Source organism: Thermodesulfobacteriota bacterium (genome assembly GCA_025062045.1).
In the GTDB taxonomy this organism is placed as follows: Bacteria; Desulfobacterota; Syntrophorhabdia; order Syntrophorhabdales; family JANXAF01; genus JANXAF01.
Map to the genome: position 1 here is coordinate 1 of JANXAF010000001.1, position 56,223 is coordinate 56,223.

The following is a 56,223-nucleotide window of genomic DNA, read 5'->3' on the forward strand; positions in this document are numbered from 1 at the left end:
GCACCACACATTCCTGTCCCGTCAACCATTATGGAATTTAGACTCACGATCGTCTTTATCCCGTACTCCTTTGTGAGAAGACTTACGTATTTCATCATCTGAACAGGACCAATCCCCACAACGAGCTTTAGATCTTTTCTATTATCAAGTATCCTTTTAAGTGCGTGGGTGACAAACCCTTTTTCTCCGTAAGTACCGTCATCAGTCGTGACATACAGCTCATCGCTTATGGTTCTCATTTCATCTTCGAGGATAATTAGATCTTTAGTTCGTGCTCCAATGACGGATATAACGTAATTGCCTGCCTCTTTGTAAGCTTTCGCAATAGGGTAAAGGACGGCAACCCCGGTACCACCTCCAACGCATACGACGTTTCCGAGCCTTTCTATTACCGTTGGTTTACCGAGAGGACCAACTACATCCAAAATGTAGTCTCCGGGCTCTTTAGTGCTTAAAAGGGCTGTCGTCTTTCCTACGATCTGAAATATGAGGTCTATTGTACCTTCTTCTGGATTCGTACGCGCCATTGTTAAAGGGATTCGCTCACCTCGCTCATCTACCCTTAGGATCACAAACTGACCCGGTTTTGCCTTTTCTGCTATCTTTTTCGCCTCAACTACCATATGGACAACTGTCCCCTTTGCAAGACTCTTCTTCGAGATTATTCTGTGCAATTTTTATCCCCCGTATTCAACAGTTTTACCTACCGGTTATATGATTATATCTCCTATTAGGTTTCATCAACAAATTTTTCTTTTTGAACTCGGGTAAGCCCGTATGCTATAAGATACAGTTTCAGAAGCATGTATACGGCCCCCGTCGTAAAAAAAGCCTTTCGGATCTTAAGGCTAATCCTAGAAAAGAATAGACCTTTGAATGTGACTGAAATATCAAGACATCTCTCTATAAGCAAGAGCACAACTTATGGGATTCTAAAGGCCCTAGAAGAGGAGCAGCTTGTACTCAAGGACAGAGGTACAAAAAAATACGTTGTCGGAAAAGGCCTCATGGAGCTCTCAAAAAAGGTCTTCAGATGGTTTGAATTAACAAGGGTTGCAAAACCTTTAATGGAGGACTTGGTCAAAAAGGTCGACGAAACTGCTTTTCTGGGAATAAAGGAAGGAGAAAAGGTGAGGGTGATAGACGTAGTAGAAGCCCACAAAGAGCTCAAGGTTTCCCCAAAAGTCGACACGCTCTTCCCCATAACTGCATCCGCTTTTTTGAAACTTTATCTTTCAAAATTCGATATCTCAGAAGCAAAGGACATTATTAAAGAGATGAGAATTCCCAAGTACACGGAAAACACCATCACGGATTGCGAAAAACTTATCCCGGAGATTCAAAAGACGCAAGATCAAGGCTTCAGCGTAGATAGGGAGGAATACATCAAGGGAATTGTAGCATGCGCTGCTTTAGTGCCAAATGTTGCCAATTACATTGTGATACTTTGTGTGCTCGGATTCGCAAATTCTTTAACTGACGAAAAGCTAATATGGGTTGGACGGACTCTCAAAGATATCGCCCTTTCTATATCCGAAAGGATGCAAATTCTAAACGGCCAAAATCGCTCTTGAGTTGAAAGGATAAGAGGTTTCGTTGTATAAAAGGTAGTGACTAAAGAGGTCTTAGTTACTCATCGGATAGTCGAATAAGGGAGGGTGAAGATGAAAAAAAAGGCTACGATTGTAACCTTTGCTACTTTCTTATGTTTGCTCCTTTTTACTCCCCTTTACTCTTCTGAAACGAAAAAAAAGGCGGAAGATTACGAGAAACTTCCTGAGAGGGCCCTTTCAATGGCTGCCGAGTTTCCCGGCATAGAGATCCCCCCTGGAGAATCAGTGAATATGAACATAACCTTTTTTAACAGGGGAAGAACTCCAGAAGTCGTTGAATTGAAAGTCGTCTCTAAGCCTGAGAACTGGCGAACTAGGTTCAAAAGTGACGTATTTACGATAACCAGTGTTTCTGTCCCTTGGGGAGAAGATAAAACTATTGTTTTTGAGGCCGAACCTGACAGAGCCGTAAGGCCAGGAGATTACACGTTTGTGATTGAAGCAAAGACCCCGGATGAGAAGATCGTGTTAAACCAGAAGATCCTAGTAAAGGTAAGGGAGTACCAGAGGGGCGTTGCCAGGGGAATAAGGCTTTCAGCGGCATATCCGGTTCTCAAAGGGCCTTCGGACGCAAAATTTGAGTTCTCTGTTGAAGCTGAAAATAAACTAGACAGAGACGCAGTCTTCAATCTTTCAGCCCACGTACCTGAAGGTTGGGAGGTGAATTTTAAGCCTGCGTATGAGTACAAAACCATATCGAGTCTTAAACTTAAAGCAAACTCAAGCCAGACAATCACTGTAGAGGTCACACCGTATAAGGATTCCAAGCCAGGAAGTTACCCTGTAATCGTAAGAGCAGCTTATGGGGATATAAAGGCGGAAATACCTCTAACGGTGGTTATTACCGGAACCTATTCAATAGATGCTGGTACACTTACGGGATTGCTGAGTCTTGAGGCACAGCAGGGCAAAAAGACCACAATAACCGTCTTTTTGAAGAACACTGGCAGTGCAACTCTCACCAACATAAGTTTCACTTCGTTTAAACCCGAAAACTGGAAGGTCGAATTTAATCCCGAAAGGATAGCTGTACTCGAGCCCAATCAGGTGAAACAGGTTGAGGTCTCGATCACCCCGTACGAAGACGCGCTTGTCGGTGACTATTCGGTAGGAATGAATATCGATGCGGGAAGGGCAACCAAAAATCTCGAATTCCGTGTGACTGTTAGAGCTCGCGCAGTCTGGGGTTGGATAGGTGTGGGGATCATCGCCTTCGTACTGGTAGGTCTTATGGTCCTTTTTAGGACTTTCGGGAGAAGGTAGTATGGCAGACATAGTCATTGAGGCTGAAAATCTCACAAAACAATACGGAGACCAAAAGGCTGTTGACAACGTCACATTTAACGTTTACGAGGGCGAGATATTTGGCCTCCTTGGACCGAACGGTGCGGGAAAGACAACCATTCTCCTTATGCTTCTTGGTCTTACAGAACCCACAAGCGGCAGATTAAAAGTGCTAGGAGTCGATCCTACGCGGGAATCGATAAAAGTTAAAGGGATGATCGGATACATGCCAGAAAATGTCGGTTTCTACAACGACATGAACGCCATTCAGAGTCTGAAATTTATAGGTGAGTTAAACGGGATTCCAAAAAATGTTTTAGAAGAAAGGATCGAAAAGGCGCTCATCACCGTTGGTCTTAAAGATGAAGCTAAAAAGAAAGTGGGAGCCTATTCTAGAGGGATGAGACAGAGGTTAGCTATTGCGGAGCTACTCATTAAGGAACCTAAGGTTGCGTTCCTCGACGAACCTACCCTCGGACTTGACCCGGATGCAACCGCAAAGATGATCGAGCTTATAGCAAACTTAAGAAAAGAGAGGGGGATGACCATCATCCTTTGCTCCCACTACCTTGAGATGGTTCAAAAGTTATGCGACAGGATCGGAATAATGATAAAGGGAAAGATGGTGGCTCAAGGCGAGATAGAAACACTCGCCAGAGAAAAATTCGGTATTGGCCAGGAAGAATACACGCTTGAGGAGATTTACATGCGGTATTTCATGGAGGCTTAAATTATGGGAGGGCTGAAGGTCATATTCAAAAAAGAGCTTCAAGACCATTTCACAAGTTACAGATTCCTTATCATTTTTTCCCTAATCTGGATGGTTAGTTTACTCATAACTTACATGGTGGGAACGAGCGTACGGGACGAACTGTCTGGCATAGCAAAACCAAAATACGTCTTTTTACTCCTTTTTATGTCTTCCGGGGGCTTATTCTCATTTATTCAATTTGTCGCATTCTTCGGTCCATTAATCGGTATAATCCTCGGTTTTGACCTCATAAATAGGGAGAAAAATGAGGGGACTTTAAGCAGGATACTGGCTCAGCCCATATACAGGGACGCGGTTATAAACGGAAAGTTCCTAGCAGGGGTAGTGACGATAAGTATCATGATGACTTCAATAGTTCTAGTTATTACGGGACTCGGGTTAAAAGTGGTAGGTGTTGTGCCGGGCTTAGATGAGTTACTAAGAATAGTCATGTATCTGATTTTAAGCATCGTTTACATTTCATTTTGGCTCGGGATAAGTATTCTTTTCTCCATTCTATTTAGGAGCGTCACAACTTCTGCCTTGGCAGCTCTCGCAGCATGGATATTCTTTACTTTTTTCGTTCCGCTTGGTGCCGGAATCATCGCAAAATCTTTTGTTCCCCCTTCTGAAACAGAAAAGACTGAGGCAATTCTCAAACAACTGTCCATCCAGAGATCAATATCTTTGGCCTCTCCCGTTTCTCTTTACTCTGAAGCGGCGTCTACCATAATAGATCCTACAAAGAAAACGACAAGAGCCTATGTGCTCGTTGGACCGTTTGAAAAGCTCTCGATAGAGAGATTTTCCGGTCCACTACCGGTTTCACAGAGTCTCCTTATAGTCATCCCGTATATAATTTCTATAGTAGCGATAACCGCTATCTGCTTTGCTGTATCGTACACCGTATTTTTAAGACAGGAGATAAGGTCTCTCTGATTTATAGTCGGCAAAGGGTTTTTTGCGTAAGATACTATTGCAAAAAGAGACCGCCAAGGTTATATTTTTCGCGTTTTAAGCCTAAAACAAGAGTCTATTGAGGTGCCAATATGGGGAGCGTTTTAAAATGGAGAAGAAAGAAAATGAGAAAACATAAGTATCGCAAGTTAAGAAAGAGGATGAGACATCAGAGGAAGAAGTAAAGATTTTGCCCTTTTCATATTTTCATAATCATACATACCCATGCCGGGTGTTTCCATAATGGCGCAGAGATTCGAAACCCTTGGATCGTTAATTACTTGAGTTAGGGCTCTTCTACCAAGCTTTCCTAGGCCTATATGCCAGTGTCTGTCGACTCTGCTTCCCATTTCAGTCCTTGAATCGTTAAAATGCAAAAGTCCCACAATTTGAGGGCCCAAATTTCTGCAAACGGATTCAAAAAACTCTTCCCACACCCCTTCTTCCTTGATGTTGATCCCGGCTTGAAATAGATGGGCTGTATCAATACAGAGCTTTACTCTCTCCTTTTCTTTTATCTTCTCGTAGATTTTCGCGATCTCTTCGAGATTGCTTCCTATGGAGTTCCCTGATCCAGCTGAATTTTCAAGGAGAACCTGTATAGGAACTTGCTCCAATAACGTATTTACACTTTCGGATACCCGTCTTATCCCCAAAGCTTTGTCCTCCAGCGAGCCACAATGAACAACTATAAATTTTATACCTAGCCTCAGCGCTGTTTCAGCTTCATCCATAAATGCCTCCACATCTTTTTTTTCGGCTCTGGCTAAATTTGGTAGGTAGGAAAGATGAGCAAATACGGGAACGGAAGAGAAACTCTTTTTAAAAATCTCAAGCTCCTCATCTTTCCATTCCTTTCTTCTCCAAGACCTAGGATTTTTAACAAATATCTGGAGACATTCGCAGCCCAATTTAATAAATTCCTTATAAAGCTTATCGAAACCAGAAGAAATACTCATGTGGAATCCAAGTTTCACTCGCATATCTATCTAAGATTAAGAAGCAATTTTTAACTTCGATTTACCGTCCCCTTGCATCCTAAGATCAAATATAATAAAAATAGACTATACATGCACAGGAAAAAACTCGCCCTCGTTGTTGGTGGCGGCCCAGCACCTGGTATAAATGGGGTGATAAGTGCAGCCACAATCGAGGCTTCAAACCATGGATTAGAGGTCTACGGAGTTGTGGGTGGGTTTAAAAGCCTATTCGAGGGAAATAAGGGTAGTTTCCTCCCATTAAGGATCGATGATGTCTCAAGGATCCACACAACAGGCGGTTCGATTCTCAAAACATCGAGGGACAGACCAGAAAATATCCACGAAAAGATAAAGGTTCTCATCCAAACACTATACGATGTGGGTATAGATTACCTCATAACTATAGGGGGAGAGGGAACCCTATATATGGCTTCTCTCATAGAGAGGGAGACGAGAGGCAGGATCTCAATCGTACACACTCCGAAAACTATAGACAACGATATACCCTTACCCGGAGGATTCTCCACTTTCGGATACCAGACAGCGCGCCATGTGGGTGTAAATCTCGTAAAAAATATAATGGAAGATGCCCGCACCATGGACAGATGGTACTTTATCACGACAATGGGGCGGCACACAGGACATCTGGCACTTGGAATTGGAAAGGCAGCTGGAGCCACCCTCACCCTCATACCTGAGGAATTTCCAGAAAAGAGGCTTTCCGTTCAGAAGGTAGCGGACATATTGGCTGGTGCCATCATAAAGAGGTACTCTATGGGTAGATCTTATGGAGTTGCCATCCTTGCCGAAGGGATAGTAGAAAAATTCGACATTGATGAGCTTTCAAAGATGGAGTCAGTCGAAACGGACGAAGTATCGGGAAAAATTAGGATATCGGATATCCAGCTCGGAAGGGTTCTTAAAAGTTTTGTGCTTAAAACACTTGCAGAATGCGGGATAAAGACGACCATAGTCACAATGAACATAGGCTATGAGCTGAGAGCGGCAGATCCGATCCCTTTCGATATTGAGTACACGAGGGATTTAGGCTACGGTGCTGTAAACTACTTAATGAAAGGCGGAACAGGAGCGCTCATTACTGTTTACGAAGGTAAAATTATGCCGGTTCCTTTTGTCGAGATGTTCGATTCCAATGGGAATATAAAAATAAGAAGGGTCAATATAGAGTCGGAAAGGTACAAAGTTGCAAGGGAATACATGATAAGGCTCGAAAAAGAGGATTTTCAAGGGGAAAGGCTCGAAAAACTCGCCGATTCAGTAAAGATGACTCCCGAAAGATTCAAAAACCGCTTCGGTTATCTTTTTGACCTCTCTTGAAGGGAACAAAAAAGACGGTCAATTTTGAATTTCCCACTTCCAAAAGACCTGATAGGAATCTAAAGGAGATCTCTTCATCCTCTTGCTTTACCTCGAAAATAAAGCCAACTCTTTTCTTCCACTTTTTTTTCCACCTCTCCTGCGTATATAGGCCGTAAAGAATGTTAAGACCTTCCCAATCGCCCTCTTTTCTATACTCTAAGAGAGAAAATAGGGGATTTAGTATCTTCTGGAATTTCTCAAACTTTAAAGGAAAAATGAACGGAAAGTTCACCTCCGTCTCCGTTTCTGAGACTTTATACCCCAAAAGGGGCCAAAGACTTAGAACGAATTGTGAATCTTCTTTCTCGTACCTGCTAAGAAGTAAAAAAGCGGTCTCCGTCCCTTTTTTTCTCTCATCGAAAAATTCTTTCCTGGTATAGAAAAAAGGCCAAAGTATCCCAAGTGTCTCATGGTCTTCAGTTTTTATTTTTCTTATAAGCGGAAAGATACTTACTCCTTCTTCCTCTCCCTCAACTTTTTCCACAAAAGGCCAAAGATAGTACTTTTTTACTTTCCCTGGGCTCTTCAGACGACAGTAAAGCGGAAACATAATGCAATATGAGTCAAATGATCCAGATTCTGTCTTACCGGAAAGATAAAATGGCAAAAGATAGATTGATCGAAACGGGTCATCCGTGTCAAGGTTTTTTCTCTCTTTATAAAAAAAAGGCCACAAGAAAAATTGGGACTCCCGAATGTCAGGTCTTTCGTGCTTGCCGTAGATGGGAAAGATTTTGTAGCCTTTCTCTTCACCGCTATAGAGAGAAAAAAAAGGCCAAAGGTAATTCTCCTTTTTAGCCCCATCTATTTCCGTCGCACCATATAGGGGCCAAAGAAAAAAACGGATTCTATCCTTTCCAAACCTTTTTTTCACCTCCCCATAAAAAGGAAAGAAACCCCCATAGTTTTCCCCTTCTGACTCTCCCCAATAAACAAGTAAGAATGAGTAGTCCTTTTTTTCTTCTCTTCTTTGCGCCATAAAGAATGGCACAAAATACGATTTCTCATTTTCGAATCTCCCGAGTGGGTATGGAAAGTGAAGGACCTTCTTTTCGTTCTCCTCGTATATTAAAAGGAGTGGACGGACTACAAGTTCTTTTTTTTCCTCTTTTTTAGCTTTCCAAGATATGAGAGGGCCTAAAAACCTCTTTTCTTCGCCGAATTCGTAATAGATGGGCCAAAATGCAAAAGAGTAAGACGAAGTAAGAAAAAAAAGGGATGATATTAGCAGTATCCTTTTGAGCATTAAAAGAGTATGCCAAGTAAAGTGCCGAGTACCGTGATGGGCGTCATCTCCTGAATACCGTCCGATGCCCTCTGAATGCCCTTTATGGCTTTTTTCGTCTCTTTGTAAAGGGTCTCATCCTTTGTTAGCTTTCCAAGAGTCCCCTCCCCTCTGTTCACATATTCCGCTATCTCTTTAAGATTTCTTACAGTCTCTTTGGTTTCCACGTACATCGATTCGTCCTTTAGAAATTTACCAAGTGTACCCTTCCCTTCTTCTACATCTTTGGCGATATTCTTTATTGAGCCCAGGGTTTCTTTTGCCTCAGTTATGAGCTCTTTTGCCTCTTTATACACCGAATCGTCTTTTATGAGAAGCCCAAGTGTACCTTTACCCTCTTCCACATCCTGGACCATCTTTTTAAGTCCGGACACTGCCTCATCGGCATTGGAGATAACCCTTGCCACACTCTCTCTATTTTTTGAGATGAGTTCGCTAAATTCGGCCGTGGCACTCCTTATATTTTTTAAGCTTTCCTTTAAGTTCATCTTTTCTCTTTCTCCGACTAACCCTTTTAGATCTCCCATTACGTCACCGAAGTTGGAAGCTGCCCTGTCTATCTTTTTTAGCATCTCCTCAAGGGATGGGGAGATATCTACGTATTCAATAACACCATACGGTCCTAAAAAGGTCTTCTCCTTTCCTGGGATTATCTCGATGTATTTATCTCCAAGAACCCCTTCTGTTCTCAGAGCCACAATGCTATCTTTCGGGATCTTTACATCCTCTCTTATAAGCATCACGATTTTGGCCTTGAATCCCTCGAGAGTCACCCTTCTTACCTGCCCAACAGTAACTCCGGCAACTTGTACAGGGGAACGGGCATCAATACCGGATGCATTATCTAAATAAACGTAAATCTCGTACCCTTTTTCTTTTAATGCGCCGAACCTCTCTATCTTTATCGACATGTAAAAGAGCAAAGTTATCCCTAAAAGAATGAGAAGCCCGACTTTTAGTTCCGGGCTCAATTTACCTTTTTTCATTTTGCCCTCCTATATCTTTTATTCTCGATGCCTCCAAAAACTCAGCGATTTCGGCATCTTTGCTCAATTCTATATCTTTTGGAGTTCCATAGGCGACAATCTTTCCTTCATTCAACATCGCAACTCTATCCGCAATCCTGAACATGCCTATTATATCATGGCTTATAATCACGTAGGTCTTTTTTAATTTCCTCTGGGTATCCCTTATAAGATCGCAAATCGTATGTGCCATAATCGGATCTAAGGCACTCGTTGGCTCATCAAAAAGGACTATTGGAGGGTCAAGCACAAGTGCCCGGGCAAGACCCGCTCTCTTTTTCATTCCACCGGAAATTTCGCTTGGAAGTTTATCCGCATGTTCCAAAAGTCCAACCTGCTCTAGTTTTTCATCCACGATTCTCTTTATCTCATCCCTTTTAAGCTTTGTTCTTTCGACAAGCGGAAAAGCAACGTTTTCCCAGACTGTCATTGAATCAAAGAGAGCTGCTTCCTGAAAGAGCATTCCAAACCTCAGTCTTACCTTATTGAGTTCTTTTTCTTTTAGTTTTGTTATGTCGACTCCATCAACCCAGATCTCTCCACCGTCAGGTTTTATAAGGCCTATTATGTGTTTCAAAAGGACAGTCTTTCCACTTCCGCTTTTCCCGATGATAACCGTTATCTTTCCCCTCTCTATCTCAAGATTTATGCCGTCGAGTACCTTTCGCCCATCAAAGCTCTTTTTTAAGTCAATAATGCGGATTGCCGACTCAGACATACTAAAAGAGTAACGAAGTTAAAATATAATCTGCAATGAGGATCGTCACACATGAGACTACAACAGCCTCAGTTGTGGCTCTGCCTACTCCTTCGGCTCCGCCTTTTGTGTAAAACCCTTTATAACACGCAACCACACTAAATATGACACCGAAACAGGCGGACTTTACGAGGCCAACGTATATGTCTTGGAATTCCAAATACCTGTAAATCCTGTTCAAAAAAGCGCTCTCATCTACCCCTAGTAATTTTACAGCAACGATATATCCTCCTGATATGCCGAGAAAGTCAGCAATAATAGTAAGCACAGGTAACATGGCAAAAGAGGCGAGCACTCTCGGAACCACAAGGTACTTAACGGGATTTAGGGCCATTACCAAAAGGGCATCTATCTGTTCCGTCACTCTCATCGTCCCTATCTCTGCAGCCATAGCCGACCCTGCCCTTCCTGCAACCATAAGGCCCGTAAGGACAGGTCCCAACTCTCTTGTCATGCTCAAAGCGATTGTGATGCCGATGAGACCTTCAGCACCGAATTTACTGAAACCGTAGTAAGTTTGAAGGGCAAGTACCATCCCGGTGAAGGTCCCAGTAAGGAGCACAACAGGGACTGACTTTACGCCGACAAATTCCATCTGCTTAAGCAGGTAATCGAATTTAAAAGGTCTCGTGAAAGTAAGGACCACACATTGAAAGAACATCATTCCTGCAAGTCCCAACTCCTGGATGAACCTCTTTAAGGGATCGAGAATGCTTAAAGTGCTCATATGTAGTATCTCTTGATCGAAGAGGAGAGTCCGCAAAATATTTCGTACGGAATAGTGCCTAGTTTTTCTGCCAGGTCCCACGCTGTTATTTTTACGTCTCTTTCTTTTCCCAAAAGGATGACCAAATCACCCGCTTTGGCCTCGGTATCAGTTATGTCCACAAGTGTCCAATCCATGCATATCCTTCCAACAACGGGACACATCTTCCCACCCACAATGACGTTGGCCAGGTTTGAAAGCCCTCTTCTATATCCGTCCGAGTATCCACAAGGCACGAATCCGATTCTCGTCCTCCTTTTTGTCACATAGGTTCTTCCATAGCTTAAGTAAACTCCCGCTTCAAACTCCTTGACAAACGCGACGATGCTCTTTAAAGAGAGGGCTTCCTCGATAGGTAAAGAGCCTTCTAGCTCTTTTGCCGGATAGGAACCGTAAAGACCGATCCCAATCCTTACCATGTTGAAATAAGACTCGGGATAGTTTATAAGAGCCCCCGTGTTAGCCATATGGACAAATCTGGGCTTTATACCGGTAGAAGAAAAGAGCTTCACAATGCTTTTTACAATCTCAATTTGCTTTAGTCCATAACTGTCTCTCTTTTCCGACTCGGAGAAATGGCTCATAATCCCTTCTACGAAGAGATTCCTCTCATGTTTAAAAATCTCTAGGAGATAATTCGCATCTTCTGGCATAAAACCAAGCCTTCCCATACCTGAGTCGAATTTTACGTGGATCCCTATTTTCTTTTTGTTATTCTTTGTAAACTCGCAAAGCCTCTTTAGTCCTTCTATCTCGTGTACTACCGGGGTCAATTGGTACTCGATCACTTGGGCTGGATCTTCACTAGGAAGGAGCCCACCGAGTATTAGAATTTTTCCCTCGATACCGGATCTTCTAAGCCTTACCCCTTCTTCTACTGACGATACACCAAAAAAAAAGCATCCACACTCTGATAGCCTTCTAGATACCCGAGTCATTCCGTGACCATAAGCATCGGCTTTAACAACGCAAAGCACATCCACGTCCTGCCCAGCCTTTTTTCTTATGGCCTTAAAGTTCTTTTCGATCGTACCAAGGTCTATCTCGGCAAAAACCCTAGATTTGCTTTTAATTTGTGAGTCTTTGGAAGACCTTTTCATAGGCATCAAGGGTGGCTACGATCTCTCTTTCTCCGTGGGACAAAGTCAAAAACGACGCTTCGAATGGACTCGGAGGAAAAAAGATCTTCGATTCGAGCATAAGCTTAAAAAACTTTTCGTAAAGAGATCTATTCGTTTTTATTGCACTTTCGTAATCGTTAACCTTGCTTTCCGTGAAAAACCCTGAGAACATTCCGCAGATTCCGTTGATAGTGTATGGTATTTTATACTTTTTCGCTAACTCTACGGCCCCATCCATTATCGTCTTCGTCTTCTTTTCAAGTTCAGAATAAACCCACCTGTTATCCTTAAGATATTTAAGCACAAAAAGCCCCGCTCGAAGTGCCAATGGATTTCCAGATAGCGTACCCGCCTGGTAGACCGGACCAATGGGAGCGAGATTTTCCAAAATCTTCTTTTTTCCCCCAAACGCTCCGCAGGGGAACCCACCCCCAATTATTTTTCCGAGACACGTAATATCCGGCTCTATCCCTAAGAGCGTCTGGACACCTCCATAAGTCACCCTAAAGCCGGTTATAACTTCATCGAATATAAGGACTGAGCCGTATTCTTTACAGATCGATTGAAGGTCTTCCAGGAAACCTTTCTCAGGAAGGATCACTCCAATATTTCCCATAATCGGTTCCACAATCACGCAGGCTATATCCCCGCATTCCTTAAAGAGTCTCCAAACCGAGTCTATCTTATTGAAATCAGCAATTAGTGTGTTTTGGACGTGTTCTAATAGGACCCCTTTACTTTCAGGTTGACTGAAAGTGGCCATCCCGGAGCCTCCACTCGTTAAAAGAAAATCCGCGTGGCCGTGATAAGCGCCTCTAAATTTCACGATGTTTCTCTTATTTGTGTAGGCCCTGGCAAGCCTTATGGCGCTCATCGTGGCTTCGGTACCAGAGTTTGTAAACCTAACGAGCTCTAAAGAAGGGAATGCATCCACGATTAGCTCCGCAATCTCCACTTCGTAGGGATGGCAAACTCCGTAACTTGTACCGTTCTCAATAGCGAGTTTTATCTCTTCTACTAAACCATCGTGACTGTGACCCAAAATTATTGCTCCCCAAGATGCGACATAGTCTATGTAAGAGTTTCCATCCACATCATAAAGGTAAGCACCCTTTGCCCTTTCCACGTAAAAAGGGGTGCTATTTACTGAGATGAAGGACCGTACGGGACTATTTACCCCGCCAGGAATTACCCTTTTTGCCCTATCGAAGAGTTTTTGGGACTTTTCTTTAATCATCTTTAAGCGAAAGGCCCGTCTTTTTGAATTCCCTTTTGCTTAAAAAGATCTTGTAATCGTAAAGTCCTGTCGCTCGGGATATCTCTTTTACCTTTTCATAAAACTCACTTTCGTTTCTCGTGTGGATCACTGTGTACAAGTTATAATCCCAAAATCCGGCTTTTTCTCTTTCGTAACAGTGGCTCACCTCAGGATAAGAGGCCATGATCTTTCCCTTTTCTTCCACTTCCTCCTCCTTTACTTTCCAAACTACCATCCCATTGTAAAGGTATGATACTTTTCTATGCTGGAGGATTGCCGCAACTCTCCTTAATTTTCCCTCCTTTTTCAATCTTTTCAGAGCATCTATAAGATCAGTCTCTTCCATCCCGATACTCTTCGCAAGAGCTTCGTATGGCCTTTTGACTAGAGGAAAATCTGCGGGAATTTTTCTAAGAACATCCTCCAAACCCATACCCCATAGTTATACACACAAGTCAAAATCATTTCAAACAAAACGAAAAATTTTTTGCTGTAAAAGCTGATTCTGTGTTATAAGAAGTGAAATTATGAACATGAATGAGAAGATCGACATTTTAGGTACGATCCAAAATTTAACTCCTGAATTCATCTGTATTGTCGGTAAGGACAGAAAAGTACTATTCGCTAATAGGGCTTTCTCCCGAGAAATTATGAAAGTCCCGGAAGAGATTGTCGGTCATGAAATCTCTGAGATCCTTCCGGAAAAGGTCGCAAAAAGAAAGATAGGTTATTTAGAAGAGGTTTTCAGGAACAAAACTCCTTTCAAATATGAGGAAGAAATCTCGGGTAAATACTTTGAGATCCACATAAATCCTCTTCTCGATGAAAAAGGAGAGGTAAGCCAGGTACTGGTTGTGGGATTCGATATAACAGACAGAAAGGAGGCGGAAAGCAAAGCTTTAGCTGAAAGGGACCAGATGTTCTCCATATTTGAGAGTATCGACGAAGTCATATACGTATCGGACATGGATACATATGAGGTTCTCTACGCCAACGATTTTCTAAAAAGGATGTTAGGGAAAGATCCTGTTGGCGGAAAGTGTTATAAAGAGTTTCAGGGTTTTGACGAACCCTGTAGCTTCTGTACAAACGAAATTATAATTGAGCTTAAAGGACAGCCGTATAGGTGGGAATATTATAATCCCATCCTTAATCGATACTATTATATCACCGACAGAACGATCAAATGGATAAACGGCAAAGATGTAAGGTTCGAACTTGCAATAGACATAACAGATAAGAAAAACGCGGAGACCGCATTAAGGATAAGCGAGGAATTTTATAGGTCTTCAATAGCAAGTCTTAGAGAAGGCTTTGGCAGGGTGGCATTTGATGGAAAAATCATAATGGTCAATCCTTCATTTGCAAGAATATACGGATATTCCTCCCCTGACGAAATGATAACGTCCGTCCGGAATATCCGCGACCTGTACGTTAATCCTAATGAGAGAGAGATATTTTTACGGCAATTGATGGAGAAGGGATACGTGGAAAACTTTGAAAGCCAAAGAAAGACAAAGGATGGAAGAATCATTTGGGTTTCGATTAACGCAACCCTTGTAAGGGATGAAAATGGAAAGCCCCTTTACATAAATTCAACTGTTATGGACATAACGGAAAAAAAGAAGGCATACGAGGAACTTTTAGAAGAGAGACAGAAGTTCTCGATCCTAGTAGAAAATATACCGTTTGGGGTCTTACTTATCGATCGATCTGGGAAGTATCTTTACGCGAATAAGAGATTCACTGAGATTACCGGATACACTTTAGATGATGTACCTGATGGCAAAACCTTTATTATTAAAGCTTTTCCTGACGAAGAATCGAAACGAATGGTAATATCCCTTTGGCGAGAAGATGTAAAGAAGTTTAAGGTTGGGGTTTCTATCCCCAGGACATTTACTGTCAAATGCAAATCAGGAGAGTTAAAAAGAATCACAATAATGACAGTACAAGTAGCCCAAAACCGTTTTGTCATGACCTTCGAAGACGTAACCGAAAAGGAGGAAAAAGAGATTCTCCTAAGGGAAAGCGAAAAAAGATTCAGATCCATATTTGAGAATGCCTTCGAAGGGATTTTTCAGACAACAAGAGATGGCAAGTTTATAATGGCAAATCCGGCATTTGTTCAGATGCTCGGCTACTCATCCTTTGAGGAACTCAAGCAAGAAGTGAAAGATATAGCAAAACAACTCTACGTAAACCCTTCTGACAGAGAAAGACTCTTAAACCTCCTCGATGAGAAGGGAAAGGTGATAAACTTCGAAACTCAATTTTTAAGAAAAGACGGGGAGATAATCTGGGTCAATACAACAGCTTGGCCAGTCTTTGACGAAAAGGGCAACTTCCTTTACATTCAAGGAATTACAGAGGACGTTACGGAAAGGAAGAAGAAGGAGGAGGAGTTAAACTTACTTAGGGAACAGTTTCTCCAGGCTCAAAAGATGGAGGCCATAGGAAGGCTTGCAGGAGGAATAGCCCATGACTTTAATAACATCTTAACGGTCATAATCGGAACATGTCAGCTCGCTCTTCTCAACCTGAAAGACGAACAAAGACTCAAAAGAAACATTGAGACAATTTTAGATTCCGCAGAAAAGGCTGCCTCCCTCACAAAACAGCTTTTGGCTTACAGCAGAAGACAGTTGATGAAACTAGAAGTTGTGAACCTTAACAAGCTGATAGAGGACATGCGGGGGATGCTAGAAAGGATCCTCGGTGAAGATATAGAGATACTAACATATCTCGAAAAAAACTTGGGAAACATAAAGGCAGATCCAGCGCAGATGCAGCAGGTAATAATAAATCTGGCTGTAAACGCCAGGGATGCGATGCCTGACGGTGGTAAGCTCATCATAGAAACTTACAATGTGGATTTAACAGAGCAATACGCGAAGACCCATTTTGGCGTGAGCCCAGGAAGATACGTCCTTCTCTCGATAACGGACACCGGTATGGGCATCCCAAAGGAGATCATGCCTTATATCTTCGAGCCGTTTTTCACGACAAAAGAGGGGGAAGGAACTGGTCTTGGGCTTTCCACAGTTTACGGGATAGTGAAGCAGCTTGGAGGACACATATACGTTTACAGCGAAGAAAAGAAGGGAACAACATTTAAAATATACTTACCACGGATAGACACAGAAGAAATGGTGGAAGCAAAGCCGAAGATTGGAGAGGAGAAGCCTGTAGAACCGTCAGAGAAGACAATACTTCTCATCGAGGATGACAAAAGTGTTCTTAAAGTTATATCGGAGATGCTTCAAGGGTCTGGGTTTTCTGTTCTTGAGGCCGAGAATGAGTCTAGAGCTTTGGAGATCGCGAAGAGTTTTGAGGGTAAAATCGATGTCATTTTAACTGATGTTATCATGCCACGCATCAAAGCCCCGGCGCTCATCGTAAAGATAAGATCTCTACATCCCGAGGCAAAGGTGATCTTTATGTCAGGGTATACCGAAAATGTCATCGCTCAATATGGAATTCTCTATCCCGGTGTCAACTATATCCAAAAACCTTTCACGCCTGAAGAGCTCAAAAAGAAGATTTTAGAGGTTTTAAAAAAAGATTAGGGTTGACCTCTTAAAGAAATCGGATCCTATTATTTTTATCCTCACGGTCCCTTTGTTTGATATCAAAGTTTTAAGATTTTCCATGTACTGTAAGAAAAAGAGACCTAAAATTTGACATGGGCGTGACCTCTAGAATAAACCTTAAATGTTGAAAGACTATAAAAGGAGGAGTCGCACATGACTAAGGAAGAGGTTCTTAGGTTCGTAAAAGAAAAGAACGTAAAATTCATAAAGCTATGGTTTACTGACATACTGGGATTCGCAAAGAGCTTCACAATAACGGCCGATGAATTGGAAGTTGCCCTAGAAGAAGGGATGGGATTTGACGGCTCATCGATCCAGGGATTTGCAAGAATCGACGAAAGCGATATGGTTGCAAAACCCGACATAAGTACATTTGTTATCCTTCCTTATAGATCGACGAAAGACTATCTTGTGGCAAGGATGTTCTGCGACATATACGAGCCCGATGGGACCCCCTATAAAGGTGATCCGAGATACGTTCTAAAGAGAAACTTAAAGATCGCAAAAGACATGGGTTTCACATTTTATGTGGGACCGGAACTCGAGTATTTCTATTTTAAGTCTGACAAAGACACAGAAATATTAGACAGAGGTGGATACTTTGACCATTCTCCTCTCGACGAAGCCATGGACCTAAGAAGGGATACAATATTGATGTTAGAAGAGATGGGTATAAAAGTCGAATACAGCCACCATGAGGTAGCCCCATCCCAGCATGAGATCGATCTTAGGTATGAGGAAGCTTTGAGAATGGCTGATAACACCATTACTTACAGGATAATAGTGAAAGAGGTTGCGCGTAAACATGGGGTATACGCGACATTTATGCCGAAACCGATCTTCGGGGTAAATGGGAGTGGTATGCATGTCCACCAGTCCCTCTTTATCGGAGACAAAAATGCTTTTTTCGATCCTAACGACAAGTACTACCTTTCTGATGTGGCTAAACATTACATTGCTGGCCTTCTGCGACATGCCCGTGAAATTACACTAGTGACGAGTCAATGGGTGAATTCGTATAAAAGGCTCGTTCCTGGATACGAGGCTCCGGTATACATATCCTGGGCAAGGAGAAATAGATCCACTCTAGTGAGAGTTCCGCTATACAAACCCGGAAAAGAGAAAGCCACAAGGGTGGAATACAGAAGCCCGGATCCGGCTTGTAATCCTTATCTTGCCTTTGCATGTATGTTGAGGGCCGGTCTCGAAGGCATAAAGAATAAATACCCACTTCCCGATCCTATAGAGGAAGATCTGTATGAGATGTCAGCAGAGAGACGGAAGGAGCTCAAAATCGAATCCCTTCCAGGAAGCCTATACGAAGCTATTGAGTGCGCGGAAAAAAGCGAATTGGTTAGAGACACACTCGGAGACCATGTTTTCGAAAAACTAATAACGAGCAAAAAGATCGAGTGGGACAGGTTCAGAATCCACGTTTCTAGATACGAGATAGAAACATACCTACCTATACTTTAGCTACTTTCCAGAAATTGTTGATTTTGGAGTTTCGTTATTTTATAAATAGCTTGTGCAAAAAATAACAAACTTCGGAGGCTAAGTCATGGAGATAACAAGGGAAATATTTTGGAATGTCGGTGAGAATGCGAGGTATTTGGCTTATGCCTTTATGGGTTTGACGTTCTTCATCCTCGGCTATGGCATCTACAAAAGGTACAAGATGTGGATGATAGGAAAACCTTCCGCCTTTAATTTTAAGAATAGGCTTTCGGAGAGGATCCTGTACTTCATAAAAAACGGTATATTCCATAGAACTATTCTTAGGGAACCATATCCCGGTCTTATGCACCTTTTTCTCTTTTGGGGATTTTTAATTCTCGCCATTGGAACTGCCATTGTAGCCTTCCAGGACGATGTTCTAAGACCACTCTTTGACATAAACATCCTCAAAGGGAAGTTTTACCTTGCCTTTTCCTTCATTCTTGATCTTGCCGGTCTTTTTGCCATTTTTGGTGTCTTGATCGCACTAGTCAGAAGATACATTGAGCGGCCAGAAAGGCTCGATTCCAAAACGGACGATCTTTTAAGCCTTATTTGGATACTTTCCGTGCTTCTTAGCGGCTTTTTCGTTGAAGCATTAAGAATCGCTGTGCAGGAAGCAGATTTTGAGGTTTGGAGTTTTGTGGGCTGGAATATTGCCAAAGCGTTTAAAGGAGCCGAAAAAGAATCTATAAGGTCCCTCCATGCTTTTTTCTGGTACTTGCATATGTTTTTGTCCTTTGGTCTTATAGCGTATGTGGCCTATTCAAAGCTTCTCCACATAGTGACTTCATCCATAAACATGATGATTAGGGGGGTCGAAGATACTCCAAAAGGAGCCATAGCTCCAATTCCAGATTTCGAAACCGCAGAAGAATTTGGCGTAAATAAGATAGAAAACTTCACTAGAAACCAGTTATTCGATCTCGACGCCTGTACAAGGTGCGGCAGATGCCAGGATGTTTGTCCTGCCTACGCAAGTGAAAAGCCCCTTTCTCCTAAAAAATTCATTCAAGATTTAAAAGCGGAGTGGGAAAAAGTGGCCAAAGGAAAGAAAGATGAAGATGGGTTATTGGATAGAGTCATTTCAGAGGAGACGGTTTGGTCATGTACGGCATGTCTTGCCTGCCAGGTAAATTGTCCTATATCCATTCCCACTTTCGACAAAAACATAGAGCTCAGAAGATATCTAACCTTAACCTTGAGTAAAACCACACCCGAAACGCGTCTCCTTTTCAAAAATCTCCAGCAAAAATATGACCCCTATGGGATGGGAAAAAGACAGAGAACAGAATGGATAGAGAATCTAAATATCAAAAACGCTCTCGAGGAGGAGGTTGAATACCTCTTCTGGGTCGGATGTGTCGCTTCTCTGGACGATAGGAACAGAAAGGTGGCAAAAGCATTCGTGAATATCCTTCATAAAGCTCAGGTGTCCTTCGGAATTTTGGGACAGGAAGAGGCTTGCTGCGGGGATCCTGCAAGGAGATGCGGAAATGAGGATCTTTACCTTGGTATTGCCCAGAGCAACGTTGAGTTATTAAAAGAACTGAAGATAAAGAAAATAGTTACAACATGCCCTCACTGTTATAATACCTTAAAGAACGAATATCCGCAGATTGGGGGAACCTTCGAAGTTTACCATCACTCCCAGTTGATATGGCAGCTTTTGAGAGACCAAAGACTTAAGATCTCAAAGGCAACTGATGAACTAGTTACTTATCATGATCCCTGCTACCTCGGAAGAGTAAATCGTATCTACGACGATCCACGCAGAATCATTGAGGCAGTAAGCACACGGGGTCTTGTAGAGATGGAAAGACACCATGACAGAAGCTTCTGCTGCGGCGGTGGAGGGGGGAGGATCTGGATGGAGGAACACCACAAAAGGATAAACCACATAAGGATCGAGGATGCGGCAAAAACAAACGCTAATATACTCCTTACCGGCTGTCCCTATTGTCTTATCATGATGGAGGATGCGGTAAAGGACAAAGAACTCTCGGATAGGATGCGAGTCCTCGATCTTTCAGAACTTATCTCAGGTTCAATCTCTTGATGGGATTTTTGAAAATGGAAGGTATAAAAGGATGGGTTTTACCCATCCTTTTATAGTTTTTTGCTTTTTCATTCTTCGAGTGTGATTGCTTCAACAGGACATTCTTCAACACAAGCACCGCAATCGGTGCAGAGTTCTGGGTCCACCTTAGCCACATCATTAACCGTGATTGCTTCGGCAGGGCAGACCTCTGCACATGCACCACATCCGGTGCAAGTTTCTTCGTCAACTCGTGCTGGCATCTTTTACCTCCTTCTTCGAATTTTTAGAATTTACTAAACGAAGAGGGGTGGAATGTCAATAAAAAATCGAATTGACTTTAGATGCCTTTTGTAATATATAAGAGTTAGAAGGCGGGAATAACTCAGTGGTAGAGTGCAACCTTGCCAAGGTTGAAGTCGCGGGTTCGAATCCCGTTTCCCGCTCCAAATGGCGGCATAGCCAAGCGGAAAGGCGGCGGTCTGCAAAACCGCTATTCTCCGGTTCAAATCCGGATGCCGCCTCTTAGGGTTTTTTAAACCGAAATCCTACCCAAGAACCTATTCTGAGTTCTTCCTTTAAGTGTAGATTTTCGGTGAGTTTTAAGAATCTTTTTTTTTCTCTTCCTAATATACCGGAGATTATAAGTGTTCCGCCCCTCCTTGCCAGTCTCTTTACATGTTCCATATGTGACATAAAGGTGTAAAGGTCTAGGTTTGCCAGAACTACATCGAATTCGCCTTGAACATCTTTAAGATCCATCTTTTCTATCCTTACGTTACTTAAGCGATTTAGATCTACGTTTTTTTTCGCGCACAGAGTGGCATTTCCATCGATATCGACACCAAGTATTTCCTTGGCGCCAAGAATCGATGCGTAAATCGAAAGAATCGCAGAACCGCAACCCAAATCTGCAACATCTTTGGACTTGAAGTTCGTTTTGGACATAAGAAGCATCATAATCTTTGTGCTTTCGTGTCTTCCTGTCCCGAATGCCATACCCGGCTCTATGACTATACTCTTTGTAGGAGACTTAACTTTATGCCAGGGACAAACTACGTAGATATCGCCTATTTTTACAGGTTTATAGAGGTTTTTTACGATTTTTTCGTAGTCCTTAGGCTCTTCTCGGGAGAGAGAATATTCGATTACTTGAACTTTCTCCTCAAGTAACGAAAGAAGGGTTTCTGGGTTTTTTGTGTAAAAGATGAGGTTTAAAAGGTCATAATCCTTTTCTTCCAGGATTATGCCACCATTTGCCAATTCGTAGACGTCTTCTGGAAGAAGTTCTTCTGTCCCTTTTGGAACGGAGATTCTGAGCTTCCAGATATCCATCACTTAAAAATATAAAAATAGTCCTTGTGCCTTTACAATTTTCCCTCCTTATGTCAAAATTTCTCACATCCAAAAAGGAGGATAGATTCAAGAATGAAGTACGATGCTATTGTGATAGGTGGAGGTCCTGCAGGACTTACAGCGGGAATTTATCTTGTACGGGAAGGAGTAAAGACCCTTCTTTTAGAGAAGATGGTTGTAGGTGGAACCCCACTCAACACGGAAAAAATAGAGAATTATCCGGGATTTCCAGAAGCAATCTCAGGAAAAGATCTCATGGAGAGATTCATCTTTCAGGCAAAAAATTGCGGATTGGAGATCAAAGAGTTTCAAGAGGTGAAAGGTGTAGAAAGGGTCGGAAATCTCTTTTCGGTTCATACTGCCGATACGGAATACGAGGCTTACGGCTTGATAGTTGCAACAGGAACAAGCCCTCTAAAACTTGGAATCCCTGGAGAAGATAGATACTTTGGTAGGGGAATCTCTTATTGTGCGACGTGCGACGGTCCATTCTTCAAGGATAAAACTGTTGCTGTGATAGGGGGCGGAGATAGCGCCTTGGAGGAGGCTCTCTTTCTCACAAAGATTGCAAATCATGTATATTTAATCCACAGAAGGGAGACCCTTAGGGCGCAAAAGATTCTTCAAGATAGGGCATTCAAAAACCCAAAAATTACTTTTTGGCTAAATAAAATACCCTTAGAGATAAAAGGGGGCGAGTTCGTAGAAAAGATCGTAATCGAGGATACAAAGACTGGTGAAAGAGGAACCATTTCCGTAGATGGGGTATTCATATACGTCGGTTCAAAGCCGGACACCACCTTCCTCGGAGATCTCGTAGAAAGGGACGAAAATGGATTCGTACTTACGGATGAGAACCTCTTCACAAAGACGATGGGTATTTTGGCCGCCGGAGATGTTAGAAAGAAAATGCTAAGACAGATCGCAACTGCCGTTGGTGATGGGGCTTTAGCAGCTTACAACCTCCAAAGATATCTTTTAAACAGTAAAATATGACCGTTTGTGGTTTTGGGGCCTTAAACTTAGATTTCATTTATGAGGTCGAAGATTTGAGATTCTTCAAATGTAAGGATTTTGAGCTTAACCCTGGAAGCGAAATTGTAATCGAAGAAAAATTTCTTGGTAATTTTTTGGAAAAGTTGACAAGATTCTGTGTTTTAAAGAAGATCTCGCCTGGTGGTTCCGCATCAAACGCATGTTACATGATCTCCCTTATGGGAATCGATACTCTTCTTTTTGGAGTTCTGGGTCTTGACAGAGAAGGCGAGTTTTATTTGAGTAAAATCGGAAACGAATCTAAGGAGGGAATAATAAGGAGAGGCAAAACCGGTTTTACATACATATTGAACGAAAGGAGTAATAGCTTGGATAGTCCCGACAGGGCAATAGCCTTGGTCCCAAATAGTAACAGTGACTTAAAAATTACCGACATCGATATCTCAAAGTTATCAAAATGCTCGTGGATACACATGTCCTCTTTTGTGAGTGATTCTGCGATGGAAGCTCAGCTTTACGTCAAAGAGAAGATTATGGGAAAGGCCGGGCTAAGTCTGGACCCCGGAGAGATTTACGCGCGCAAAGGTCAAAAGACTCTCGATCTTATAGAAGGTATGGATATCCTTTTTTGCTCTGAAAAGGAACTCTGTATGCTTTTCGGTTCTGATGTCGAACTTTCACTAGCAAAGGCTCTCAAGCTAGTAAAGATAGTTATTGTCAAAAAGGGCAAAGAAGGTGCCTCTTTTTATTCGAGAGAAGAATCATACCATGTAAAAGCTGAAAAAATCAGAGCCGTAGACACAACCGGAGCGGGTGATGTGTTAGACGGAGTGTTTCTTGGTCTTTACCTTATGGGTCAAGATCCTCGAATTGCTCTAAAGAGGGCAGTCATTGCAGCATCCGAAAGCACAAAAGGTTACGGAAGAGATTCTTATCCCCAAGAGATTCCGGAGGCATGATCCGTGCTTAACATCTGTTGGTTCTCCACAGGAAGAGACGAGGAGGCTTTTAAGTTACTGGTGGATGTCGTTCATGCCACAAAGACAAAAAAAATCGATGGAAGGATCTCCCTTTGTTTTTTCAATCGGGACCCTGAAGAATCGATCTATTCCCAAAGAATGGTGGAATTCGCAAAGACGGAAGGGATACCATGTGAGATCTTAAGTACTCGGGAATTTTTATTTAAAAAAGGCCTTTCGTTGAAAGAGGGCAGAAGACTCTTCGATGAAGAGGTTTTGAAAATAATCGAAAATTATAGATTTGACCTCATATTTCTTGCTGGCTACATGCTCATAGTTTCAGAGGTGCTATTCGATAGATTCACTATTTTAAATCTCCACCCTTCTTTGCCCGGAAGACACAAGGGCAAGTGGGAAGACGTTATAAAAAAAGTAATTGAGAACGGAGAGACGACATTTGGAGCAATGATCCACATTGTCGATGGGACCTTAGATGGTGGACCTTGTGTGACATTTTGCAAAAGTGAGGTTTCAGAAAATGAGGTACTCTCCCTTTACGAGGGTGCAAAAAGAAAAGAGAAAGAAGCTTTTGAGAAGCTTTTTTGGCTCATAAGGGAAAGAGAATTTAGGCTTGAGACGCCTCTTATTATTGAGACCCTATCTCTTCTCTCGAAAGGCAAAATAAGAATACTTGGGAAAAAGGTTTACTTCGAGGGCAAAGAGATCCAGGGAGGAATAGATATTACAGACCTTATTGTCTATGGGGAAGGTAAAGAGTGGAGAGATTCATCTACGTGACCGACTGTGAAGGTCCAGTTACAAAGAACGATAATGCGTACGAAGTAGCTGATCACTTCATAAAAAATGGGGGCAATCTTTTCACACTCCTTAGTGCCTTCGATGATTACCTTGGCCTCTTTGGGGGTATAAAGAATTATAGGTACGGAAGTACGCTAAAATATCTTTTTCCTTTCCTTAAAGCCGCAGGCATTAAAGACGCTCACCTACGTGAATTTTCGCGAAATACTCTTCTTGTAACTCCTCAAGTGAAAGAAACATTGGCAAAGATAAGACAAAAGATGGACGTTTATATGATAAGTACAAGCTATGAGCATTACATAGCTGAGGTTACAGAGTACTTAAAACTTGAAAAGGATAAGGTTTTCTCTACAAAAATGAGCCTTGATAGCTACGTAATGGACCGAAGAGAAAAAGAAATCATCGAAACTTACAAAGAAAAAATACTCGAACTTTCTCCCATAAAGTGGGACGAACAGGGAAACCTTATGGGAGATTCTTTTGAGACCGTCCGCATACTAAAAGAATTCTTTTTCGATGTAATTCCCACTCTGCCTATCTTTCCCTTTATGGAATCAATAGTGCCAGTAGGGGGGGTGGAAAAGAAAAGGGTACTGGATGAGATCATAAGGAGCCTTGATATACCTTATAAAAATGTCGTCTACGTTGGAGACAGCATAACGGATTCTGAACCTTTCGAGTATCTTAGAGAAAAGGGTGGAATTACTCTGAGTTTTAACGGGAATAGATATGCCATTGACCGCGCAGAGTACGTGGTGATAAGTGAAGATGCAAGGATACTTTCTGAGATAGTTGAAGCGTATTGTAGTTTGGGAAAAGAAGGGCTTAAAAATTTAAAAACGAAAAAAGGCGTGATATTTACCGACGAACATGGGCCAGATATCGTGCTCTTAAGTGAAAAGATGAGACGGGCCCTACGTGGTGAAAAGATCGGAGCTTTGGGATGAGAGATGGGATCATAGTTCTACTTCTTATTCTCTTTCCCGCCATAAGCTATTCTCAAACCATATACTTTTACGTTGTTTCTCCGATGGAAGAAGAAATAAGGAGGGACTTAATTAGGACTCTCAAAAAGAGTGGAATTGAGTTTTCTTTTTACCAAGGAAAACGAGATTTGGAGGAACATTTGCGTCTAATTAGCGAGATAAACGAAAAAAGGAAGGGAGTCTTCTGTGCAATCGATCTAAGAAAAAAAGAAGTGTCAAGTATTCTTGTTGCCGTATCCAATGCGAGAAAACAGGATGGAAGATTCTTGAGGATACATGAAATACCCGCTATTCATATCGGTCTCTCTCTCAAAATAGCTGAGCATGTAGCCTCATCCTACGGAAAAAATGTTATAAGACTGCCCCTCTTTCCCCTTTTGGGGGTTGACATGCCCGGTCTTTTTTTTAGGTTTTATGGGCCAGAATTAAAGGCAGCACATGTTCTCAACCCTCTGATTGAGGCTGTAAAAAAATACTCACCCAGGGAGCAAAAGCTATGAGAGCAGATGGTAGACCCAACGACAAGATAAGGGATCTTAAAATAACCCGTGAATATTTAAAATTTCCAGAGGGATCGGTGCTTGTGGAGATGGGAGATACAAAGGTTATATGTTCTGTGAGTGTGGAGGAGAAGGTTCCTCCTTTTCTTAAGAATACGGGAAAGGGATGGATCACAGCGGAATACTCCATGTTACCTAGGGCCACCCACGCTAGATCTATAAGGGAATCGGTGGCGGGAAGAATAGGTGGAAGGACGCACGAAATTCAAAGGCTTATCGGTCGGGCTTTAAGGGCCATAATCAACCTTGATCTTATAGGGGAAAGAACCCTCTGGATAGACTGCGATGTAATCCAGGCGGATGGTGGAACGAGAACCGCAAGTATAACCGGAGCTTATGTGGCCCTCGTGGATGCATTATGGAATCTAAAAAGGAGAGGACTTATAGAAAAGATCCCTCTTAGTGATTCTGTTGCTGCGGTAAGTGTAGGGATAGTGGAGGGAGAAATCCTTTTGGACCTGACATATGAAGAAGACTCAAAGGCCGAGGTCGACATGAATTTTGTGATGACAGGAAAAGGAAACATAGTGGAGATTCAAGGAACAGCAGAAAGGGTACCCTTCAGTAAGGAAAAGCTAGACGCGATGTATAAATACGCGGAGAAAGGCATCCAAGAAATTACTAAAATTCAAAAGATGGTACTTGGATCTCTCTTCCCTATATGAAGCACATAAAAGAAGTTATAGTTGCAACAAGAAATGTGGGTAAGTTCAGAGAATTCGAGCAAGCCCTCAGAGAATCTAACCTTCGGATTTATTCCCTTTCGGATCTTGGGTTCGTAGAGGATATAGAGGAGGATGATACATCATACGTCATGAATGCCCTAAAGAAGGCAAGAAAGATAGGGGATAGATTCAACCTCCCTTCTCTTGCTGACGATTCGGGACTTGAGGTTGAGTACTTAAAAAAAAGGCCGGGTGTGAAAAGTGCAAGGTACGGAAGGACAGACGAAGAAAGAATTCAAAGACTTCTTTTGGAACTTGCGGATGTCCCATGGGAGAGAAGATCGGCAAAATTTAAGGCCTATTTAGCCCTATATCTGCCTGGCCACGAAAGGCAGTACATATTCTACGGAGAGCTCAAAGGTTACATAGGGTTCGAGAAAAAAGAAAAGTATGGGTTTGGGTACGACCCAATATTCTACGTACCTGACATTGGTAAGTTTTTATCCGAGCTTTCAGTGGAAGAGAAAAACGAAATTAGCCACAGGGGAAAGGCTTTAAAAGCACTAAAAAAATTCCTTTTCGGTCCCTAAAAACTAAATTTACTGGTCCCAGCGAGATTCGAACTCGCGTTTCCGGCGTGAGAGGCCGGTGTCCTAAACCACTAGACGATGGGACCCAGCTTCACAATTTTAGCAGAAATGATGAGCAATTTCCATCGAAATCAGGATCAATTTTTTTTAGCCTTACTTGACCTCAAAGATCTAAAGCCTTACAATGACTATTAAGCCTGAGTTTAAAAAGTTCTAAAGAATTGACAAAAGGGACTAAAAGGAGGAGATGATGAAGATAGCTATATCGGGAAAGGGAGGGGTAGGGAAAACGACGGTTGCCTCCACAATGGTTCGGCTTCTTTCTGATCTTGGGTATAGGGTTTTAGCTATCGATGCCGATCCTGCCATGAACCTTCCGGGTCAGATAGGTATAAAACTGGAAGGCACCGAGTTTAAACCTCTTTCAGAAATGAAGGATTTTATAGAGGCGAGAACAGGAGCGAAAAGGGGTGAATACGGGGGCTTTTTTAAATTAAACCCCAAGGTAGACGACATTCCCGAGATCTATTCCTTAAAAAAAGACCACATAAAGGTCCTAGTTCTCGGTTCTATAAACAAAGGTGGTGGGGGTTGTTTCTGCCCGGAAAATGTGCTTCTTAGAAATCTTCTGGCCCACGTTTTGATAGAGAGGGATGAATGGGTAGTCGTTGACATGGATGCGGGCCTTGAGCACCTAGGAAGGGGCACAGCAAGTCATGTCGATAGATTAATAGTAGTTGTGGAACCGGGAATCCAAAGTATAAAGACAGCAAAGAAAATAAAAGATCTTGCAAAAGATATAGGACTGGATAACGTCGCAATAGTTGCCAATAAAGTAACTGGAAGGGAGGATATTGAATTCATAGAGAATAATCTACCCTATATGAAGTTACTCGGTTCTGTGAGTTTCAGTGAAAGAATAAAAGAGGCCGAAAGGCAAGGGATTTCACCGTACGATATGGATGAAAATTTAAAAACAGAGGTAAGAAAAATAGTTGATGCTCTATCCCAGAAACTATGAGAAGAGCTTTTTGTCTATTATGTCTTGTCATATCGACCATCGTACTTTCAATTGTTGCCTTTTTTGTGTTTCTCTTTGACAGAAGGGGGTATGTACTCCACGGAATCGAAAGACTCTGGGCAAAGATTTATCTTTTTTCAGCAAAGATCGATGTCTTTTTGGAAGGGGAAGAGAATCTTAGGAACGGACCTTATGTTTTTATGTGTAACCACCAAAGTGCCCTGGATATATTCGTTCTTCTCGCCAAAATCCCTCTTTCCTTTAGATTTGTGGCAAAAAAGGAGCTTTTCAGAATACCCTTTATGGGTTGGGCTATGAAGTGTGTTGGTCACATAAGTATAGACAGGGAAAGCTTAAGAGAGTCAAAAAAGGCGCTTGACGAAGTAGTATCAAAAGTTAAGAGAGGAGTTAGTGTCCTAATATTTCCAGAGGGAACGAGAAGTGAGGACGGAAACTTGCTTCCCTTCAAGAAGGGAGCATTTCATATAGTACATAGAATCGATGCTCAGATAGTTCCTTGCGCGATTTACGGAACATTTCTTCTTCAGCCAAAAGGGAAGTTCCTTCCTATAAAGAGCGGGTCTGTCTGGGTCGAGATAGGAAAACCAATCGAAATAAAAGACTCAGGGCTTAAGAAATCTGCTGTCGCGGAAATGGTTTGGAAAGATATAGATCGTTTGTTGACAAAAAATAAAATAAAAACGCAAAATGTCGTCTGATTTAAAAAAGGAACTTGCGGGTGTTTCCCTTTTTGGGATCTTTCTCTTTTTACTCTTCTCCCTCATATCCTACCATCCTTTCGATCCCTCCTTCACTACGGTCTCTTCAGTGGTTCATAATTACTGCGGAAAGGCAGGATCCTACATATCAGATCTCTTAATTCAGTGTTTTGGACTTTCAAGCTATATCTTACTTTTTTACATTCTAGTCTTTTCTTTCCTCCTTTTGAGAAAGAAAAAATTGGCGAGTTACTCCACTTTTTTTGCGGGTCTTGTTTTGCTTTTCGTTTCAATTTCTGCGTTTCTACAGATCTTTGTGAGGTCAATAAAATTAAAGGGGATGGAATATCCGATTTCAGGTCTTTTCGGTGTTCTCCTTGAGAGCTCACTCCTTCACTTTTTCGGCTATCTCGGAACCTCAATCATTCTATCCTTTGTTTTCATCTCATCCATCTTTCTTATAGTTCATGCGCCGCTCATAAAGCACCTAGAAGATAGGATCAAAAGGAAAAAACAGAAGGAGAGAAAGAGGGAGATTAAGGTAGCAGGGATGGACGATACAAAAGTGGAGCCTCAGGAAATGAAAAAAGAGTTTGTCCAGGAGTCCTTCGAGTTTTTTAAGAGCCTCGGGCCTTATAAACTTCCTCCAATTGACCTTTTAGATCCTGTGGAGAAGAAGGATATAAAGATTGACAAAGAAACGATAAACCTTAACGCAAAGATATTAGAAAAAAAACTCAAAGATTATGGTATCGAAGGAGCGGTAAGGGAGGTTACCCCCGGTCCCGTTATAACACTATATGAGTTCGAACCTGCCCCCGGCATAAAGATAAGTAGAATAGCAAACCTGTCGGATGATCTCGCAATGGCTCTAAGCGCAACTTCAATAAGAATCGTTGCTCCTATACCTGGTAAATCAGTTGTCGGGATCGAGATTCCAAACCCTGTAAGACAGACGGTTTATCTGCGTGAAATAATAGAGTCGAGAGCTTTTGTCGAATCGCACTCATATCTCACGCTTGCACTCGGAAAAACGATATACGGGGAACCTTTTGTTGCGGACCTCGCAAAGATGCCTCATCTACTCGTTGCGGGTTCTACTGGATCTGGAAAGAGTGTCTCCCTAAACAGTATGATATGCAGCATACTTTTCAAAGCAACCCCGATCCATGTCCGATTCCTCATGATAGACTTAAAAATGCTTGAGCTTTCGTTTTACGATGGAATTCCTCACCTACTTTTGCCTGTTGTTACAAACCCCAAAAATGCAAAGCTTTCTTTGAGGTGGTTAATAGATGAAATGGAGAGACGTTATACGATCATGGCCCAGAAAGGAGTTAGGAACATAGACAAATATAACCAGAAAATGGAAAAGGAAGGTAACGAACTCTTACCGTATATCGTAGTTGTGATAGACGAGCTTGCGGACTTAATGATGGTTTCCACAAGAGAGGTGGAAGAGTACATAGCCAGGCTCGCACAGATGGCGAGGGCCTCCGGTATTCACCTTATAATTGCGACTCAGAGACCTTCTGTTGACGTTCTTACAGGGATCATAAAGGCCAATTTTCCAGCCCGCATCTCCTTTCAAGTATCCTCCAAAGTGGACTCTCGGACTATCCTAGATACGAATGGTGCGGAGAGTCTCCTCGGTCAGGGAGATATGCTTTTTCTGAGCCCCGGCATTGGAAGACTTCAACGAATACATGGACCTTTCGTCTCAGAAAACGAGATAAGAAGGATCGTGGACTTTTTGAAGAGTCAGGGCCAGCCTTCCTACCAGACTGAGATATTGGAAGAGAAAGAGACAAAGGAGGATGAAGACGAATTCTACGACGAAAAGTACGAAGAGGCGAAAGAATTCGTGATCGAAAGGGGGGAAGCCTCCATAAGTATGATCCAGAGGAGATTTAGAATCGGCTATAACAGGGCGGCAAGGATCATAGAGAGAATGGAGAAAGAAGGTATCATTGGACCCTCGGATGGAGTAAGACCAAGGGAGGTCCTAAAGAGAAAATGAAAAAACATATACTCGGGATTTGCGTCTTAATATTTGTCTGTTTTAGTTCTATTTTCGCAACCGAAGATGTAAGAGAGAAATACTCAAATGTGACAACATTTCAAGCCAAGTTTAAGCAGACTATCCACATATCCAGCTCAGACTCTTTAAGGGAATTTTCCGGAGAGTTCTTTTACAAAAAGAAGAGGGGATTTTTATGGGTTTATAAAAGTCCGAGACTTAGATACTTTCTATTTGATGGGCAGTATCTCTATCAGTACGATGAGGAAAGGCCGTTTATCATAAAAGAGAAAGTCGATCCTTCAAAAACTAAGAAGTACTTCTTAGACTTAATCGAGGATCTTACGAATCTGGAGACACACTTTCGTCTTAAAGAACGGATCTCTGACAAAAACTACGAGATTTTAAACCTCGAACCGAAAACGGATGAGATGATAACAGCATTAAGGATATGGTTTGGCAAAGACTTAACCGTAAAGAAGATCGAAATAGTTGAGAAAACTGGGAATAGAAACACACTCATTTTCAATTCTGTCGTGCTAAACGGTGAAATAAGTGATGAGAGGTTTGTATTCAAAAAGGATAGAAGAAAGGAAGTAATCGAGCGATAAAGTATGGGTCTTGTAAAGGATGAAGCTATAGTTACTAGGAAACTCTCATACGGCGAGTCCGACAGAATCGTACACCTCTTTACCCTAAACTCTGGAAAGATTTCGGCGATCGCAAAGGGTGGAGCTAAAAGTGTAAAAAGGTTTATGAACACTTTGGAACCCATGCAGATCATAAATGTCGAATATTTTGACAAGTCATTTAAGGGTCATCTATCTAGGATTGAGAGTGCCCACATAGTTGAGGATATGTCTGGCATTGAGAGGGATTTTCAGAGATTCTCTCTGGCAAGCTTCTTTATCGAAGTGGCAGATAGGCTTACAAAGGAAAGGCAACCTTTCCCCACATTATTTCACCTTCTTTCAGGAATCTTACGGAGATTAAAGACGTCTTCTGTTCCATTACCCGAGGTATTAATGCTCCTTCTCAAAATTTTAGAAACCATCGGGTTTCTTCCCAACTTCAAAAGCTGCGTTCACTGTGGAAAAACGGTCGAGCAAAAGATTTATTTTTCCAGCGAGAAAGGTGGCATCCTATGTGAGAGGTGTACTCAATTTTGTCCGTCGGAGGTTTATCCGGATCAGCTTTTAAATTTTTTGGCCACAGGCAAAAAAGAGCTAAGTGACCAGCTTATCAGTTTTGCTTTCGATTTACTCGAAAGTTTTATAAAATTCCATCTAGATGTGGAACTTAGGACCTTTAAATTCATAAAACCCAAAGACGGTTCATTAGGAATCGGTCTTAAGTAACCTTGCATAGTAAGTCTCACACGTATAAAGCGCAGCAAGGGGATTGTGTCCAGTGACCCTATCCTTGACAGCTAAAACAGTAGTCGGTGCCTCTGCGTATTTAAAAAAGAGTGAATCGTGCCCGACGCAAAGTCCGAGTAGAACATTAAAATCAGTCTTTTCGCGGTTTACGATGAAAGCCTGAAGTATGGGGTTACAGGCGGACTCAAATTCACCTATAAAGATCTTCTCCTCATCTTTGAGACCGAGTTCCTCTTTGGCGATTCTACCAGCCTTACAGATAACGGAGATGACATCGAAGCCTTGAGTTTTAAATACCATATTTGCAATCTCGGCTTCTCTTTTAAGCCCAATACAGAAAACGAGCCCAAGCTTCCTATACCCCATCTTTTTCGCAAATTCGTATATCTCCTCGATCCTAGTCTTATAAGGATGCATTACGTATGGTCTTCTCTCCCTATTGGCGTAGCATTCTGCCTCTTGGATGGAAGCTTTCTGTGCGAATTTCAGTATGTCTGGTTTTTCGTATTCTTTTTTAGAGTCTTCAACTATCTCTTTCTTCAATGTCGGACATCCAGGAAAACTCTTTCCATTTGGGCTTAGGCATATCTTTTCTTCTTTTTTTAAGTCACATTCCGCACAGTGTGGACTTGCTTTACCCATGGCATCCTCCAGATTCTTTTTTTGTATTATGCCGCTAATTAGTAGCTTTGTCGAGAAAAAGCTTGCTACAGGGGATCAAAGAAGCTAAATTAAGAACAGAAGTGTACTTCCAATATGCGAAAAGATGGGGGTGCCATGAAGATAGTCTTCCACGAGAGGTTTACGGAAGTCTACTCAACCGATCCCGCCTCCCAACCAGGAAGAATGGAAGCGATAATGAAAGAACTTACGGGTTTATTTGATGTCGTAGAACCTCAAATGGCAAGTTACAATGATTTATTGCTTGCCCACTCAAAATCGCATATAGAAAGGATAAAAAAAGACCATCACGTTTTCGAAATTGCTTCCCTTTCGGCTGGAGGCGCTATTCTCTGTGCAAAAATTGCAAAAGAAGGCGAACCCTCTTTCGGGGTCATAAGACCCCCAGGCCACCACGCAGGCTATGATTCACATTGGGGTTTCTGCTATTTCAACAACATAGCCATTGCCATAAAAAAACTCATGAGCTTAAAGGAGATAGAAAGCGCCTTGATAGTTGACTTTGACCTCCACTTTGGCGACGGCACGGCAAACATTTTTAAAAAGACAAAAGAGGTCACGTACTACCACGTTCCGGGTGGCGATAGAATAAACCAGTTAAAATCCTTAGAGCAATTTCTCGAAAAAGAAAAAACGTACAGTATTCTTGCTGTCTCTGCCGGTTTTGATAGGGCAAAAAAGGATTGGGGCGGAACTTTGGAGATCGAAGATTATAGTCTCATAGGAGAGCTGCTCAAAAATGCAAGTGAGAGGATCTGTCGGGGTCTGAGATTTGCTGTCTTAGAAGGCGGTTACAATCACTCTGTTCTTGGCAAGAACGTGCTCTCCTTTATTGAGGGTTTTAAGTAGTCAAAAGATGGCTTCCGTCACAGGACGCGGAGCTTTTTAGGTCAAAAAATCCCTCCCTGCATGTTGAAAAACTAATACCGTATGTGTCACATGCAATCTTCACCCTCTCCATTATGCTTCGCCTTCTTTTCTCGTCAAGGTATAAGCTGTTTCTCATTCTTTTTCCATTCTCCAAATAATCTCTAACAAACCTATCTCTCAGCTTAGGAAAAGCTTCTGTGAGTTTTGCGAAACTTCTTTTTCGTGCCTTGTAAGTACTACTCGTTATATGGGATGCACCCCTTCTTTTTACCTCTTTGACAATAGTTTCTATTTCGTTTTCGTTGAGGTACGGGATAATAGGATCGATTCTTACTCCACAGCGGATTCCATTTTTAGTCAACGTCTCAAGAGCATCCAGTCTGGAGGATGGATCTGGAGCGGATGGTTCGAGTTTTTTCCCGAGTTTTTCATCGAGTGTGGTTATTGTTATCATCACAGCGCAACCTATCCTTTTTAGGATGTCCAAGTCCCTCAAGACCAAGTCACTTTTTGTTGTGATTAATATTTTTACGGGAAAATGTGCCGCAAACTCTAGGAAATTTCTGAAATCACGGAACTTTTCCTCCATAGGTTGGTAAGGATCTGACGAGTTTGAGACAGAGATGATACTAAAAGGGTTTATGGATTTCATGTCAATTTCCACCATTCTCATCAGATCTTTTTTTCTCCTCGGTTCTTCGAATCTTGGAACGTAGTCCACATAGCAGTAAATACACCCATGCCCGCAGCCAGTATAAGGGCAAAAAGAGTATTTATCTGGACATGTACACAAAGGCGACATCCAGGGATCGAATTTTCTTATCACTTTCATCTTTTTTTAGCCGTTTTAGCTTACAACTTGAATCTTTCTTTTTCAAAATCCTTGACACCTAAATCTTCCCTCGGATAATCTTAGTCCAGATGAAAAAGAAAGAGCTTCTGCTTCTTAGCCTTTCACATTTCGCAACGGATGTGAATCAAGGTGCCCTTCCCGCGATCCTTCCCTTTTTCAGAGATGCTCTCAACCTTTCTTATACACTTGCTGGCACTGTGGTACTTTTTTCCAACCTTTCCTCCTCTATAATTCAGCCCCTATTCGGATACATATCGGATAGAAAATCTATAAGATGGATACTGCCTTTATCCCCTTCCATTGCGGGAGCCGGTCTCGCTCTAAGTGGGTATGCTCCCAATTATTTTTTGCTTATACTTTGTGTTGTGATAAGCGGGATAGGGGTTGCCCTCTTTCACCCCGAAGGGTTTAAAGTTGCTCACTCTTTTACAGGAGAAAAAAAAGCAACAGGTGTCTCCATCTTTGCCTTCGGTGGAAGTCTTGGATTGGCACTAGGTCCCATAATCGCCATATTTTTTTGCACACATTTTGGACTTAAGGGGACCCCTTTTATCATGTTTCCTGCTGTACTTGTCTCTTTTCTTATCTTTCTCTCTCTAGACTCTCTAAGACTGCCTGAAAGACAGATAACGAAGAGAAAAGAGGAGAAGGAAAAGGACGTGAAGGAGGACAAATTCTCCTTCTCAATTCTTGCTTTTGTTTCAACGATTAGAGCTTGTACGCAATTCGGGATGGCCACCTACATCCCTTTTTACTACATAAATTACCTAAGGGGTAATCCTCTTTACGCTGGAAAACTCTCTACAACTTTTCTTTTGTCTGGTGCGATCGGAACCTTAATTGGAGGAGTACTTGCCGATAAGATAGGCCATAAGAGGTTTCTCCTTTTGACCCTTATCATATCTTCGGTACTTTTAAATCTTTTCTTTGAAACGAGCGGGTTTTCGACTTTTATCCTCCTTGCCGTATCCGGAATGGTCCTTATATCCTCATTCGGGACTACAACTGCAATGGGCCAGATTCTGCTTCCACGTCATCTTGGTATGGCATCAGGAATTATGGTGGGCCTCACGATAAGTGCCGGCGGACTCGGTCTTACCCTTCTCGGGGTACTTGCTGACAGATGGGGTGTTCCGTTTACCATTCGTGTAATAGCTCTGCTTCCACTTTTGGGCTTCCTTTTAGGTCTACTCATTAAGTACCCACCAAAGTCAAAAAATTGAGAGTAAGACTTGCGTATTAGTAGTCACCAAAAGATCCTAGGTTGAAAAGGAAAAATAAAAGATATAAAATTAGCTCGTTCTATGAAGGTCAAAGTGACATTAAGCACGAATCTCGTACCTTCCGGATCTTCTTCGATTCCAAAAGAGATCGAGCTTCCAGGTGATAAAAATACTCTCCTTTCACTTCTTAAGATTCTAAACGAAAAGTTTCCTCACCTAAAGCTTATTGAGGACGAACATATGGGAGAAGACCTAAGGTACGTGTACCTAAACGGTGTTAGCCATTTTGAGCTTCCTTTGGGCTTGAAGACGCCTATCAGTGACTCAGACAAAGTACATGTGGAGATCTTCATGGAGCCACTTGCAGGAGGTTAAAAAAGGAGGAAAAGATGGAGTACACTGAAAAAGTCCTCGACCATTTCAAAAATCCCAGAAATGTAGGTGTCATTGAAGATGCTGATGGAGTGGGTGAGGTTGGAAACCCTATCTGCGGGGATATGATGAAGATTACGATAAAAGTTGAGGAAGAAAGGATAAAGGACATAAAATTCGTTACCTTTGGATGTGGTGCGGCAATTGCGGTATCCAGTATGGTTACGGAGATGGCAAAGGGTAAAACTCTGGAAGAGGCTTTAAAAATCACAAATACAGAGGTAGCAGAAGCTTTAGGAGGACTTCCCAAGAATAAGCTTCACTGCTCAAATCTGGGAGCCGATGCGCTAAAAAAAGCGATAATGGACTACTACGAGAGAAAAACTGGGAAAAAGAAACAAAAGACCGAACCTTCCCATACAGAATACATAGGGGAAAGGGAAGGAACCTGTGTCTGTCCATATTGCGAAGAAAAGTTACCGAAAGATGTGCCTTTCTGTACTAAATGTGGAAGATTAATTAGTTAACTTCCTATAGAATCCAAAAAAAGGAGAGACGATGAACGTAATTTACCTCGACCACATATCTGCAAACCCGCTTCATCCAGAAGTAAAAAAAGCCATGATCGAATACATCGAAACCGATGGGTTCGGCAACCCCCAAGGTCAACATAAAATAGGAGATAGGGCAAATGAGATTTTGGAGGCTCAAAGAGAAAAAGTTGCGGCTCTTATAGGAGCAAAACCAGAAGAGATAGTCTTCACTTCAGGCGGGACAGAGTCCACGAATCACGCGATAAAAGGTGTTGCCTTTGCTCTCCAGAAAAAAGGTAAACACATAATAACTTCCAATATTGAACACCAAGCCGTTTCTAGGCCATTGAGAGTTCTCATGAAGATGGGCTTCCACGTAACATCCGTAAGTGTTGATAGATATGGACTTGTAGATCCTGAAGATGTTAAAAAGGCCATAAGAAGCGACACGATTCTTATAACGATCATGCACGCCAATAACGAAATAGGAACCATAGAACCTATAGCAGAGATAGGAAAAATAGCGAAAGAGCGGGGAATAGTTTTCCACACTGATGCCGTAGCCTCCTGCGGGAATATTCCAGTTAACGTGGACGAACTGAACGTGGACCTTCTGAGTCTCTCTGCTAACCAGTTCTATGGGCCATCAGGAGTAGGTGCCCTCTACATAAGGCAAAAGACTCCGATCGTTCCAATTCTAGATGGGGGTATACAGGAAGGTGGAAGAAGGGCCGGAACGCACAACATGATTGGGATAGTTGGACTAGGGAAAGCTGCAGAACTAGCAATGATTGAGATGCCCCAAAGGATGGAAAAGTTGAAGTTTCTAAAGAAAGAGATGATAAAGAGGGTACTGGAGATAGAAGATGTGACAATAAACGGTCATCCAGAACAGAGTCTTCCAGGGCTTCTTTCCTGTTCGTTCGATTATATAGAAGGAGAGTCCCTGATGCTTTTACTCGATGAGGCGGGAATATGTGTCTCAACGAGATCAGCCTGTGCCTCAGGTTCGCTTAGAGCATCCCATGTTTTAACAGCGATAGGACTCGACTATGTAAGGGCGCAGGGGACAATCATATTTTCCTTCGGGAGAGATAATACGATTGAGGATATAGAACGGACATTCGAGGCCTTGAAGAAGTCGGTTAACTTTTTAAGAGAGATGTCACCCCTTTATAAACGTAAGAAGTAGTACCTTACTCGATCTCCAAAACCTCGTAAATCTTTTCTCCCCCTGGCGCAGAGAATCGTACTTCTTCTCCTACTCGCCTTCCAAGTAGTGCTTTACCCAAAGGAGACGTGACAGATATTCTTCCCGATTTAACGTCCGATTCAAAGGGACCTACTAGCTGATAGATAACTATGTCCCCTGTATCAACGTTCTTCAATTTCACCTTCGATCCGAAAGCACATTCCGAGCTATTCGAGTTGGGCTCCATTACGGTCGATTTTTCTAGCATCTCCTCTATTTCCGCTATCTTTTTCTGGAGTAACTGATACTCTTCCTTTGCCGCATCGTACTCCGCATTCTCAGAAAGATCGCCATGGGCCCTTGCCTCTTCTATTGCTTTTAGAATTTCTGGCCTTTTTTTCGAGATGAGATAGTCCCTTTCTCTTTTTAACTTTTCGTAACCTTCTTTTGTTATAGGAATCTTCATATCAGCCCCCTCTTGGAAAAAACAGGTATTGTGGTTTATTATATTGAAAACTGCTTCTTTCCGCAAATGATAGTCAAAAATATGAGGACATGAAGTTCGAAGAGGGTATTAAAAGACTCGAAGAAATTGTTCGGTCATTGGAAGAGGGAAATCTAGGTTTAGATGAGGCATTAGAGCTCTTCAAGGAAGGGATTGCTCTCACAAATGAGCTTTCAAGACGCTTGGATGAGGCCGAAAAGAAAGTGGAGCTTATAGTCAAGAAGGAAAACGGAACAGTAGAAAAGGTCCCTTTTTTGGTAGAGGAATGATGAATCTCCAATCCTACCTCAACGAGAAAAGGCTTCTTGTGGAGAATTGTCTGCGAGAAATATTCGTATCGTTAAAGGATGTTCCTGCTATATTAAAAGAGTCCATGGAGTATATGCTCTTTTCAGAAGGGAAGAAGATAAGGCCGATTCTAGCGATTGCCACATGCGAGTCCCTTGGCAAACCTATAGACAAACTCCTTCCGTTTGCCTGTGCGATAGAAATGATCCACACTTATTCTCTTATCCACGACGATCTTCCAAGCATAGATAACGACGACATAAGAAGGGGTAAACCTACTTGCCATAAGGTCTTTGGGGAAGCTGTGGCCATTCTTGCCGGAGATGCCCTTTTGACTGAGGCCTTCAGAATAATGAGTGACAACCGATTCACTGAGGATGTGAACCCTAAAACGGTAAAGAGGATAATATTCGAGATAGCTCAGGCAGCGGGTGCAGAAGGAATGGTGGGAGGACAGATCCTAGATGTTATGTACGATGGCCAAGAAGGATCTAAAAGCATAGTCGACTATATCCACTGGCACAAGACTTGTGCCCTGATCAGAGCCTCTGTCAGGGTTGGGGCGATCATGGGAGGAGCAAAAAAGAAGGAACTAAAGGCCCTTACCCGCTATGGGGAGTGCGTAGGTTTAGCCTTCCAGATAGTTGATGACATTTTAGACTTTGAGGGAGACGAGGGGTTGGTTGGAAAAAGATTGAAAAAAGATACAGCAAAGCAGACCTACGTTAAACACTACGGAATAACGACATCGAAGCTTAAAGTGGAAAAACTGATAGAAGAGGCTATAGAGTCTTTAAGCTTTATGGGAGAGAGAGGAAAAATACTCCGAGAGCTTGCATTTTACATAGGAAGAAGGACCTTTTAATGTACCTCGAAAAAGTCGATTACCCGAGTGACTTAAAAAAACTGAGCCTTAACGACCTAAGTCATCTGTGCTCCGAAATTCGGGAACTTATCGTAAAAACAGTATCCCGCACAGGCGGCCACCTCTCTTCAAGCCTAGGTGTTGTTGAACTTACAGTCGCAATTCATTATGTCTTTGACGCTCCAAAGGATAAGATAATCTGGGATGTGGGACATCAGTGTTACGCACATAAGATTTTGACTGGCAGAAAGAATCTCTTTCACACACTGAGACAGGACGGCGGAATCAGCGGATTTCCATCAAGACAAGAAAGCGTTTTTGATACCTTCAACACAGGTCATGCCAGCAATTCCATATCTGTTGCAGTAGGTCTTGCGGAAGCAAAAAAAAAGCTAAACTCAGATGAAAAGATAATAGTCGTTATCGGCGACGGGGCTCTCTCCGGGGGTATGGCATTCGAAGCCCTAAACCACGCAGGACACGCAAAAAGCGACATACTAGTCATACTTAACGATAACGAGATGTCGATCTCCCGCAATATTGGTGCCCTTTCTTCTTACCTTAATCGAATAATGACGGGTGAGTTTGTATCAAAAGCGAGAGAAAGGGTAAAAACCATCCTTAAGAATATTCCCGCGTTCGGGAACAGAGTTTATAAAGTGGCACGGTATATGGAAGAGGTAGCAAAAGGCCTCGTCGTTCCTGGGATCTTTTTCGAAGAATTAGGATTCCAATATTTTGGACCGACAGATGGACATAATCTCCACGTACTCGTTGAAACCTTAAGGAATTTAAAAAGGCTTAAAGGGCCCATTCTCCTCCATGTAGTGACAAAGAAGGGTAAGGGTTACGAGCATGCCGAAAAAGACCCGGAAAAATTTCACGGTGTCACGCCGTTCGATTTGCGTACAGGGGAAATAAAGAAGGAGGCACTTCCCACATATACCGACATCTTTGGTTCAACTATTCTTAAGCTTGCGGAAATGGATGACAAAGTCATTGCCATAACTGCGGCGATGAGTCTTGGGACAGGGCTTTCCCGTTTTGCCAAGGTTTTTCCTGATAGGTTTTACGATATAGGGATAGCAGAAGAACATGCGGTAACATTCGCGGCAGGGCTTTCCCTTATGGGTTTTAAGCCGTACGTGGCAATATATTCTACTTTCCTACAGAGGGCCTACGACCAGATTCTTATGGACGTATGTTTACAGAATATCCCTCTCTGTTTCTGTATCGATAGGGGAGGTATAGTTGGGCCAGACGGGCCAACCCATAATGGAGTCTTTGATCTATCTTATCTACGCCATATGCCGAATATGGTAGTTATGGCCCCAAAGGATGAAAATGAGCTCAAAAACATGCTCTTTTCAGCTTACTATTATGGAAGGCCTGTCGCGATTAGGTATCCAAGGGGTGAAGTTCTTGGTGTTCAAGTGGACGATGATTTCAGTCTCGTTCCCTTCGCAACCTGGGAGATCCTAAAAGATGGAAAGGAAATCTTCATTTTGGCGTGTGGAAGAATGGTCTCTGAGGCTATGGGTGCGGCCGATAGACTTAAGGAATACGGGATAAGTTGTGGGGTTGTAAACGGAAGATTTGTGAAACCTATCGACTATGAGACGTTAAAAGAGGTTGCAAAAAGAGCAGAAAGACTGGTCACTCTCGAGGAAAACTCCCTAATAGGTGGTTTCGGTTCAGGAATACTTGAAGCTCTGACTGACATGGAAATTTTTATTCCGGTAAAGAGGATCGGTGTGCCAGATCAATTTTTGCCCCACGGAAGCCAAAAAACCCTAAGACAGAAGCTTGGATTAACGGAAGATAAGATAGCAGAAACCATAAGGGAGTGGCTAAGGAAAGACTAGACGTTCTCCTAACAAATAGAAGGTTAGCTCCCTCGAGGGAAAAAGCAAAAATTATGATCGTCGCAGGGGAAGTGTACGTCTCAGGGGAAAAAGTGACAAGACCGGATAGAAGATTCACTCCAGACGTCGAGATAGAAGTAAGAAAAAATCCTCTAAAGTACGTGAGCTTTGGAGGAATAAAGCTCGAAAAAGCTTTAAGACAACTGAACATAGATGTCAAAGGAAAAAAGGCTATCGACATAGGCTCATCTACGGGCGGATTTACGGATTGCCTTCTGAAGTTCGGTGCTTCCTACGTATTGGCAGTAGATGTGGGTAAAAACCAGCTTCACTACTCTTTAAGGAGCGACCCTAGAGTCGGTATTTTGGAAGGTGTCAACGCCCGGTATCTCACGTATGAAATGGTAGGTCAGCTTTTTGATCTTGCTACTATCGATGTGTCATTCATATCTCTTAAGAAGATCTTGCCCAATGCAATTGAACTCGTAAAGACAGGGGGCAGTATTTTATCACTTGTTAAGCCACAATTCGAGGTTGGAAGGTTTGAAGTGGGAAAGGGAGGAGTAGTGAGAGATGCGGATAAGATAAAAAAGGTGTTAGAAGACATAAAAGCTTTCGCCAAAGAGCTAGGATTAACATTTAAGGGGGAAGTAGAAGCTCCTAGGGAAAACGAAAAAAAGAACAGGGAATATTTCCTACTTTGGGAGAAGTAAGATACCCGAAACCCGCACTATACTTTGCAAGTGTAATTTACCGCAACTACGGTTTTTACGTTCAATCGCTCCATAAACTCACTGAGCTTTTGGGAGAGATCGAAGAAACAACTGATGAGCTCGATTTTACCCACACCCAATATTATAACGAGGAGATGGGAGAAAACCTAAAGAGGAGATTCGTACTATTTAAGCCACTTAGGGGTAGAGAGGAGCTGCCACAGGTAAAGATAAAGACGAACGCTATAGAGAGAGATCTTTCTTACGAAAATAAAAGGACGGTGAATGTCGATCCTGGATACATCACACTTGAGAACGTAATCCTCGCCACAACAAAAAACTACACACACAGGATCTATCTCAGAGATGGTATATATGCTGATCTCACCCTCATTTACAAAAAAGGGTCGTACAGACCGTTAGAATGGACATATCCGGACTACTCGGAAGAAAAAACAGTGGCTCTCTTTAACGCCTGGAGGGCCATCTTAAAAAAAAAGTTAAAATTGGAGAGCAAATGGTAAAGAGCATGACAGGCTTTTCAAAAATAGAAAAAGATTTTCCTGAGGGAAAGATCTACGGAGAAGCGAGATCACTCAACAACAGGTATTTGGAACTCAACATAAAGATTCCAAAAGCAGACTTCTCACTGGAACAGAGATTGAGAGAAATTGCGAAAAAATATTTAAGGAGAGGACGTGTGGATGTGGTCCTTAGATGGGAGAAGGCTATCCATTCTTGTCCGGTTCCAAGGGTGAACGAGGTTGCGGTTTCTCGTTATCTCGAATTAGTTCGTGAACTTAAAGAGAAGTTTGGAATCGAAGGTTCTATCGGTTTAGAAAACCTTTTTGGACTTAAAGACGTCATCTTTTACGAGGAACAACCTCCACCAAATGAAACTTATCTAGTCGAAGCTTTCGAAGAACTCCTTCGCGCTCTAGACGACGAGAGACGAAGGGAGGGAAGATCGATTCAGGAAGACTTAGAAAAAACGCTAAAAAGAATTGGCTTATTCATCGATGAGATAGAGATCCGCATCCCCCATTCCCGGGCTCAGTACGAGAAAAAACTCAAAGACAAATTAAAGGAAGCCGTTGGATTTGTAAATGAAGAAAGACTTCTCGAAGAGTTACTCCTTTACGCTGAAAGATGTGACGTAGCCGAAGAGATCTCTAGGCTTAGGGGCCACATGGAGAACTTTATAAGCTCGATGCAGCAAACCGAACCGATCGGCAGAAAACTCGACTTTATTATCCAAGAGATGTTGAGAGAGGCCAATACTATCGGGAGCAAATCTACAGACCTTTATATAAGTGAAAGGGTCGTGAGCATAAAGGTGGAACTGGAAAAATTGAGGGAGCAAGTTCAGAATGTTGAATAGGGGAAAGGTATTTGTGGTCTCGGGCCCATCTGGGGCTGGAAAGACAACTATTCTCACAAGGTTTTTAAAAGAGGACAAAAATTCAGCATTTTCAGTCTCCTATACAACCAGGCAGAAGAGAGAAGGTGAAAGGGAAGGAATCGATTATCACTTCGTAACGAGAAGTACATTTGAAGAGCTAATAAGGAAAGGATTTTTCCTCGAGTGGGAAGAGGTGCACGGTGAGATGTATGGCACGCCTAAGGAACCACTCTTAGAAATGATAGAAAAGGGAATAGATGTCTTTATGGATCTGGACGTAAACGGTGCCATGAAAATAAAACGGGTTTTTCCGCAGGCAATTCTTATTTTTATTCAACCGCCAAGCGAAGAAGAACTAATAATGAGGCTCAAAAACCGTAAAGAGAAGGCTATCATTAAACGTTTGGAGCGTCTAAGAAAGGAACTTGAAGCGAAGAGATTCTTTGATTATGTTATAATTAACGATTCTATTGAAAAAGCGTTAAGCGAATTCAAAAACATAGTAGAGGAGGTTCGAAGCTGCCATGGCAAGAATAACGGTTGAAGATTGCATGAAGCATGTGGAGAATAGATTCGAACTTGTCCACCTTGCCGTAAAAAGGGCAAAACAGCTCCTAAAAGGGGAAAAACCTCTTGTCAAAAGTGACAACAAAGAGATAGTGACAGCGCTTAGAGAAATCGCCGAGGGGCTCGTCTACTTCGAAAAGAAGGAACTACCACAGAAGCAAGAGGAGCGTTACCAGCTTTCTAGCTTTACTCCTTAACTCGAGATCCTATCTTTTCTTATCCTTTAGTTTTACGATCTCGATCCCGAAATTCGTGTATCTTACTTTTACTCTATCACCTGGCTTTATCTCTTTTATGTCTTTTACTCCATAAGTCGTGGGATTACTGATGTCTAGAGTTACTTGACCCCTCCAACTTTTCACTGTCATCAGTTTTGCTTCATGGTTTACAGAGATTACACTTCCGAAAAGGTACCGCCCGTAGGTTTTTCCTTTTTCAGCAAAGCAAGTATCAACCAAAGTCCAGATCCAAACTACAGCTAGTAGACAAGCAAAAGCGAACACTTTTGATCTTCTCATTTCACCCTCCTTACATTTATTCTAAATTCCTACACGTAGGACTGCCAGCCTTTATCCGTTCTATAATTTCCGAGGTGGAATGAGTCTTTTCATCTCCGACTATTGCTACTCTTCCTCCGTATGAGAGGACAACCTCCCTTTCAGGTACTGTTTCTTGAGTATAGTCGGTACCTTTGGCGTGAATATCGGGTTTTAGAAGCCTCAACAAGTTCTCTACAGATCGCTCTGAAAAAAGGGTTACATAGTCAACGTATTTGATGGAAGCCACAATCTCTGCCCTCTCAATTGCAGGAGTGACTATCAAATCCCTCTTCTTTAAGGCTTTCATAGATTCGTCGTCGTTTATAGCAACGATCAACACATCTCCAAGCTTTTTTGCAGCCTTTAGGTACCTTATGTGGCCTACGTGGATGATTTCAAAGCATCCGTTGCCGAAAACGACAATCCTTCCTTGACTTTTTTTCCGATCAACGATGCTTTTTAGCTTTGCATGATCAAGTACTATCCTTCCCATGGTTTTTAATCGCCTCTTTCAGCTCAAATCTCGTGGCCACTGCAGTTCCCCTTTTCATCACCACAATCCCTGCCGCAAAGTTCGCTATTTTGGCGGCTGAGTAAAAATCGGCACCAGTAGCTAAAGAGAGGGTAAGGGCGGCACAAACCGTATCGCCAGCTCCCGTTACATCCGTAACCTCGTCCTTTCCTGAGATGGGAATATGCTCTACTTTGCCATCTTCCGTGAAAAGGGCCATTCCTAGATTTCCCCTCGTGATAAGAAGGGCTCTAAGATCAAGCATTTTAAGGATCTTTTTCCCTAGAGCCTCTATACTAGGGATTTTTCTGTTTTTCAAAAGTTCTGTCGCTTCCTGTTCATTAGGTGTGATTATCGTAAAGCCACGAAATGAAGAAAGGTTATACCTTGAGTCACCAACGATGAGAATCTCCTTCCTAAAACCTCTCACAATTTCTATAACCTTTCTGTCAACAACTCCATGACCGTAATCTGAGACTATGAATGCATCAACCTTTTCTTTGATCTTAAAGATAGACTCAACTATCTTTTTTTTGGTTTTTTTTGATGGGGGCTTCTCCTCTATCCTGTCTATCCTTATCACTTGCTGCTTAGAGGTATGTTTATCTCCCGCAAGAATCCTCGTCTTCGTTGTCGTCATCCTATCATCTACAATGATGCCTTCCGGATCAACGCGGCCCAATTTCAAAAAATATTCCATGAGTCTTTGTCCCATCTCATCTTTTCCAATAGTACCGATCGGATAAACGTAGGCTCCAAGCGCAACCAGGTTATTTACGGTGTTTCCTGCGCTTCCAGGAAACACTTTTTCACCTTCGTACTTCACGACCACAACTGGTGCTTCTCTAGAAAGCCTGTAAGGACGACCGAATACGAATACGTCAGCTATTATATCCCCTATGACACAGATCTTTTTTCCCTCGAATCGTTCCACAATTTTAAGCAGATCGTTCATTGGAGAGGATCTCCTCTATCTTTTCAAACACGTCTTCAGGTTTTATCCCTCTCATACATTCATGTTCTTTGTCACAGATCCGCTTGTTGCACGGACTACACGGAACTGGAGACTTCATAACAAAAGTGTGGGGTGAAAAATAGGTGGTATAGGTTTCATCCATAGGACCGAGAAGCACAATAGTCGGTATCCCAAGGGCAGAACCGATATGTCTCGGACCGGTATCGTTCGTAAGGAGAAAGGAAGCTCCCGAGATGCACACTTTGAGATCTCGAACGTTGAAGTACTTCACTTCCACTCTCTCAGGTTTTTTAACCTTTTTGATTATCCTTGACACTTTCTCTTCCTCACCAAAGTCAGGCAATATGTATATCCACAAAGTTTTACTAATTGCCAGCATATCTATTAATGCTGCATAGTACTCTTCCGGCCAACACTTTGAAGGTCCGTATTTTGCCCCAACGGTAAATACAGCGTAAGGAATCTTTAGCTCTCCGTGTCTTTCAAAAAAACTCCTTTCTTCGTCCTGTGTTACTACGAGAATGGGGTTTTTAAGAACCTTTTCTATCTGGAGAACATCTGCAATTTTAAGATAATGCTCAATTGTTGGTTCGACGCGCTTTTTAGGCTTTATTCTCTTTGTAAGTAAAAATCCTCTTCCGTTCTTTTCGTATCCGATTCTCTCCTTTATTCTTGCTAAAAAGAAAAGAAGGGCGGACCGAAACGAATGGGGTAAAATTATACCAGTAGAGAAGCTTTTTTCTCTGAGATCCGCTGCTGCTTTCAACAGATCCGTAACACCCTTCCCGTGGAGAGCAAAAAATCTGTCGAAGAGATCAAGTCCGTTATAAAGATGCACAGCCTTTATATTTCCGCAATACCAAATTTCGTCATTTCTATGCCTACGTAGCGAATAAAGAAACGGTATGGCCATGACCATGTCCCCGAGCCAGTTAGGAAGATAAACTATCGTCCTTCCAATCACTTCTTACACCCATAAAAGGATTGTATTTGACTTTGTAAAAAATCCTTCCCTTTTTTTCCGTTTCGGAATCTATCGTCTCTAAAAGCCTCAGAAACTCTTCCTTTTTCAGTTCGAACTCCTCTTTTGAAGCTTCCATTATTTCCTCAATTACGTTCATGTATTTGCCCTCGGTATCAGCATTCGCGTGTGCGTTAACGAAAGCGCAAAAGAAGGTTTTTAATTTTTCTATTAAAAGATCAACCTCATCACCGAGTCTCATGCAGGTGCCATCCGTGAAATTATCAAGCTCAACCATTTTTTCAAAATCGATCATATTGTTCTCCTTTGCTATTTTGTAAGCCTCGGTACCTACAAAAGGAAAAAATAAAGACCATCTCATCCGACCAGGTTTTATTTTCGCAAGGAGCTTGACTGTTTCTAAAAGATCAGAAACGGTCTCGTGGGGAAGACCCAGCATCACGAATGCAGACGTGTGCAGTCCGTACTTATGGGCAAGTGAAAACGCCTTCTCTATGTCGGCATTAGACATGAAACGTTTAAGAACACCTTTTCGTATCCTTTCACTACCACTTTCCAGTCCAAATTTCACTATTCTACACCCGGCCTCCTTAAGGAGGGAAGCTATCTCTTCATCGAAGATTTTAGGATGAGCGTTACAGACAAAACCAATTTTTGTTACTTTTTTATAATTTTTGGCAAACTCGTAGAGCCATTCTTTGTCAAAGGTGAATATGTCGTCGTCAAATATGAACATTTTTATCCTTCTGTACTTGCTTAGTAGATACTCAATCTCCTCAAGAACTTCCTCTACTTTGTGTCTTCGGATGTAAAATCTCGGAAGGTGTCCGTTCTTCCTGTAAAGATCTATGATTTTGTGGTTTAAGCAGTACGTACACCTAAAAGGACAACCCCTTGAAGCCAGAAGCCCGACCCATCCATCTTTGGCATCTATCATTTTTTGAAAATCGAATATCTCGTAATCCTTGAACGGGAGCTTCGATATATCGGTAAAAGGTCGCAGAGGTTCAAGGACAAAAAAATCTCCTTTTTTGTATCCTATGTTTTTGATTCCTATTCCCTCACCTTTATTTGCGAGTTCCAAAATGGCCTCTTCCCCTTCTCCCATGCAGATGTAATCGACATGTGGATTTTTTAGAGTCTCAATAGGATCCATCGTTGGGTGAATCCCTCCGAAGATTATTGGAGTTTCGAGCTTCTTCTTCAATCTTTTCGCTATCTCTGAGGCGTATTTATACTGGTTCGTCAAAACTGAAAAACCTATAAGATCCGGATTAAAGTTCAAAACGTCTTCTACTATCCGTTCGTAGTCTAAAGGGTAACCAAGCTTCTCATTGATATTTATTAGCTTAGTTTCTATTCCTCCCATCTTGAGTACGGAAGAGATAAATGATATGCCGTAGTTAAAACCGATTTGGGTATTTACGTTGGGATAAACAAATACTATTCTTTTCACTTCTTACTCAACCTTCTTTGTCAAGGGATTTTACAACTTCCAAGACTTCTTTTGGGGTTATTTCCCAAAGACACCTTCTGTCCTTGCAGTTTCTATTTTTACAAGGGTTGCAACCTATGTTTTTTTTCACGATTCTCACATTTCCAAAAAAGGGGCTGTTGATCCTCTCGTCGGACGGCCCAAATATCACAACAATTGGAGCTCCACTCAAACTTGCAACGTGTGTTATACCCGAATCTCCGCCAATGTACATATCCACCTTAGAGAGAAGAGCTAAAAGCTGAGGCACAGTTGTGGGACAACTTATCTTGACGTTTTCACCGAGTCCATCTTTAAGCATTTGAGCCTCTATTCTCTCCTCTTTTGTTCCCCAAAGCAGAATGATTGAAGCTTTAAACTCTCTTTGAATTTCTCCTATTAGTTCACGGTAGTACTTGAGTGGCCATCTTTTATAAAGGCCTTTTTTGCTCGAAAAAGGGTTGACGGCAAAGACTTTTCCATTAAAACTTTCCCTTCGAAAAAAGTCTTCTATGTACTCTCTTTCTTTTTCAGGGATAGTGAAGGGAACTTCAGAAATAGTTTCCCTTATGTTCAGATGCTTTACGATGAGCATATTTCTATGTACTTTGTGCAAGAAAGGATCAAATCCATTTACTTTTTCGTTGTAAAATAAATCCGCAAATTCCTTCACGTAAGGTTTTCCAAACCCTATGATTCTTTCTCCCTTTGCAAGGGCGCAGATGATACCAGTCTTTAAGATCCCATGAAAGTCCAAAATCAAATCGAACTTCTCCTTCCGTAATAACCTTACGAAACTGAGTAACGTCTTTGCGGCCTGAATCAATCTTCCAGTACGAAAGTAATTAAAAATTTCGTATCTCGGAAATTTTATCACTCCGTCGATAAAATCGATGCATTCCAGAAGCCCTATGGATGAGCCCTCGCACACCCAGTAGATTTTAGGATCTGAAAGACCTCTCTTTAAGGCGTAGATTGCAGGAAGTGTCATTACCACATCTCCAAGGGAAGAGAGCCTAACTACTAAAATGTTCTTAGGCTGTGGCATCTTTTAAAATCTCTAGAAATTCGGAAGGGAACGAGACAGGTTTCCTTTTGGTGTCAACGCACACATGCCTTGTGTACCCCCTCACGATATCCTTTCCGTCCTTGGTGATTATGTACTCAAATTTGAGACTTCTCGATTTGAGCTCGCTGACACTCGTGCGAACGATCAAAAGGTCGTCGTAGGTTGCCGAGGAAAGATAGTTTATGATAAGTTCCGTGACGACCAGATAATAACCTCTTTCCTCCAACTCCCTGTAGGTAAAACCTAGATGTCTTAAGTATTCGCTTCGGGCTATCTCAAAATATATGGGATACGTCCCGTAATAAACTATCCCCATCCGATCCGTGTCGGCGTACCGTACCCTTATTGGCACATCTATGTACTTTCTTTGGCTATCTTTCTCCATCACCCCACCTTTTCGGGAATTAAAGGGCTCTTAAGTATTCTGGTCTCAAAAAAGAGGGATCTTTAGTCGAGAGTACGTATCTTATAGCCTGGAGCATCTTTTCTTTTTCCTCAGGTAACCATCCTTTAAGAGCAAGATAGTTGGAAGCGTGGTTGGATGCGAAAAATGTTCTTTTAACATTTATATTCTCAACCATGGTGTAAAGTTCTTCAAGGAGTTTGTACCGATCTGGAAGTTTGAACTTTCCTTCTCTTTGCTCTTCTGCAAGTGGCGTACCCGGTATGATGATAAGAGTTAAGGCACCTACATAGTCAGGCTCTATGCGGCTTAAAAGTTTTCCGGTCTCCTCCGCATGGATTCTGCTCCTCTCCTCACCACCAACGCCCAAAAGGACTGTAACGGAAAGTAGGATCCCGGCCTCTTTCACTCGCCTTGCCGCTTCTTCTATTTTATCTATGGTCGTTCCCTTATTCATTCTATCCAGTGTGACCTGATCTCCTGATTCTACACCGAGATAGATAATCCCAAGCTTCAATTCTTTAAGACTTCTTAAATCATCAACGCTTTTTTTCAAAATTGATTTAACATTTCCGTAGATCCCTATCCTTTCAAGCCTAGGAAAAGTATTCCTTATCTCGGCAAAAATAGGAAGAAGCATTCTCTGTGGCACGACCAAGGCATCGCCGTCGGCAATAAAAACCCTCCTTATTAGCCTTGCGTACCCTTTTGTCTCTTTTAAGTCCTCCTTTATCTCTTCTAGAGATCTCACTTTAAACCGTTTCTCTTTATAAGAACCGCAGAATTTGCACTTGTTATGGCTACAGCCTATGGTGACCTGTAGTATTAAGCTTTCTGCCTCGCTTGGAGGTCTGAAGATAGCTCCTTCGTACCTCATCGTTCGAACCTATAAACCTTTTCTCCCTCCCTTATCAGTCCGTACTTTTTACGCACTATATCTTCAAGATACTCTTTATCGTTCCTTAACCGGTCAATTTCCATTCTCATATTTTTGTTTTCCTCTTGAAGCATAGCGATTCTTTTAGTTGAATCTCTGAGATTTTTTTTAAGTTTCAGATACGTCAAAAGCCCATCCTCTCCAAATATCAAAACATAAAGGAGTGAAAGCACAAAAATGAATAATAAGGCTCTATTTGCGGCTCCTTCAAGCATCCGAACATATATTAGCGGCTAACCGGGAAAATGTCAATTTTCGGATACTTGCCAAAAGACGCACCACCCAACGCAAAACCCTTCCTCATCCTTTATTCACTTTTTTATGACCTCAATTTCAATTTGGTCATTAAACTCTTTTTTTAGTTCTTCATTTAGCCTTTCCAAGTCAGACAGCGTTTCACATTCAAAAACGAGGTCTCTGTCATCGAGGACCTTCAAAACACCGTATTTTCGCACTATCTCGATCACTCTTTTAGGATCTACAGTTATCCATCCTTTCATCCTCATGAGCAGTTCTTCTCCTTTGAAAGATCGCTCTATCGTAAGATCTATTTTTCTCATTTTTGCATCCCACCCTATAAGTGCCGGTCGAACCTGTATGGGAGTTACAGGGTCACCTAAAGCTGCACATCGAAACCAGAGTTTGGCTCTTACCATGCCCTTTCCCTCCTTTTGTATAATTTTTCACATTTTCATCGTAATATCAACGGTGGTATAATTTCGAGCCAAGTAATCTCAGGAGGTCAAAGATGGAGCTCATCGAAGCAATGAAAACGAGAAAAAGCGTTAGGGCCTTCAGGGATGATCCGGTTCCGAAAGAGAAAATAGAAGAGATTCTAAAGTGTGCTTTACTTGCGCCATCAGCAATAAATTTACAACCTTGGGAGTTTTTCGTCGTATCGGGGGAGGAAAAGCAAAGACTCTCGAGACGCCTTATTAAGGCTTACCAGGAAAAAAGGATACCCTGCGGTCCTGGAAACGTAAAACCACTCCCCGAAACTTTACTTAAGAGAGGACAGGACTCTTTTGTCGCCCTGAGTACCTACGTGAAACAGATTGGCCGAGAGTTTGATGAGTTTATAAATATGGGAAGTTGCGAATTCTATGGGGCTCCTACCGCCATTATCATCTGTCTTGATTTGGCTTTTTCGCAAAGAAGGTTCATCGATATAGGTATTGTACTCGCATATATTCTTCTTGCTGTCCACGATTTCGGCCTTGGCGCATGTCCAATAGGTCTTATAGCCGCATACGAGGATGAAATCAAGGAGGTTTTAAACATTCCAGAAAATAAGACTGTTGTGATCGGGGTCGCAGTAGGGTATCCTGACTACGAGAGTCCTGTCAATGCCTTTAAAGCTCAAAGGGATGACTTGGATAAGTTTGTTCGCTGGATAGGATGATCCTAATCTATCGGCTTAACTTTCCAAATCTTCTCTGCGTACTCTTTTACCGCTCTGTCAGATGAGAAATTCGAAGATCTTGCTATGTTCAATATAGCCATCTTTTGCCAGAGGAACTTATTAGAGTATGTCTGGGCAACACGGTTTTGGCATTCCACGTAAGATTCATAATCTAGAAGGACAAAGTACTGATCTTTACTTAAAAGAGCATCTACTATAGGCCTAAAGAGGGTTCTGTTCTCCGGAGAAAAGTAACCATCCCTTATCTGATCGATCGCTTTTTTCAGCTCACCTATCCTCTCATAATACTCCATCGGGCTATAACTGCTTCGGATCTTATCGAGTTCTTCAACTGTGGCACCGAAGGCGAAGAAATTCTCTTCTCCTACTGCTTCTCTTATCTCTATATTTGCCCCATCTAGCGTACCAATCGTCAAAACCCCATTCATGGCGAACTTCATGTTACCTGTTCCGGATGCCTCATACCCTGCAGTGGAGATCTGTTCTGAAAGGTCTGCGGCTGGAATTATCTTTTGCGCATGACTTACGCTGTAGTTCGGAACAAAAACGACCCTTATCCTCTCCCTGACCCAAGGAATCGAGTCTATGGCCAAGGCAACATTATGGATAAGTTTTATTATCAGCTTGCAGATATAGTATCCAGGCGCGCTTTTTCCAGAGAATAGAAATATCCGTTTTTCTATTTCACTGTCGAATCTTCCCTCCATTATGCGGTTAAAAAGGGTGATTATGTGGAGAACGTTTAGTAACTGCCTTTTGTACTCGTGGAATCTCTTTATCTGGCAGTCCAAGAATGCGGTATTATCGAAGTCTATTCCAAAAATTTTTTTAAGGAACTCTCCCAGTTCCTTTTTATTCTCCTCCTTCACCTTCGCGAATTCCTGCTGGAATTCCATATCCTCTGCAAACCGTTCCAGTTTACGTATCTCTTCGAAGTTAGTCACCCATGAGTCACCAATGGCCTCCATGATGAGTGCCGAAAGACCAGGGTTTGATTCTAAAAGCCATCTCCTGTGGGTAACACCGTTCGTTATATTGATAAAGGATTCAGGCGAAATCTCGTAAAAATTTTTAAACACTTTCTTTTTCAGTATCTCCGTGTGCAATTTCGAGACTCCGTTTATAGTGTGGCTTCCAATTATTGCAAGATGAGCCATGTTTATGAGTCTTTTTCCGGACTCCCCCTTGAATATCGACACCTCCTTCAACTTTTCTTCTTCCTGCGGATAGATCTCCTTTACCTGTATGAGAAACCTTCTGTCCAACTCCTGAATTATCTCTAGATGTCTCGGTAAAAGTCTTCCAAACATTTCTTCCGGCCAGACTTCTAAAGCCTCAGGAAGGATGGTGTGGTTTGTGAAGGAAAAAGTTCTTTTCGTTATCTCATAGGCCCTCTCCCACGGTAGGTTTTCTTCGTCAACGAGGATCCTCATCAGTTCCGCAATGGCGATGGATGGGTGTGTGTCATTTAGCTGGATTGCCACTTTTTCTGGGAAGGCAAGGTAGGTGCGGTGTGTCTTTTTGTACCTTCTTATTATGTCACGGAGGGTTGCACTCACAAAGAAGTATTCCTGCTTTAGCCTCAATTCTTTACCAGCTACTGACTGATCCGGAGGGTAAAGGACCTTCGATATGTTCTCGCTTAAGGATTTGTCTTCAACTGCTTTTATGTAATCGCCGCTTATGAAGTAGTCGAGGTTAAATTCTCTTGTGGATTTAGCAGCCCAAAGTCTTAGAGTGTTAACTACGTCGTTTTTATAACCGGGGATCGGGTAGTCGTAGGCCATGGCCATGACTTCTTCGGTATCCACCCACTCTTTTCTGAATTTTCCTCCGGGTTCGACAATCGTCCGGACCTTTCCGTAAAATTTCACGAGATAGATACGTTCGGGTCTTGGAAATTCCCAGGGATTTCCGTATCTTAGCCAGTTATCGGGAGATTCGACCTGAAAACCATCCTTAATCGTCTGCTTAAATATGCCGTACTCGTATCTTATTCCGTAGCCGTACGCGGGGTACCCTAACGTGCTTAATGATTCTAGGAAACAGGCGGCGAGCCTTCCCAATCCTCCATGCCCCAAACCCGCTTCCCACTCTTCCTCAGCTATCTCCTCAAAGGTTAAGCCGAAGATCTCAACAGCGTGTTTGAATTCAGGCGGGAGACCAAGACACATAACGTAATTCCGTAAGAGCCTACCTAAAAGAAACTCAAGGGATAGATAATAGACCCGTTTGACATCGAGATGGTAATATCTCTGCTGGGTCCTTATCCACTTCTCGTTTAAGTACCTTCTCAAAGTCAGTACCGTCGCCTCGTACTTGTCACGGGGCGTTGCGGAATAGAGATCTTTGGCCAGTCCGTAAACGAGACTGTCCATTAAGTTGGAAGAGATTTCTTTGATCGTTAGTGTCACGGTAGGCTAGATCGATATCGGGGCGACTGGATTTGAACCAGCGACCTCTTGCTCCCAAGGCAAGCGCGCTTAACCATGCTGCGCCACGCCCCGAAACTTCATTAAACTGATATGACCTCTTTTACCTCAGGTACCTCATCTTTGATAGCCTTTTCTACTCCCATCTTTAACGTCATAAGGCTCATAGGACAAGCGCCGCAGGCTCCTTTAAGTCTCACCTTTACTATCCCATCTTCGTAATCTACGAACTCTATGTCGCCACCGTCCCTTTGAAGAAATGGCTTTATTTTTTCTATTGCTTTCTCAATCCTCTCGCGCATATTACCTCCTTTTTGAAAAATAGTATAAACGGAAAGTGAAAAAATTGTAAACAGATAACTAGTCGAAAAGAGTCCACTGTCTTTTCTTTTCTAATCCTTTTTCATCGTCGAATATTCTTATTTTGCCGTAGACACCGTCATAACCGGGACTGATCTTTATATCTCCGGATCTTACTTTACTTACGCCTTGAGCGACTAGGAATGAATACTTTGAAATTTCGTCTATATCGGCTTCGGTTAGGATGTAAAATTCATTTCCAATCGAACTTATAAGTTTTAAGTACTCACTCTCCGCAACACTCGATGATGGGCTAACACCCAAAGCCTCCGATATAATCTCGATCAGTGGAACCAAAGAAACGTACGAGGAAGCACCTTCTGGAATTTTGCCATCCTCCCTGTCGGCTAAAACTTCGACCCTGTGCATCACTCCAACTGTGAGTTTTTCTCCACATCTGGGACATAAATAGTTTAGCCGCATCGTCTCTTTGGGCGAAAGAACCACACCACACTCTCTGTGCCCATCAAAATGGTATTTACCTTCTTCGGGAAAGAACTCGCAAGTTCCAACAAAACCCCTCTTTGTTACTATGGCTTCTCTTATCGAATCGTACGATAACTCACAGTCGAATATGTTCGCCTCCCTACCTATCCTAATGGGCGAATGGGCATCCGAATTGGAAAGCAGTGTTAATCTGTCGAGGTCCGAAACTCTCCAATTCATAGGAGGATTGGAGGAAAGCCCAGTTTCTATAGCGCATATACAATTCGTCAATTCTTCAAAACACTCTCTTAACGAATCGAAACCCGATTCAGAACCGAAGACCGAAAAGTGGGGTGTCCATGCGTGGGCAGGAATAAAAATCGCATC

62 protein-coding genes and 4 tRNA genes (1 of these 66 only partly in view) are annotated in these 56,223 nt (G+C 42.3%); 37 read left to right on the plus strand and 29 right to left on the minus strand.

Going from position 1 to position 56,223, the window contains the following annotated elements; genetic code table 11:
• Window positions 1-674, minus strand: a 674-nt coding sequence (locus NZ583_00005; GenBank protein ID MCS7280002.1) for a sulfide/dihydroorotate dehydrogenase-like FAD/NAD-binding protein, incomplete at its 3' end; no start/stop codon positions are given.
• A gap of 129 nt (window positions 675-803) precedes the next feature.
• Between NZ583_00005 and NZ583_00010 the strand changes: the two genes are divergently transcribed.
• From NZ583_00010 to NZ583_00030, 5 genes are all read left to right on the plus strand, one after another.
• Window positions 804-1,574 carry an IclR family transcriptional regulator gene (locus NZ583_00010; GenBank protein ID MCS7280003.1) on the plus strand — a complete coding sequence of 257 codons (771 nt, stop codon included), beginning with the start codon at window positions 804-806 and terminating at the stop codon, window positions 1,572-1,574.
• Between the two features lie 90 nt (window positions 1,575-1,664).
• Complete coding sequence (locus NZ583_00015; protein ID MCS7280004.1) at window positions 1,665-2,876, plus strand: NEW3 domain-containing protein; 1,212 nt, start codon at window positions 1,665-1,667, stop codon at window positions 2,874-2,876.
• A gap of 1 nt (window position 2,877) precedes the next feature.
• Window positions 2,878-3,627, plus strand: coding sequence for an ABC transporter ATP-binding protein (locus NZ583_00020; GenBank protein ID MCS7280005.1), 750 nt, complete (start codon window positions 2,878-2,880; stop codon window positions 3,625-3,627).
• Window positions 3,628-3,630: 3 nt separating this feature from the next.
• Window positions 3,631-4,587: an ABC transporter permease gene (locus tag NZ583_00025; GenBank protein ID MCS7280006.1), complete on the plus strand. Its 957-nt coding sequence runs from the start codon at window positions 3,631-3,633 to the stop codon at window positions 4,585-4,587.
• A gap of 110 nt (window positions 4,588-4,697) precedes the next feature.
• Window positions 4,698-4,790 (plus strand): aurora kinase A-interacting protein, encoded by a 93-nt coding sequence (locus NZ583_00030; protein ID MCS7280007.1) that lies wholly within the window; start codon window positions 4,698-4,700, stop codon window positions 4,788-4,790.
• On the opposite strand, the gene NZ583_00035 is transcribed toward NZ583_00030, so the two are convergent.
• The gene (locus tag NZ583_00035; GenBank protein ID MCS7280008.1) at window positions 4,755-5,588 is read right to left on the minus strand and encodes a deoxyribonuclease IV; all 834 of its coding nucleotides are present in this window, start codon (window positions 5,586-5,588) and stop codon (window positions 4,755-4,757) included. The genes NZ583_00030 and NZ583_00035 overlap by 36 nt on opposite strands.
• A gap of 87 nt (window positions 5,589-5,675) precedes the next feature.
• Between NZ583_00035 and pfp the strand changes: the two genes are divergently transcribed.
• Complete coding sequence (gene pfp, locus NZ583_00040; GenBank protein MCS7280009.1) at window positions 5,676-6,923, plus strand: diphosphate--fructose-6-phosphate 1-phosphotransferase; 1,248 nt, start codon at window positions 5,676-5,678, stop codon at window positions 6,921-6,923.
• Here pfp and NZ583_00045 read toward each other — a convergent pair.
• The 7 genes from NZ583_00045 to NZ583_00075 are packed head-to-tail and all read right to left on the minus strand — an operon-like array spanning window position 6,886 to window position 13,604.
• Window positions 6,886-8,211 (minus strand): hypothetical protein, encoded by a 1,326-nt coding sequence (locus NZ583_00045; GenBank protein MCS7280010.1) that lies wholly within the window; start codon window positions 8,209-8,211, stop codon window positions 6,886-6,888. The two genes, pfp and NZ583_00045, sit on opposite strands and share 38 nt — an antisense overlap.
• Window positions 8,211-9,236, minus strand: coding sequence for an MlaD family protein (locus tag NZ583_00050; GenBank protein MCS7280011.1), 1,026 nt, complete (start codon window positions 9,234-9,236; stop codon window positions 8,211-8,213). Before NZ583_00050 ends, NZ583_00045 begins: the two co-directional genes overlap by 1 nt.
• The gene (locus tag NZ583_00055) at window positions 9,223-9,993 is read right to left on the minus strand and encodes an ABC transporter ATP-binding protein (protein ID MCS7280012.1); all 771 of its coding nucleotides are present in this window, start codon (window positions 9,991-9,993) and stop codon (window positions 9,223-9,225) included. Before NZ583_00055 ends, NZ583_00050 begins: the two co-directional genes overlap by 14 nt.
• 1 nt (window position 9,994) lies before the next feature.
• A complete protein-coding gene (locus NZ583_00060) occupies window positions 9,995-10,759 on the minus strand; it encodes an ABC transporter permease (GenBank protein ID MCS7280013.1) in 765 nt (254 codons plus the stop codon).
• Window positions 10,756-11,898, minus strand: coding sequence for an alanine racemase (gene alr, locus NZ583_00065; protein ID MCS7280014.1), 1,143 nt, complete (start codon window positions 11,896-11,898; stop codon window positions 10,756-10,758). The genes NZ583_00060 and alr overlap by 4 nt, the downstream gene beginning before the upstream one ends.
• The gene (hemL, locus tag NZ583_00070; GenBank protein ID MCS7280015.1) at window positions 11,867-13,156 is read right to left on the minus strand and encodes a glutamate-1-semialdehyde 2,1-aminomutase; all 1,290 of its coding nucleotides are present in this window, start codon (window positions 13,154-13,156) and stop codon (window positions 11,867-11,869) included. The genes alr and hemL overlap by 32 nt, the downstream gene beginning before the upstream one ends.
• A complete protein-coding gene (locus tag NZ583_00075) occupies window positions 13,149-13,604 on the minus strand; it encodes an Lrp/AsnC family transcriptional regulator (protein MCS7280016.1) in 456 nt (151 codons plus the stop codon). Before NZ583_00075 ends, hemL begins: the two co-directional genes overlap by 8 nt.
• A gap of 106 nt (window positions 13,605-13,710) precedes the next feature.
• Here NZ583_00075 and NZ583_00080 point away from each other — a divergent pair, with 106 nt between their 5' ends.
• The 3 genes from NZ583_00080 to NZ583_00090 all read left to right on the plus strand — a co-directional run bounded on the left by NZ583_00080 (window position 13,711) and on the right by NZ583_00090 (window position 20,326).
• Window positions 13,711-16,746 (plus strand): PAS domain S-box protein, encoded by a 3,036-nt coding sequence (locus NZ583_00080; protein ID MCS7280017.1) that lies wholly within the window; start codon window positions 13,711-13,713, stop codon window positions 16,744-16,746.
• 177 nt (window positions 16,747-16,923) lie between these two features.
• Window positions 16,924-18,246 (plus strand): glutamine synthetase family protein, encoded by a 1,323-nt coding sequence (locus NZ583_00085; protein MCS7280018.1) that lies wholly within the window; start codon window positions 16,924-16,926, stop codon window positions 18,244-18,246.
• 85 nt (window positions 18,247-18,331) lie between these two features.
• A complete protein-coding gene (locus NZ583_00090; protein MCS7280019.1) occupies window positions 18,332-20,326 on the plus strand; it encodes a heterodisulfide reductase-related iron-sulfur binding cluster in 1,995 nt (664 codons plus the stop codon).
• Window positions 20,327-20,394: 68 nt separating this feature from the next.
• Here the strand turns inward: NZ583_00090 and NZ583_00095 are convergent, their stop codons facing one another.
• The gene (locus tag NZ583_00095) at window positions 20,395-20,568 is read right to left on the minus strand and encodes a 4Fe-4S binding protein (GenBank protein ID MCS7280020.1); all 174 of its coding nucleotides are present in this window, start codon (window positions 20,566-20,568) and stop codon (window positions 20,395-20,397) included.
• 111 nt (window positions 20,569-20,679) lie between these two features.
• Between NZ583_00095 and NZ583_00100 the strand changes: the two genes are divergently transcribed.
• A tRNA-Gly gene (locus tag NZ583_00100) sits at window positions 20,680-20,754 on the plus strand.
• Window positions 20,755-20,757: 3 nt separating this feature from the next.
• Window positions 20,758-20,829 (plus strand) — tRNA-Cys (locus NZ583_00105).
• Window position 20,830: 1 nt separating this feature from the next.
• On the opposite strand, the gene NZ583_00110 is transcribed toward NZ583_00105, so the two are convergent.
• Complete coding sequence (locus NZ583_00110) at window positions 20,831-21,640, minus strand: 50S ribosomal protein L11 methyltransferase (protein MCS7280021.1); 810 nt, start codon at window positions 21,638-21,640, stop codon at window positions 20,831-20,833.
• A gap of 93 nt (window positions 21,641-21,733) precedes the next feature.
• On the opposite strand from NZ583_00110, the gene trxB reads away from it, so the two are divergent.
• Genes trxB through rdgB form a run of 7 tightly spaced genes read left to right on the plus strand, consistent with a single transcriptional unit; the run spans window position 21,734 to window position 27,236 of the window.
• Window positions 21,734-22,657, plus strand: a complete 924-nt coding sequence (trxB, locus tag NZ583_00115; GenBank protein MCS7280022.1) for a thioredoxin-disulfide reductase — start codon at window positions 21,734-21,736, stop codon at window positions 22,655-22,657.
• Window positions 22,654-23,616 carry a carbohydrate kinase family protein gene (locus NZ583_00120; GenBank protein ID MCS7280023.1) on the plus strand — a complete coding sequence of 321 codons (963 nt, stop codon included), beginning with the start codon at window positions 22,654-22,656 and terminating at the stop codon, window positions 23,614-23,616. Before trxB ends, NZ583_00120 begins: the two co-directional genes overlap by 4 nt.
• 3 nt (window positions 23,617-23,619) lie before the next feature.
• On the plus strand, window positions 23,620-24,414 hold the full coding sequence (locus tag NZ583_00125) for a hypothetical protein (GenBank protein MCS7280024.1): 795 nt from the start codon (window positions 23,620-23,622) through the stop codon (window positions 24,412-24,414).
• Window positions 24,393-25,382, plus strand: coding sequence for a hypothetical protein (locus NZ583_00130; GenBank protein ID MCS7280025.1), 990 nt, complete (start codon window positions 24,393-24,395; stop codon window positions 25,380-25,382). Before NZ583_00125 ends, NZ583_00130 begins: the two co-directional genes overlap by 22 nt.
• Window positions 25,379-25,921, plus strand: coding sequence for a hypothetical protein (locus NZ583_00135; GenBank protein MCS7280026.1), 543 nt, complete (start codon window positions 25,379-25,381; stop codon window positions 25,919-25,921). Before NZ583_00130 ends, NZ583_00135 begins: the two co-directional genes overlap by 4 nt.
• Complete coding sequence (gene rph, locus NZ583_00140; protein MCS7280027.1) at window positions 25,918-26,646, plus strand: ribonuclease PH; 729 nt, start codon at window positions 25,918-25,920, stop codon at window positions 26,644-26,646. Before NZ583_00135 ends, rph begins: the two co-directional genes overlap by 4 nt.
• Window positions 26,643-27,236 (plus strand): RdgB/HAM1 family non-canonical purine NTP pyrophosphatase, encoded by a 594-nt coding sequence (gene rdgB / locus NZ583_00145; GenBank protein ID MCS7280028.1) that lies wholly within the window; start codon window positions 26,643-26,645, stop codon window positions 27,234-27,236. The genes rph and rdgB overlap by 4 nt, the downstream gene beginning before the upstream one ends.
• 13 nt (window positions 27,237-27,249) lie before the next feature.
• Here rdgB and NZ583_00150 read toward each other — a convergent pair.
• A tRNA-Glu gene (locus NZ583_00150) sits at window positions 27,250-27,322 on the minus strand.
• A 164-nt stretch (window positions 27,323-27,486) separates the two neighbouring features.
• Here NZ583_00150 and NZ583_00155 point away from each other — a divergent pair.
• From NZ583_00155 to recO, 5 genes are read left to right on the plus strand one after another with little or no spacing between them, the layout of a single operon-like run.
• Window positions 27,487-28,257 (plus strand): carbon monoxide dehydrogenase accessory protein CooC, encoded by a 771-nt coding sequence (locus tag NZ583_00155; GenBank protein ID MCS7280029.1) that lies wholly within the window; start codon window positions 27,487-27,489, stop codon window positions 28,255-28,257.
• Window positions 28,254-28,976, plus strand: a complete 723-nt coding sequence (locus NZ583_00160; protein ID MCS7280030.1) for a 1-acyl-sn-glycerol-3-phosphate acyltransferase — start codon at window positions 28,254-28,256, stop codon at window positions 28,974-28,976. The genes NZ583_00155 and NZ583_00160 overlap by 4 nt, the downstream gene beginning before the upstream one ends.
• Window positions 28,966-30,996, plus strand: coding sequence for a DNA translocase FtsK 4TM domain-containing protein (locus tag NZ583_00165; protein MCS7280031.1), 2,031 nt, complete (start codon window positions 28,966-28,968; stop codon window positions 30,994-30,996). The genes NZ583_00160 and NZ583_00165 overlap by 11 nt, the downstream gene beginning before the upstream one ends.
• Entirely contained in the window at window positions 30,993-31,607 is a 615-nt protein-coding gene (locus NZ583_00170; protein MCS7280032.1) for an outer membrane lipoprotein carrier protein LolA, read from the plus strand. The genes NZ583_00165 and NZ583_00170 overlap by 4 nt, the downstream gene beginning before the upstream one ends.
• A gap of 3 nt (window positions 31,608-31,610) precedes the next feature.
• On the plus strand, window positions 31,611-32,354 hold the full coding sequence (gene recO, locus NZ583_00175; GenBank protein MCS7280033.1) for a DNA repair protein RecO: 744 nt from the start codon (window positions 31,611-31,613) through the stop codon (window positions 32,352-32,354).
• On the opposite strand, the gene NZ583_00180 is transcribed toward recO, so the two are convergent.
• Window positions 32,334-33,017 carry a DUF1847 domain-containing protein gene (locus NZ583_00180; GenBank protein ID MCS7280034.1) on the minus strand — a complete coding sequence of 228 codons (684 nt, stop codon included), beginning with the start codon at window positions 33,015-33,017 and terminating at the stop codon, window positions 32,334-32,336. The two genes, recO and NZ583_00180, sit on opposite strands and share 21 nt — an antisense overlap.
• Window positions 33,018-33,152: 135 nt before the next feature.
• Between NZ583_00180 and NZ583_00185 the strand changes: the two genes are divergently transcribed.
• Window positions 33,153-33,905 carry a histone deacetylase family protein gene (locus NZ583_00185; GenBank protein ID MCS7280035.1) on the plus strand — a complete coding sequence of 251 codons (753 nt, stop codon included), beginning with the start codon at window positions 33,153-33,155 and terminating at the stop codon, window positions 33,903-33,905.
• On the opposite strand, the gene NZ583_00190 is transcribed toward NZ583_00185, so the two are convergent.
• On the minus strand, window positions 33,898-34,758 hold the full coding sequence (locus NZ583_00190; protein MCS7280036.1) for a radical SAM protein: 861 nt from the start codon (window positions 34,756-34,758) through the stop codon (window positions 33,898-33,900). The genes NZ583_00185 and NZ583_00190 overlap by 8 nt on opposite strands.
• Window positions 34,759-34,847: 89 nt before the next feature.
• On the opposite strand from NZ583_00190, the gene NZ583_00195 reads away from it, so the two are divergent.
• The 4 genes from NZ583_00195 (at window position 34,848) to NZ583_00210 (ending at window position 38,099) form a co-directional block, all read left to right on the plus strand.
• A complete protein-coding gene (locus NZ583_00195; GenBank protein ID MCS7280037.1) occupies window positions 34,848-36,002 on the plus strand; it encodes an MFS transporter in 1,155 nt (384 codons plus the stop codon).
• 81 nt (window positions 36,003-36,083) lie between these two features.
• Window positions 36,084-36,377, plus strand: coding sequence for a hypothetical protein (locus tag NZ583_00200; protein ID MCS7280038.1), 294 nt, complete (start codon window positions 36,084-36,086; stop codon window positions 36,375-36,377).
• Window positions 36,378-36,391: 14 nt separating this feature from the next.
• Window positions 36,392-36,901, plus strand: coding sequence for a Fe-S cluster assembly scaffold protein NifU (nifU, locus tag NZ583_00205; protein MCS7280039.1), 510 nt, complete (start codon window positions 36,392-36,394; stop codon window positions 36,899-36,901).
• 31 nt (window positions 36,902-36,932) lie between these two features.
• Window positions 36,933-38,099, plus strand: a complete 1,167-nt coding sequence (locus tag NZ583_00210; GenBank protein MCS7280040.1) for a cysteine desulfurase — start codon at window positions 36,933-36,935, stop codon at window positions 38,097-38,099.
• Window positions 38,100-38,103: 4 nt separating this feature from the next.
• Here NZ583_00210 and greA read toward each other — a convergent pair whose 3' ends face one another.
• A complete protein-coding gene (gene greA, locus NZ583_00215; protein MCS7280041.1) occupies window positions 38,104-38,565 on the minus strand; it encodes a transcription elongation factor GreA in 462 nt (153 codons plus the stop codon).
• Between the two features lie 89 nt (window positions 38,566-38,654).
• Between greA and xseB the strand changes: the two genes are divergently transcribed.
• Genes xseB through rpoZ form a run of 8 tightly spaced genes read left to right on the plus strand, consistent with a single transcriptional unit; the run spans window position 38,655 to window position 44,501 of the window.
• Window positions 38,655-38,873 (plus strand): exodeoxyribonuclease VII small subunit, encoded by a 219-nt coding sequence (gene xseB / locus NZ583_00220; protein ID MCS7280042.1) that lies wholly within the window; start codon window positions 38,655-38,657, stop codon window positions 38,871-38,873.
• On the plus strand, window positions 38,873-39,757 hold the full coding sequence (locus NZ583_00225) for a polyprenyl synthetase family protein (protein MCS7280043.1): 885 nt from the start codon (window positions 38,873-38,875) through the stop codon (window positions 39,755-39,757). The genes xseB and NZ583_00225 overlap by 1 nt, the downstream gene beginning before the upstream one ends.
• Complete coding sequence (gene dxs, locus NZ583_00230; GenBank protein MCS7280044.1) at window positions 39,757-41,622, plus strand: 1-deoxy-D-xylulose-5-phosphate synthase; 1,866 nt, start codon at window positions 39,757-39,759, stop codon at window positions 41,620-41,622. Before NZ583_00225 ends, dxs begins: the two co-directional genes overlap by 1 nt.
• Window positions 41,604-42,335 carry a TlyA family RNA methyltransferase gene (locus tag NZ583_00235; GenBank protein ID MCS7280045.1) on the plus strand — a complete coding sequence of 244 codons (732 nt, stop codon included), beginning with the start codon at window positions 41,604-41,606 and terminating at the stop codon, window positions 42,333-42,335. The genes dxs and NZ583_00235 overlap by 19 nt, the downstream gene beginning before the upstream one ends.
• Window positions 42,323-42,859 carry a DUF4416 family protein gene (locus tag NZ583_00240; protein MCS7280046.1) on the plus strand — a complete coding sequence of 179 codons (537 nt, stop codon included), beginning with the start codon at window positions 42,323-42,325 and terminating at the stop codon, window positions 42,857-42,859. Before NZ583_00235 ends, NZ583_00240 begins: the two co-directional genes overlap by 13 nt.
• A complete protein-coding gene (locus NZ583_00245) occupies window positions 42,853-43,716 on the plus strand; it encodes a YicC family protein (GenBank protein ID MCS7280047.1) in 864 nt (287 codons plus the stop codon). Before NZ583_00240 ends, NZ583_00245 begins: the two co-directional genes overlap by 7 nt.
• Window positions 43,706-44,281 (plus strand): guanylate kinase, encoded by a 576-nt coding sequence (gene gmk, locus NZ583_00250; protein ID MCS7280048.1) that lies wholly within the window; start codon window positions 43,706-43,708, stop codon window positions 44,279-44,281. Before NZ583_00245 ends, gmk begins: the two co-directional genes overlap by 11 nt.
• Window positions 44,262-44,501, plus strand: a complete 240-nt coding sequence (gene rpoZ, locus NZ583_00255; GenBank protein MCS7280049.1) for a DNA-directed RNA polymerase subunit omega — start codon at window positions 44,262-44,264, stop codon at window positions 44,499-44,501. Before gmk ends, rpoZ begins: the two co-directional genes overlap by 20 nt.
• A gap of 9 nt (window positions 44,502-44,510) precedes the next feature.
• Here the strand turns inward: rpoZ and NZ583_00260 are convergent, their stop codons facing one another.
• From NZ583_00260 to NZ583_00305, 10 genes are all read right to left on the minus strand, one after another.
• A complete protein-coding gene (locus tag NZ583_00260) occupies window positions 44,511-44,822 on the minus strand; it encodes a hypothetical protein (protein ID MCS7280050.1) in 312 nt (103 codons plus the stop codon).
• Window positions 44,823-44,838: 16 nt separating this feature from the next.
• A complete protein-coding gene (locus tag NZ583_00265) occupies window positions 44,839-45,336 on the minus strand; it encodes an adenylyltransferase/cytidyltransferase family protein (protein MCS7280051.1) in 498 nt (165 codons plus the stop codon).
• Window positions 45,317-46,309: a bifunctional ADP-heptose synthase gene (locus tag NZ583_00270; protein MCS7280052.1), complete on the minus strand. Its 993-nt coding sequence runs from the start codon at window positions 46,307-46,309 to the stop codon at window positions 45,317-45,319. The genes NZ583_00265 and NZ583_00270 overlap by 20 nt, the downstream gene beginning before the upstream one ends.
• Entirely contained in the window at window positions 46,293-47,294 is a 1,002-nt protein-coding gene (waaF, locus tag NZ583_00275; protein MCS7280053.1) for a lipopolysaccharide heptosyltransferase II, read from the minus strand. The genes NZ583_00270 and waaF overlap by 17 nt, the downstream gene beginning before the upstream one ends.
• A complete protein-coding gene (locus NZ583_00280; GenBank protein MCS7280054.1) occupies window positions 47,263-48,768 on the minus strand; it encodes a B12-binding domain-containing radical SAM protein in 1,506 nt (501 codons plus the stop codon). The genes waaF and NZ583_00280 overlap by 32 nt, the downstream gene beginning before the upstream one ends.
• A 7-nt stretch (window positions 48,769-48,775) precedes the next feature.
• Window positions 48,776-49,834 carry a glycosyltransferase family 9 protein gene (locus NZ583_00285; GenBank protein ID MCS7280055.1) on the minus strand — a complete coding sequence of 353 codons (1,059 nt, stop codon included), beginning with the start codon at window positions 49,832-49,834 and terminating at the stop codon, window positions 48,776-48,778.
• A complete protein-coding gene (locus NZ583_00290; protein MCS7280056.1) occupies window positions 49,821-50,240 on the minus strand; it encodes an acyl-CoA thioesterase in 420 nt (139 codons plus the stop codon). The genes NZ583_00285 and NZ583_00290 overlap by 14 nt, the downstream gene beginning before the upstream one ends.
• Before the next feature lie 19 nt (window positions 50,241-50,259).
• Complete coding sequence (locus tag NZ583_00295) at window positions 50,260-51,135, minus strand: radical SAM protein (protein MCS7280057.1); 876 nt, start codon at window positions 51,133-51,135, stop codon at window positions 50,260-50,262.
• A complete protein-coding gene (locus NZ583_00300; GenBank protein MCS7280058.1) occupies window positions 51,132-51,410 on the minus strand; it encodes a septum formation initiator family protein in 279 nt (92 codons plus the stop codon). The genes NZ583_00295 and NZ583_00300 overlap by 4 nt, the downstream gene beginning before the upstream one ends.
• Before the next feature lie 96 nt (window positions 51,411-51,506).
• Window positions 51,507-51,851, minus strand: coding sequence for a hypothetical protein (locus NZ583_00305; GenBank protein ID MCS7280059.1), 345 nt, complete (start codon window positions 51,849-51,851; stop codon window positions 51,507-51,509).
• Between the two features lie 92 nt (window positions 51,852-51,943).
• On the opposite strand from NZ583_00305, the gene NZ583_00310 reads away from it, so the two are divergent.
• Window positions 51,944-52,597 (plus strand): nitroreductase, encoded by a 654-nt coding sequence (locus NZ583_00310; GenBank protein ID MCS7280060.1) that lies wholly within the window; start codon window positions 51,944-51,946, stop codon window positions 52,595-52,597.
• A 2-nt stretch (window positions 52,598-52,599) separates the two neighbouring features.
• On the opposite strand, the gene NZ583_00315 is transcribed toward NZ583_00310, so the two are convergent.
• The 4 genes from NZ583_00315 to NZ583_00330 form a co-directional block, all read right to left on the minus strand.
• Window positions 52,600-55,032: a glycogen/starch/alpha-glucan phosphorylase gene (locus tag NZ583_00315; GenBank protein ID MCS7280061.1), complete on the minus strand. Its 2,433-nt coding sequence runs from the start codon at window positions 55,030-55,032 to the stop codon at window positions 52,600-52,602.
• A gap of 17 nt (window positions 55,033-55,049) precedes the next feature.
• Window positions 55,050-55,125 (minus strand) — tRNA-Pro (locus NZ583_00320).
• A gap of 8 nt (window positions 55,126-55,133) precedes the next feature.
• The gene (locus tag NZ583_00325) at window positions 55,134-55,352 is read right to left on the minus strand and encodes a NifU family protein (protein ID MCS7280062.1); all 219 of its coding nucleotides are present in this window, start codon (window positions 55,350-55,352) and stop codon (window positions 55,134-55,136) included.
• A 58-nt stretch (window positions 55,353-55,410) separates the two neighbouring features.
• A protein-coding gene (locus NZ583_00330) for an endonuclease Q family protein (protein ID MCS7280063.1) crosses the window boundary here: on the minus strand, window positions 55,411-56,223 show its 3' portion. The gene runs 459 nt beyond the window's last position; 813 of the gene's 1,272 nt are visible here — the last part of the coding sequence; the start codon falls outside the window, past its right edge — the gene reads right to left on this strand; it ends in the stop codon at window positions 55,411-55,413.

Coding starts and splice junctions, on each gene's coding strand:
- NZ583_00310 (MCS7280060.1), top strand. CDS start 51,944: ATGGAGCTCATCGAAGCAATGAAAACGAGAAAAAGCGTTAGGGCCTTC.
- NZ583_00195 (MCS7280037.1), top strand. CDS start 34,848: ATGAAAAAGAAAGAGCTTCTGCTTCTTAGCCTTTCACATTTCGCAACG.
- NZ583_00190 (MCS7280036.1), bottom strand. CDS start 34,758: ATGAAAGTGATAAGAAAATTCGATCCCTGGATGTCGCCTTTGTGTACA.
- trxB (MCS7280022.1), top strand. CDS start 21,734: ATGAAGTACGATGCTATTGTGATAGGTGGAGGTCCTGCAGGACTTACA.
- NZ583_00015 (MCS7280004.1), top strand. CDS start 1,665: ATGAAAAAAAAGGCTACGATTGTAACCTTTGCTACTTTCTTATGTTTG.
- NZ583_00085 (MCS7280018.1), top strand. CDS start 16,924: ATGACTAAGGAAGAGGTTCTTAGGTTCGTAAAAGAAAAGAACGTAAAA.
- NZ583_00185 (MCS7280035.1), top strand. CDS start 33,153: ATGAAGATAGTCTTCCACGAGAGGTTTACGGAAGTCTACTCAACCGAT.
- NZ583_00245 (MCS7280047.1), top strand. CDS start 42,853: ATGGTAAAGAGCATGACAGGCTTTTCAAAAATAGAAAAAGATTTTCCT.
- NZ583_00165 (MCS7280031.1), top strand. CDS start 28,966: ATGTCGTCTGATTTAAAAAAGGAACTTGCGGGTGTTTCCCTTTTTGGG.
- NZ583_00270 (MCS7280052.1), bottom strand. CDS start 46,309: ATGAACGATCTGCTTAAAATTGTGGAACGATTCGAGGGAAAAAAGATC.
- NZ583_00060 (MCS7280013.1), bottom strand. CDS start 10,759: ATGAGCACTTTAAGCATTCTCGATCCCTTAAAGAGGTTCATCCAGGAG.
- NZ583_00045 (MCS7280010.1), bottom strand. CDS start 8,211: ATGCTCAAAAGGATACTGCTAATATCATCCCTTTTTTTTCTTACTTCG.
- NZ583_00225 (MCS7280043.1), top strand. CDS start 38,873: ATGAATCTCCAATCCTACCTCAACGAGAAAAGGCTTCTTGTGGAGAAT.
- NZ583_00010 (MCS7280003.1), top strand. CDS start 804: ATGTATACGGCCCCCGTCGTAAAAAAAGCCTTTCGGATCTTAAGGCTA.
- NZ583_00020 (MCS7280005.1), top strand. CDS start 2,878: ATGGCAGACATAGTCATTGAGGCTGAAAATCTCACAAAACAATACGGA.
- NZ583_00300 (MCS7280058.1), bottom strand. CDS start 51,410: ATGCTTGAAGGAGCCGCAAATAGAGCCTTATTATTCATTTTTGTGCTT.
- pfp (MCS7280009.1), top strand. CDS start 5,676: ATGCACAGGAAAAAACTCGCCCTCGTTGTTGGTGGCGGCCCAGCACCT.
- NZ583_00290 (MCS7280056.1), bottom strand. CDS start 50,240: ATGGAGAAAGATAGCCAAAGAAAGTACATAGATGTGCCAATAAGGGTA.
- NZ583_00260 (MCS7280050.1), bottom strand. CDS start 44,822: ATGAGAAGATCAAAAGTGTTCGCTTTTGCTTGTCTACTAGCTGTAGTT.
- NZ583_00120 (MCS7280023.1), top strand. CDS start 22,654: ATGACCGTTTGTGGTTTTGGGGCCTTAAACTTAGATTTCATTTATGAG.
- NZ583_00025 (MCS7280006.1), top strand. CDS start 3,631: ATGGGAGGGCTGAAGGTCATATTCAAAAAAGAGCTTCAAGACCATTTC.
- NZ583_00110 (MCS7280021.1), bottom strand. CDS start 21,640: ATGGATATCTGGAAGCTCAGAATCTCCGTTCCAAAAGGGACAGAAGAA.
- NZ583_00135 (MCS7280026.1), top strand. CDS start 25,379: ATGAGAGATGGGATCATAGTTCTACTTCTTATTCTCTTTCCCGCCATA.
- NZ583_00155 (MCS7280029.1), top strand. CDS start 27,487: ATGAAGATAGCTATATCGGGAAAGGGAGGGGTAGGGAAAACGACGGTT.
- nifU (MCS7280039.1), top strand. CDS start 36,392: ATGGAGTACACTGAAAAAGTCCTCGACCATTTCAAAAATCCCAGAAAT.
- NZ583_00295 (MCS7280057.1), bottom strand. CDS start 51,135: ATGAGGTACGAAGGAGCTATCTTCAGACCTCCAAGCGAGGCAGAAAGC.
- NZ583_00030 (MCS7280007.1), top strand. CDS start 4,698: ATGGGGAGCGTTTTAAAATGGAGAAGAAAGAAAATGAGAAAACATAAG.
- xseB (MCS7280042.1), top strand. CDS start 38,655: ATGAAGTTCGAAGAGGGTATTAAAAGACTCGAAGAAATTGTTCGGTCA.
- NZ583_00180 (MCS7280034.1), bottom strand. CDS start 33,017: ATGGGTAAAGCAAGTCCACACTGTGCGGAATGTGACTTAAAAAAAGAA.
- gmk (MCS7280048.1), top strand. CDS start 43,706: ATGTTGAATAGGGGAAAGGTATTTGTGGTCTCGGGCCCATCTGGGGCT.
- rdgB (MCS7280028.1), top strand. CDS start 26,643: ATGAAGCACATAAAAGAAGTTATAGTTGCAACAAGAAATGTGGGTAAG.
- rpoZ (MCS7280049.1), top strand. CDS start 44,262: ATGGCAAGAATAACGGTTGAAGATTGCATGAAGCATGTGGAGAATAGA.
- NZ583_00080 (MCS7280017.1), top strand. CDS start 13,711: ATGAATGAGAAGATCGACATTTTAGGTACGATCCAAAATTTAACTCCT.
- NZ583_00305 (MCS7280059.1), bottom strand. CDS start 51,851: ATGGTAAGAGCCAAACTCTGGTTTCGATGTGCAGCTTTAGGTGACCCT.
- NZ583_00200 (MCS7280038.1), top strand. CDS start 36,084: ATGAAGGTCAAAGTGACATTAAGCACGAATCTCGTACCTTCCGGATCT.
- hemL (MCS7280015.1), bottom strand. CDS start 13,156: ATGATTAAAGAAAAGTCCCAAAAACTCTTCGATAGGGCAAAAAGGGTA.
- dxs (MCS7280044.1), top strand. CDS start 39,757: ATGTACCTCGAAAAAGTCGATTACCCGAGTGACTTAAAAAAACTGAGC.
- NZ583_00210 (MCS7280040.1), top strand. CDS start 36,933: ATGAACGTAATTTACCTCGACCACATATCTGCAAACCCGCTTCATCCA.
- rph (MCS7280027.1), top strand. CDS start 25,918: ATGAGAGCAGATGGTAGACCCAACGACAAGATAAGGGATCTTAAAATA.
- recO (MCS7280033.1), top strand. CDS start 31,611: ATGGGTCTTGTAAAGGATGAAGCTATAGTTACTAGGAAACTCTCATAC.
- NZ583_00050 (MCS7280011.1), bottom strand. CDS start 9,236: ATGAAAAAAGGTAAATTGAGCCCGGAACTAAAAGTCGGGCTTCTCATT.
- NZ583_00325 (MCS7280062.1), bottom strand. CDS start 55,352: ATGCGCGAGAGGATTGAGAAAGCAATAGAAAAAATAAAGCCATTTCTT.
- NZ583_00160 (MCS7280030.1), top strand. CDS start 28,254: ATGAGAAGAGCTTTTTGTCTATTATGTCTTGTCATATCGACCATCGTA.
- NZ583_00090 (MCS7280019.1), top strand. CDS start 18,332: ATGGAGATAACAAGGGAAATATTTTGGAATGTCGGTGAGAATGCGAGG.
- alr (MCS7280014.1), bottom strand. CDS start 11,898: ATGAAAAGGTCTTCCAAAGACTCACAAATTAAAAGCAAATCTAGGGTT.
- NZ583_00170 (MCS7280032.1), top strand. CDS start 30,993: ATGAAAAAACATATACTCGGGATTTGCGTCTTAATATTTGTCTGTTTT.
- NZ583_00055 (MCS7280012.1), bottom strand. CDS start 9,993: ATGTCTGAGTCGGCAATCCGCATTATTGACTTAAAAAAGAGCTTTGAT.
- NZ583_00265 (MCS7280051.1), bottom strand. CDS start 45,336: ATGGGAAGGATAGTACTTGATCATGCAAAGCTAAAAAGCATCGTTGAT.
- NZ583_00035 (MCS7280008.1), bottom strand. CDS start 5,588: ATGCGAGTGAAACTTGGATTCCACATGAGTATTTCTTCTGGTTTCGAT.
- NZ583_00285 (MCS7280055.1), bottom strand. CDS start 49,834: ATGCCACAGCCTAAGAACATTTTAGTAGTTAGGCTCTCTTCCCTTGGA.
- NZ583_00095 (MCS7280020.1), bottom strand. CDS start 20,568: ATGCCAGCACGAGTTGACGAAGAAACTTGCACCGGATGTGGTGCATGT.
- greA (MCS7280041.1), bottom strand. CDS start 38,565: ATGAAGATTCCTATAACAAAAGAAGGTTACGAAAAGTTAAAAAGAGAA.